The 56,503-nt window shown below is 67.9% G+C and carries 50 protein-coding genes and 1 pseudogene (1 of these 51 cut by a window edge); 19 read left to right on the top strand and 32 right to left on the bottom strand.

Features of this window, described 5'->3' with window-relative positions:
* Window positions 1–72 precede the first annotated feature (72 nt).
* Window positions 73–1,497 carry an MltF family protein gene (locus AC3B6A_RS09740; RefSeq protein ID WP_488402344.1) on the bottom strand — a complete coding sequence of 475 codons (1,425 nt, stop codon included), beginning with the start codon at window positions 1,495–1,497 and terminating at the stop codon, window positions 73–75.
* A 225-nt stretch (window positions 1,498–1,722) separates the two neighbouring features.
* Between AC3B6A_RS09740 and AC3B6A_RS09735 the strand changes: the two genes are divergently transcribed.
* The 5 genes from AC3B6A_RS09735 (at window position 1,723) to AC3B6A_RS09715 (ending at window position 6,768) form a co-directional block, all read left to right on the top strand.
* Entirely contained in the window at window positions 1,723–2,523 is an 801-nt protein-coding gene (locus AC3B6A_RS09735) for a TatD family hydrolase (RefSeq protein WP_488402343.1), read from the top strand.
* 136 nt (window positions 2,524–2,659) lie between these two features.
* Window positions 2,660–4,138, top strand: coding sequence for a methyl-accepting chemotaxis protein (locus AC3B6A_RS09730; RefSeq protein WP_488402341.1), 1,479 nt, complete (start codon window positions 2,660–2,662; stop codon window positions 4,136–4,138).
* A 113-nt stretch (window positions 4,139–4,251) separates the two neighbouring features.
* Entirely contained in the window at window positions 4,252–4,611 is a 360-nt protein-coding gene (locus AC3B6A_RS09725) for an Mpo1-like protein (RefSeq protein WP_488402339.1), read from the top strand.
* Window positions 4,612–4,693: 82 nt separating this feature from the next.
* Window positions 4,694–5,197 carry a putative pterin-binding protein gene (locus AC3B6A_RS09720; protein ID WP_488402337.1) on the top strand — a complete coding sequence of 168 codons (504 nt, stop codon included), beginning with the start codon at window positions 4,694–4,696 and terminating at the stop codon, window positions 5,195–5,197.
* Window positions 5,197–6,768 (top strand): GGDEF domain-containing protein, encoded by a 1,572-nt coding sequence (locus tag AC3B6A_RS09715; RefSeq protein ID WP_488403557.1) that lies wholly within the window; start codon window positions 5,197–5,199, stop codon window positions 6,766–6,768. The genes AC3B6A_RS09720 and AC3B6A_RS09715 overlap by 1 nt, the downstream gene beginning before the upstream one ends.
* Here the strand turns inward: AC3B6A_RS09715 and AC3B6A_RS09710 are convergent.
* The 8 genes from AC3B6A_RS09710 to AC3B6A_RS09675 form a co-directional block, all read right to left on the bottom strand.
* On the bottom strand, window positions 6,765–7,565 hold the full coding sequence (locus AC3B6A_RS09710) for an acyl-CoA thioesterase (protein ID WP_488402336.1): 801 nt from the start codon (window positions 7,563–7,565) through the stop codon (window positions 6,765–6,767). The genes AC3B6A_RS09715 and AC3B6A_RS09710 overlap by 4 nt on opposite strands.
* 126 nt (window positions 7,566–7,691) lie before the next feature.
* Window positions 7,692–8,462: a CHAD domain-containing protein gene (locus AC3B6A_RS09705; RefSeq protein WP_488402334.1), complete on the bottom strand. Its 771-nt coding sequence runs from the start codon at window positions 8,460–8,462 to the stop codon at window positions 7,692–7,694.
* A gap of 75 nt (window positions 8,463–8,537) precedes the next feature.
* Window positions 8,538–10,526, bottom strand: coding sequence for a transglutaminase TgpA family protein (locus AC3B6A_RS09700; RefSeq protein ID WP_488402332.1), 1,989 nt, complete (start codon window positions 10,524–10,526; stop codon window positions 8,538–8,540).
* Window positions 10,523–11,476: a DUF58 domain-containing protein gene (locus AC3B6A_RS09695; RefSeq protein WP_488402330.1), complete on the bottom strand. Its 954-nt coding sequence runs from the start codon at window positions 11,474–11,476 to the stop codon at window positions 10,523–10,525. The genes AC3B6A_RS09700 and AC3B6A_RS09695 overlap by 4 nt, the downstream gene beginning before the upstream one ends.
* A 9-nt stretch (window positions 11,477–11,485) precedes the next feature.
* Entirely contained in the window at window positions 11,486–12,403 is a 918-nt protein-coding gene (locus tag AC3B6A_RS09690) for an AAA family ATPase (RefSeq protein ID WP_488402328.1), read from the bottom strand.
* A gap of 322 nt (window positions 12,404–12,725) precedes the next feature.
* A complete protein-coding gene (pyrF, locus tag AC3B6A_RS09685; RefSeq protein WP_488402326.1) occupies window positions 12,726–13,424 on the bottom strand; it encodes an orotidine-5'-phosphate decarboxylase in 699 nt (232 codons plus the stop codon).
* 92 nt (window positions 13,425–13,516) lie between these two features.
* The gene (locus tag AC3B6A_RS09680) at window positions 13,517–14,437 is read right to left on the bottom strand and encodes a response regulator (protein ID WP_488402324.1); all 921 of its coding nucleotides are present in this window, start codon (window positions 14,435–14,437) and stop codon (window positions 13,517–13,519) included.
* A gap of 2 nt (window positions 14,438–14,439) precedes the next feature.
* Window positions 14,440–15,555, bottom strand: a complete 1,116-nt coding sequence (locus AC3B6A_RS09675; RefSeq protein WP_488403556.1) for a sensor histidine kinase — start codon at window positions 15,553–15,555, stop codon at window positions 14,440–14,442.
* Between the two features lie 433 nt (window positions 15,556–15,988).
* Between AC3B6A_RS09675 and AC3B6A_RS09670 the strand changes: the two genes are divergently transcribed.
* Both AC3B6A_RS09670 and AC3B6A_RS09665 read left to right on the top strand, forming a co-directional pair.
* Entirely contained in the window at window positions 15,989–16,159 is a 171-nt protein-coding gene (locus AC3B6A_RS09670) for a DUF2897 family protein (protein WP_488402322.1), read from the top strand.
* A gap of 100 nt (window positions 16,160–16,259) precedes the next feature.
* A complete protein-coding gene (locus tag AC3B6A_RS09665) occupies window positions 16,260–17,024 on the top strand; it encodes a CPBP family intramembrane glutamic endopeptidase (RefSeq protein ID WP_488402320.1) in 765 nt (254 codons plus the stop codon).
* Window positions 17,025–17,638: 614 nt separating this feature from the next.
* Here AC3B6A_RS09665 and AC3B6A_RS09660 read toward each other — a convergent pair.
* Window positions 17,639–18,259, bottom strand: coding sequence for a TetR/AcrR family transcriptional regulator (locus AC3B6A_RS09660; RefSeq protein WP_488402318.1), 621 nt, complete (start codon window positions 18,257–18,259; stop codon window positions 17,639–17,641).
* A gap of 209 nt (window positions 18,260–18,468) precedes the next feature.
* Here AC3B6A_RS09660 and AC3B6A_RS09655 point away from each other — a divergent pair, with 209 nt between their 5' ends.
* From AC3B6A_RS09655 to AC3B6A_RS09615, 9 genes and pseudogenes are all read left to right on the top strand, one after another.
* Window positions 18,469–20,265, top strand: a complete 1,797-nt coding sequence (locus AC3B6A_RS09655; protein WP_488402317.1) for an acyclic terpene utilization AtuA family protein — start codon at window positions 18,469–18,471, stop codon at window positions 20,263–20,265.
* 123 nt (window positions 20,266–20,388) lie between these two features.
* A complete protein-coding gene (locus AC3B6A_RS09650; RefSeq protein WP_488402316.1) occupies window positions 20,389–21,264 on the top strand; it encodes an SDR family oxidoreductase in 876 nt (291 codons plus the stop codon).
* 3 nt (window positions 21,265–21,267) lie between these two features.
* Window positions 21,268–22,884, top strand: coding sequence for a geranyl-CoA carboxylase subunit beta (gene atuC / locus AC3B6A_RS09645; RefSeq protein WP_488402314.1), 1,617 nt, complete (start codon window positions 21,268–21,270; stop codon window positions 22,882–22,884).
* A 39-nt stretch (window positions 22,885–22,923) separates the two neighbouring features.
* Complete coding sequence (gene atuD / locus AC3B6A_RS09640; protein WP_488402312.1) at window positions 22,924–24,084, top strand: citronellyl-CoA dehydrogenase; 1,161 nt, start codon at window positions 22,924–22,926, stop codon at window positions 24,082–24,084.
* A 127-nt stretch (window positions 24,085–24,211) separates the two neighbouring features.
* The gene (gene atuE / locus AC3B6A_RS09635; RefSeq protein WP_488402310.1) at window positions 24,212–25,009 is read left to right on the top strand and encodes an isohexenylglutaconyl-CoA hydratase; all 798 of its coding nucleotides are present in this window, start codon (window positions 24,212–24,214) and stop codon (window positions 25,007–25,009) included.
* A 559-nt stretch (window positions 25,010–25,568) separates the two neighbouring features.
* Window positions 25,569–27,560, top strand: a complete 1,992-nt coding sequence (gene atuF / locus AC3B6A_RS09630; RefSeq protein ID WP_488402308.1) for a geranyl-CoA carboxylase subunit apha — start codon at window positions 25,569–25,571, stop codon at window positions 27,558–27,560.
* A 149-nt stretch (window positions 27,561–27,709) separates the two neighbouring features.
* Window positions 27,710–28,531: an SDR family oxidoreductase gene (locus AC3B6A_RS09625; protein WP_488402306.1), complete on the top strand. Its 822-nt coding sequence runs from the start codon at window positions 27,710–27,712 to the stop codon at window positions 28,529–28,531.
* Window positions 28,532–28,844: 313 nt separating this feature from the next.
* Complete coding sequence (locus AC3B6A_RS09620; RefSeq protein WP_488402305.1) at window positions 28,845–30,671, top strand: long-chain-acyl-CoA synthetase; 1,827 nt, start codon at window positions 28,845–28,847, stop codon at window positions 30,669–30,671.
* A gap of 423 nt (window positions 30,672–31,094) precedes the next feature.
* A pseudogene (locus AC3B6A_RS09615) lies at window positions 31,095–32,227 on the top strand (IS3 family transposase).
* A 147-nt stretch (window positions 32,228–32,374) separates the two neighbouring features.
* Here the strand turns inward: AC3B6A_RS09615 and AC3B6A_RS09610 are convergent.
* The 9 genes from AC3B6A_RS09610 to AC3B6A_RS09570 form a co-directional block, all read right to left on the bottom strand.
* Window positions 32,375–32,968, bottom strand: a complete 594-nt coding sequence (locus AC3B6A_RS09610; RefSeq protein WP_488402304.1) for a hypothetical protein — start codon at window positions 32,966–32,968, stop codon at window positions 32,375–32,377.
* Window positions 32,969–33,112: 144 nt separating this feature from the next.
* On the bottom strand, window positions 33,113–33,751 hold the full coding sequence (locus AC3B6A_RS09605; protein WP_488402302.1) for a hypothetical protein: 639 nt from the start codon (window positions 33,749–33,751) through the stop codon (window positions 33,113–33,115).
* Window positions 33,748–34,332 carry an RNA polymerase sigma factor gene (locus AC3B6A_RS09600; protein ID WP_488402300.1) on the bottom strand — a complete coding sequence of 195 codons (585 nt, stop codon included), beginning with the start codon at window positions 34,330–34,332 and terminating at the stop codon, window positions 33,748–33,750. Before AC3B6A_RS09600 ends, AC3B6A_RS09605 begins: the two co-directional genes overlap by 4 nt.
* A gap of 1 nt (window position 34,333) precedes the next feature.
* The gene (locus tag AC3B6A_RS09595) at window positions 34,334–36,070 is read right to left on the bottom strand and encodes a vWA domain-containing protein (RefSeq protein ID WP_488402299.1); all 1,737 of its coding nucleotides are present in this window, start codon (window positions 36,068–36,070) and stop codon (window positions 34,334–34,336) included.
* A gap of 288 nt (window positions 36,071–36,358) precedes the next feature.
* Window positions 36,359–37,798, bottom strand: a complete 1,440-nt coding sequence (locus AC3B6A_RS09590; RefSeq protein WP_488402297.1) for an aminotransferase-like domain-containing protein — start codon at window positions 37,796–37,798, stop codon at window positions 36,359–36,361.
* 116 nt (window positions 37,799–37,914) lie between these two features.
* A complete protein-coding gene (locus AC3B6A_RS09585; RefSeq protein WP_488402295.1) occupies window positions 37,915–38,550 on the bottom strand; it encodes a LuxR C-terminal-related transcriptional regulator in 636 nt (211 codons plus the stop codon).
* A gap of 155 nt (window positions 38,551–38,705) precedes the next feature.
* On the bottom strand, window positions 38,706–39,518 hold the full coding sequence (locus AC3B6A_RS09580) for an OmpA family protein (RefSeq protein WP_488402293.1): 813 nt from the start codon (window positions 39,516–39,518) through the stop codon (window positions 38,706–38,708).
* A complete protein-coding gene (locus tag AC3B6A_RS09575; protein ID WP_488403555.1) occupies window positions 39,515–39,859 on the bottom strand; it encodes a DUF4398 domain-containing protein in 345 nt (114 codons plus the stop codon). Before AC3B6A_RS09575 ends, AC3B6A_RS09580 begins: the two co-directional genes overlap by 4 nt.
* A 28-nt stretch (window positions 39,860–39,887) precedes the next feature.
* Window positions 39,888–40,715 carry a substrate-binding periplasmic protein gene (locus AC3B6A_RS09570; protein WP_488402291.1) on the bottom strand — a complete coding sequence of 276 codons (828 nt, stop codon included), beginning with the start codon at window positions 40,713–40,715 and terminating at the stop codon, window positions 39,888–39,890.
* Between the two features lie 97 nt (window positions 40,716–40,812).
* Here AC3B6A_RS09570 and AC3B6A_RS09565 point away from each other — a divergent pair, with 97 nt between their 5' ends.
* On the top strand, window positions 40,813–41,763 hold the full coding sequence (locus tag AC3B6A_RS09565) for an alpha/beta fold hydrolase (protein ID WP_488402290.1): 951 nt from the start codon (window positions 40,813–40,815) through the stop codon (window positions 41,761–41,763).
* A 62-nt stretch (window positions 41,764–41,825) separates the two neighbouring features.
* On the opposite strand, the gene fabV is transcribed toward AC3B6A_RS09565, so the two are convergent.
* The 3 genes from fabV to AC3B6A_RS09550 form a co-directional block, all read right to left on the bottom strand.
* The gene (gene fabV / locus AC3B6A_RS09560) at window positions 41,826–43,022 is read right to left on the bottom strand and encodes an enoyl-ACP reductase FabV (protein ID WP_488402288.1); all 1,197 of its coding nucleotides are present in this window, start codon (window positions 43,020–43,022) and stop codon (window positions 41,826–41,828) included.
* 213 nt (window positions 43,023–43,235) lie between these two features.
* The gene (locus AC3B6A_RS09555; protein ID WP_488402286.1) at window positions 43,236–44,165 is read right to left on the bottom strand and encodes an electron transfer flavoprotein subunit alpha/FixB family protein; all 930 of its coding nucleotides are present in this window, start codon (window positions 44,163–44,165) and stop codon (window positions 43,236–43,238) included.
* Window positions 44,165–44,914 carry an electron transfer flavoprotein subunit beta/FixA family protein gene (locus tag AC3B6A_RS09550; protein ID WP_488402284.1) on the bottom strand — a complete coding sequence of 250 codons (750 nt, stop codon included), beginning with the start codon at window positions 44,912–44,914 and terminating at the stop codon, window positions 44,165–44,167. The genes AC3B6A_RS09555 and AC3B6A_RS09550 overlap by 1 nt, the downstream gene beginning before the upstream one ends.
* Before the next feature lie 344 nt (window positions 44,915–45,258).
* Here AC3B6A_RS09550 and AC3B6A_RS09545 point away from each other — a divergent pair, with 344 nt between their 5' ends.
* Window positions 45,259–46,914, top strand: a complete 1,656-nt coding sequence (locus AC3B6A_RS09545) for an electron transfer flavoprotein-ubiquinone oxidoreductase (RefSeq protein WP_488402282.1) — start codon at window positions 45,259–45,261, stop codon at window positions 46,912–46,914.
* A gap of 109 nt (window positions 46,915–47,023) precedes the next feature.
* Here AC3B6A_RS09545 and AC3B6A_RS09540 read toward each other — a convergent pair whose 3' ends face one another.
* The 5 genes from AC3B6A_RS09540 to AC3B6A_RS09520 all read right to left on the bottom strand — a co-directional run bounded on the left by AC3B6A_RS09540 (window position 47,024) and on the right by AC3B6A_RS09520 (window position 51,650).
* On the bottom strand, window positions 47,024–47,590 hold the full coding sequence (locus tag AC3B6A_RS09540; RefSeq protein ID WP_488402280.1) for a DUF1285 domain-containing protein: 567 nt from the start codon (window positions 47,588–47,590) through the stop codon (window positions 47,024–47,026).
* Entirely contained in the window at window positions 47,587–48,198 is a 612-nt protein-coding gene (locus AC3B6A_RS09535; protein ID WP_488402278.1) for a DUF4823 domain-containing protein, read from the bottom strand. The genes AC3B6A_RS09540 and AC3B6A_RS09535 overlap by 4 nt, the downstream gene beginning before the upstream one ends.
* A 106-nt stretch (window positions 48,199–48,304) precedes the next feature.
* A complete protein-coding gene (locus tag AC3B6A_RS09530; RefSeq protein WP_488402277.1) occupies window positions 48,305–49,621 on the bottom strand; it encodes an ArnT family glycosyltransferase in 1,317 nt (438 codons plus the stop codon).
* Window positions 49,622–49,949: 328 nt separating this feature from the next.
* Window positions 49,950–50,918, bottom strand: a complete 969-nt coding sequence (locus tag AC3B6A_RS09525; protein WP_488402276.1) for a GTP 3',8-cyclase MoaA — start codon at window positions 50,916–50,918, stop codon at window positions 49,950–49,952.
* 93 nt (window positions 50,919–51,011) lie between these two features.
* A complete protein-coding gene (locus AC3B6A_RS09520; RefSeq protein ID WP_488402275.1) occupies window positions 51,012–51,650 on the bottom strand; it encodes a TetR/AcrR family transcriptional regulator in 639 nt (212 codons plus the stop codon).
* Window positions 51,651–51,734: 84 nt separating this feature from the next.
* On the opposite strand from AC3B6A_RS09520, the gene AC3B6A_RS09515 reads away from it, so the two are divergent.
* Window positions 51,735–52,868, top strand: coding sequence for an aminotransferase class V-fold PLP-dependent enzyme (locus AC3B6A_RS09515; RefSeq protein ID WP_488402273.1), 1,134 nt, complete (start codon window positions 51,735–51,737; stop codon window positions 52,866–52,868).
* A 254-nt stretch (window positions 52,869–53,122) separates the two neighbouring features.
* Here AC3B6A_RS09515 and AC3B6A_RS09510 read toward each other — a convergent pair whose 3' ends face one another.
* The 5 genes from AC3B6A_RS09510 to mltG form a co-directional block, all read right to left on the bottom strand.
* A complete protein-coding gene (locus tag AC3B6A_RS09510) occupies window positions 53,123–53,899 on the bottom strand; it encodes a TatD family hydrolase (protein ID WP_488402272.1) in 777 nt (258 codons plus the stop codon).
* Window positions 53,900–53,973: 74 nt separating this feature from the next.
* Window positions 53,974–54,330, bottom strand: a complete 357-nt coding sequence (locus tag AC3B6A_RS09505) for a PilZ domain-containing protein (protein ID WP_009621447.1) — start codon at window positions 54,328–54,330, stop codon at window positions 53,974–53,976.
* 35 nt (window positions 54,331–54,365) lie between these two features.
* Window positions 54,366–55,352, bottom strand: a complete 987-nt coding sequence (locus AC3B6A_RS09500) for a DNA polymerase III subunit delta' (protein ID WP_488402270.1) — start codon at window positions 55,350–55,352, stop codon at window positions 54,366–54,368.
* Entirely contained in the window at window positions 55,345–55,977 is a 633-nt protein-coding gene (gene tmk, locus AC3B6A_RS09495; protein ID WP_488402269.1) for a dTMP kinase, read from the bottom strand. Before tmk ends, AC3B6A_RS09500 begins: the two co-directional genes overlap by 8 nt.
* A 70-nt stretch (window positions 55,978–56,047) precedes the next feature.
* Window positions 56,048–56,503: the final stretch of an endolytic transglycosylase MltG gene (gene mltG, locus AC3B6A_RS09490; RefSeq protein ID WP_488403554.1), read on the bottom strand. 621 nt of this gene lie beyond the right edge of the window; only the last 456 of its 1,077 coding nucleotides appear in the window; the start codon falls outside the window, past its right edge; its stop codon occupies window positions 56,048–56,050.

The following is a 56,503-nucleotide window of genomic DNA, read 5'->3' as shown; positions in this document are numbered from 1 at the left end:
TGGGGATCAATATAGACAATTATTCCGATATAAAAAGCGCAAAAACACACTGATAACTATCGAATTAATTAATCACTTCTTGATCGCCGCCACGCGCTCCCGTGGCTCCAGGCCATCACGCTCACGCTGATAAGCAAGATAGTACTTGTTGATGCTGCTGACATAGTTCACCACGCCCATGCCCAGCTGCTCGGCCGCCACCCGCTCGACCTGGAAGAACCACTGGTTCGGGTCGAGCCCCTGCCGCCGCGCCTCCGCGCGCAGGCTCTGGATCCGCTCGGGGCCGGCGTTGTACGCGGCCAGCACGAAGGCCATGCGGTCGCGCTCGCTGATCCGCGGGCTGGAGAAGTAGCGCTTGCGCAGCATCGCCATGTAGCGGCTGGCGGCCTGCACGTTGCTTTCCTTCTGGTGCACGGTGTCCACGCCCACGGTGCGCGCCGCAGCGGGGGTGATCTGCATCAGGCCGGTGGCGCCGCCGGAACCGCGCGCGCTGGCATTGAGGTTGGATTCCTTGAACGCCACCGCCGCCAACGCCAGCCAGTCGAGGCTGTTCTGCTCGGCGAAGCGCTGCAGGGTCGGGCGCACCGCTTCCAGGCGCTTGCGGTCGGGGGCCACCAGCGGGTTGCGCACCTGGTAGGCGCGCCGGTAGAGGCGCTGGAAGGCGCTGTCCTGGTCGGCCGGCGGGCGATAGTCCTTGAGGAAGCTGTTGACGCTGGCGCTGAGCATCGGCGCATCGCGGCGCACGTACCAGGTCATGCTCTCGGTGTTGTCCAGCACCAGGTGGCGGTCGATGCGCAGCTTGGTGAAGACCTTGGCCCAGCGCTCGGCGATGGGCTGCTCGACCACGGTGTAATTGAAGATGCCGGCCTGGACCATCTCCAGCACGTCTTCCACGGCCAGCGAGGAGTCGGTCCACTCCAGCACCAGCGGCGCCATCCGGCGCTGGGCCAGGCGCTCGTTGACCCGCTGCACGGCCTCCCCGGCCGCGCTGCCGGCCGGCAGGGTGACGGTGCGGCCGGCGAGCTGTTCCAGGCGGACGAAGCGGCGGTTGCCCTGGCGGGTCACCAGCACCAGCGGAACGTCTTCCTTCCACGGCAGGCTGGCGCTGACCTTCTGCCCGTCGCGGGCCAGCAGGACCTCGCCGGGCGCGACCAGATCGCCCTCGCCGCGCTGCAGCGCACCGAGCAGTTGATCCTTGGCCTTGGGGATGAATTTGATGGTGAGCGGCTTGCGGCCCTGGGCGGAGTCGTTCAGGTATTGCTCGAAGGCGCGCAGGCGGCGGTATTCGACGCCGATGGGTTCGCCCTTGATCTCGCCGGAGCTGTTGCGGCTCTGGTTGACCAGGACGCGGAGCACGCCGCCGGCGCGGATGCTCGCCAGGTCATGGCGGTTGTCGCTCTCCTGCTCCCAGTTTTCCGGCTGGGTGGTCAGGCGCGCAGCCGCCGGCAGTGGCATCAGGGCCACCAGGCACAGCATCAGCAGCAACAGTCGCGTCATCCAGCTCTCCAGGGGGTTCGCACACGGCACCGGCCCGATCAGAGCGCGGCGTTGACCGCAAGTTCCCGGCCGCCGAGGGCGCGCGAGGGTCTCACAGCAAGGGCCGAATGCCAACCCAGAATTCCGGAAGCACTTTCAGAAGTGTCTTCAACTATCTGTTTTTGAAGGTTTTTATTGAAAAACAGAGGTTCTGCTATGCTGCTCGCCCGAACCAAGGGAAGCACCATGCAACTGATCGACATCGGCGTCAACCTCACGCACCCGAGCTTCGCGGCGGAACGTGAAGCCCTCGTCGCCCGCGCCATCGAGGCCGGCGTGGTGCAACTGGTGCTGACCGGCACCAGCCTGGACGACAGCGAACAGGCCCTGGAACTGTGCCGGCAACTGGACGAAAACCAGCGGCTTTACTGCACCGCGGGCGTCCACCCGCACGAGGCCAGCCACTGGAACGGCGACAGCGCCCGCACCCTGCGCGGCCTGCTGAAAGAGGAGCGGGTACGCGCCGTCGGCGAATGCGGGCTGGACTTCAACCGCGACTTTTCACCGCGCCCGCAACAGGAGAAAGCCTTCGAGGAACAGCTTGCCCTGGCGGTCGAATTGCAGCGCCCGGTGTTCATCCACGAACGCGACGCCGCCGAGCGCCTGCTGGCGATCCTCAGGGAGTTCCGCGACCGCCTGCCCGCCGCCGTGGTGCATTGCTTCACCGGCGAGCGCCGCGCGCTCTACGACTACCTGGACCTGGACCTGCACATCGGCATCACCGGCTGGATCTGCGACGAACGCCGCGGCACCCACCTGCAGGAGCTGGTCAAGGAGATCCCCGCCGGCCGGCTGATGCTGGAGAGCGATGCGCCCTACCTGCTGCCGCGCACCCTGCGGCCCAAGCCCAGGCACGGCCACAACGAACCGGCCTACCTGCCGGAAGTGCTGGCCTGCGTGGCCCGGCACCGCGGCGAAAGCCCCGAACAGGTTGCCGCCGCCAGCACCGATTGCGCGCGGCGCTTCTTCAACCTGCCAAAGGTGTGAAACCGCTCTCAAGATTACTCCCCGGCGGCCGTTAACCCGGGTGTGAAAGGCGGCTTGATCCCCATCAATGGCCAGCCTTCACCTTATTCACGACAATAATGTCGCCTTGCCACTATTGACCGACAAGAAGACAACCATGGCCGCCTGGATTCGCAACATCTCCCTCAAGTACAAGTTCTGGGCCGTAAACGCGGTCGCCTTTGTCACCACCCTGCTGCTGGTGCTGTTCGCCATGCACCAGGAGCTCGATGCGCGTAACCAGCAGGCGCGCCAGGGCGCCGAAGCCCAGGCCCATCTGCTGCAGGACTGGCCTGCCACCACGCCGCTGCCGGGCAGCGAGACGCTGGTGAGCTTCGCTGCCGGCAGCGCGCCGCAGATCCCCGGGCTGGACGCCTCCGCCCTCGCCCGCGCCAACGGCTGGGTCGACCTGGGCGGCGCCGAAAGCCGCCTCGGCCCGCTGGCCGGCGCCTACATCCAGCCCCTGGGCAGCGGCCAGCGGGTCGCCGTGCTGGCCCCCGGCGCCAACATCTGGAGCGTGTTCGAGCACCGCGCGCCGGCCTACGCCATCGCCGTGATGGTGCTGATGCTCGCGCTGCTGGCCGCCTCGCAGCTGCTGATCCGCTTCATCCTCACCCACCTGCTGACCCTGCGCGACGTGATGCTGCACGTGGAGAAGAGCGGCGACCTGGCCGCCCGCGTGCCGCTGGAGAGCCGCGACGAGGTCGGGCAGATGGCCACTGCCTTCAATGCCATGCAGGCCGGCTACCAGCGCGTGGTCGGCACCGTCGCCCAGGCCGCCGGCCGCCTCGACGAAGGTGCGCGCAGCCTCGCCAGCACCATGGGCCAGGTGCGCCAGGGCATGCTCGGCCAGCAGAGCGAGACCGACCAGGCCGCCACCGCGATCAACGAGATGTCCACCACCGTCCACCACATCGCCCAGCACGCCGCCGACACCCGCGACCAGTCGCAGGAAGCCGATCGCCTGGCGGGCAACGGCCAGCAGGTGGTCGGCCGCGTCGGCCAGTCCATCGCCGGGCTGTCCCAGGGCGTGCAGCAGACCGCCGAGATGATCCAGCAGCTGGCCCAGGACAGCCACAAGATCAGCAGCGTGGTCAGCGTGATCCACGGGATCGCCGAGCAGACCAACCTGCTCGCCCTCAACGCCGCCATCGAAGCGGCCCGCGCCGGGGAAATGGGCCGAGGCTTTGCGGTGGTGGCGGACGAAGTGCGCAACCTGGCCAAGCGCGTGCAGGACTCCACCGACGAGATCACCCAGATGATCAACGCGCTGCAGTCGGGCACCCGCGATGCCGTGGAGTTCATGCAGGAGAGCTCGCTCAAGGCCGACGGCTGCGTCGAGGAAGCCCGCGAGGCCGGCGAAGCCCTGGCGGCCATCGCCTCGGCGGTGGCGCTGATGCGCGAGAGCAACACGCAGATCGCCGTGGCCGCCGAGCAGCAGAGCCAGGTCGCCGAGGAAATGACCCGCTCGGTGGTGGGCATCCGCGACGTCACCGAGCTCACCGTGCAGCAGACCGTGGACTCGGCCGGCACCAGCCATCAGCTGGCGGACCTCGCCGGCGAGCTCAGCCGGGCGATCCACCAACTGCGCCTGTAACCCCTATCGGACACATAGCCGGCGCCGATTGGCCGCCCCTTCCGGGCACGACCTAGACTTGCAGATACAGCGCCCGCCTTCGCGGCGGGCCGGTTTCCGCACGGAGAGTGTCCATGGCCAAACGTCATCCCAACCTGCTCGCCTGGCAATGGCGGGGTTACGCCGCCAACCACCGCAATCCCACCAACCTGGCGCTGCACATCATCGCCGTGCCGCTGTTCATCCTCGCCGCCGTGATCCTGGTCAGCGGACTGATCCAGCTGCACCTGAGCAGCGTCGCCCTGGGCGTGATCGGCATCGTCGCCTCGCTGGCGATCCAGGGCCGCGGCCACCGCCTGGAAGAACAGCCGCCGGAACCCTTCAGCGGCCGCAAGGACGCCATCGGCCGGCTGCTCGCCGAGCAATTCGTCACCTTCCCCCGCTTCGTGCTCAGTGGCGCCTGGTGGCGCGCCTGGAGAAATCGCAAGCGATGACAGCAGGTATGGCATTTCGGCCATTCAAGTCAGACGGGTATTCGCCGATATAATCGACGAAATTACGTCACGAGCTGTCCAGATGTCGGTTTTCAGTCATTTTATTGGCGTTCTGGCCTGCCTGATTATTGGCAGCCAGGTGTCGGCGAACCCGTCCGTTACCCAGCCCACCGAACGCAACGTCCTCACGCTGGAGATCGCCGGCCAGCCCGAGGCGATCCGGCGCCTGTCCATCCAGGCGCTGGAGCGCCTGCCCCAGCGCACCTACGCCGCCATGCTCCCGGAGGAGAGCCGCATCTCCCAATGGCAGGGCGTGCCGCTGAGCCTGCTGTTCGATGAGGCGCGGCCGGGCGAATCGAAACGCCTGCGCGTCGACGCCCTGAACGACTACTCCGAGCTGATCCCGCTGAGCGACCTGAGCGCCTACGAGCCGATCCTCGCCTATCGCCGCGATGGCCATTACATCGGCATCAGCGAGCGCGGACCGCTGTTCATCATCTATCCGCTGGTGCTCCATCCCGAGCTGCGCACCCAGCTGTACTTCAACCGGACCGTCTGGCAGGTCAGCCGCATTACCCTGGAGTGATCGCCTTGCCCCCTCAGACTCCCGCGCAGCGTCCGCGCCGCCTGACCTTCGTCATTCTCTGCGGCCTGATCGCAGCGCTCACCCTCGGCGCCTGCGTGGCCCTGCTGCAGGTCAATCTGCATGCCCGCAAGCTGGCGCATCCCAACGCGCACAGCGAACTGTGGCAGGCCTACCAGCTGCACGCCGAGCTGGAACGCTCGCTGGACACCGCCCGGGCCGTGCTCGACGAGCGCGCCGACAGCGATGCCCTGGCCATCCGCATCGAAGTAATGGTCAGCCTGCTGGCGCCGCTGCGCACCACCACGGTGTTCCGCCACCTCGCCGAACCGCGCGCGGAGATCGGCGAAACGCTGGCGCAACTGGAAGCGCTCAGCACGGACTGGGCCCGGCGCGCTCCCTGGGGCCAGCCGGCGGCGGCGCGGACGATCGCCCGGGAAATGCTGGACCGGCTGCCGGCGCAGCTCGAACCGACCCACGACATCATCGTCGCCACCAACATCGCCCTGACCAACCAGCTCGACGACGAGCGCCAGGACCTGCAGCGCGCCTTCATCCTGCTCACCTGGGTGCTCGCCGGCCTGGGCCTGTGCTGCGTGCTGCTGATCCTGCGGGTGCTCGCCAACTCGCGGCGCAGGCGGCGGCTCGGCCAGCGCCTGAACGAACTCAACCAGTCCCTGGAAAGACGCGTGGAGCAACGCACCCGGGAACTCAGGGACGGCAAGGCGCTGCTGCGCTACATCCTCGACACCAGCCCCAGCGACGTGGCGCTGCTCAACGACCACGACAGCCACGCCTACTACGTCAGCCCGCGCCTGCTGCAACGCACCGGCGCGGACGACCAGAGCTTCGACCTCGCCCGCCTGTTCGACGACCCCGACGAAGAGAGCCGCTTCCGCCAGGCGCTGGGCGAAACAGGCCAGCTGGACGGCTGGGAAACCCGGCTGGCCGGCAACCCGCCCTACTGGGCGGTGATCTGGGCGCGCCAGCTGGACATCGGCGGGCAGAGCGCCTCGCTGGTGTGGAGCTTCGACATCCAGCAGCGCAAGGCGATGGAGCAGGAGCTGCGCCTGCTCGCCAGCACCGACCCGCTGACCGGCCTGCAGAACCGCCACGCCTTCGTCAAACGCGGCGTCGCCCTGCTCAAGGGCGCCCAGCGCTACCAGCGCCAGTGCTCGGCGCTGATGCTCGACATCGATCATTTCAAGCGGATCAACGACAACCACGGCCACGCCTTCGGCGACGCGGTGCTCAAGGCCGTGGCCGGGGAGCTCGCCCACGGCCTGCGCGAGGTGGACCTGCTCGGCCGGCTGGGCGGCGAGGAGTTCGCCGCGATCCTTCCGGAAACCGATCCGCAGCAGGCATTGCAGCTCGCCGAGCGGCTGCGCAATGCCGTGCAGGCGCTGTCCTTCACCTGCGAGGATGGTAGCCGCCTGCGCCTCACCCTGAGCATCGGCGTGGCCGAGCGCCTGCCCGGCGAAGTGCGCCTGGAAGACCTGCTGGCCCGCGCCGACCGCGCCCTCTACCGGGCCAAGGCCGGCGGGCGCAACCGCACCGAGCGGGCGCCGGGCTAGCCGAAGATGGTCGCTGTCTGCCGGCTGATCGCCAGCAGGCGGCCGTCCGGCGCCCAGCAGTGCGCGGCGATGTGGCCGTAGCCGTCACGCGCGTGCTCGATGGTCGCCCGGTACTGGCACCAGCCATCGACGGGCATCCGCGGCTGCGGCTGGATGAACTCGATGGTCCAGGTCAGCGAACTGGACGGCGCCGGGCTCTTCAGGTGCGGCAGGGTCGCCGGCGGCCAGGCGTCGATCAGCGCCAGCAGGTGCGAAACCTCCAGCGCGGCGTCGCCCGTGCCGTCCCCGCGAAAACGCATCCAGCCGCCCATCTCGACCTCGCGGCTGGAAGAGAACGGCATGTGCCCGCGCGCCCAGCGCATGGCGATGTGCTGGGTGAAGGCCGGCATCAGCTTGCGGATGAACGGCAGCTCCTGGCACTGCTCGGGCGCCTGGAAGCCGGGCGGGGGCAGGTTCTCCACCGCGACGCTGGAGCTGCGCGACTCGCCGAAGCTGCCCTGCACCAGCGCCACCACCTGGCCGTTCTGCACCGCGCGGCAGAACACCTGGCTCACCGACTTGCCCTCGCGCAGGGCTTCGGCCTCGAAGCTCACCGGCGTTTCCACCTCGACCGGGCCGACGAAGGTGATCGCCAGCGAGCGCACCGGGCGCCCCTCCAGGGTCACCGCGCGCATCGCCTCGTAGGCCGCGGCGGCCACCAGCCCGCCGAAGCTAGCCCGGCCCTGCGCCCAGGTCGTCGGGATGACCACGGAACGCGGCGCGGCGCGCACCGCCTGAAGCATTTCGGTGAAAGTCATGGATCGCTTCCAGTGTGGGATCAGGCAGCGATCTTAGGCCGGCGGCCGGCGCCGGCACACCATCCAAAGCGCTGTTCGCCGCGCGGGAAATGGCGCGCCATCAACGCCCTCTATCGGATCGGCGCCCTAGAGGTGCCGGCCCAGGGCCTTCTGCAGGGCGTCCAGGCTCTCGTCGGCATCGCGCTCGGCGAGATCGTGGCGGGCGTTCCAGTGCGGCTGCAGCGGCATCAGGTCCAACTCGCGCTCGCTGCGGATCAGCCACTGCTCGTAATCGTGCCACTCGCCCAGGGCCGACTGGGCGTCCTTCAGCGGGGCGAGCAGGCGCTGCGGCACCGCCGACTCCGCGGGGTAGGCCTCCAGCGAATAACGCACGCGCTTGATCAGCAGGCGCAGGCGGTGACGGTCGTGCGCGGGGTCCTTGAGCGCCAGCAGCAGCTTCCGCCACTCCTTCGCCAGGCGCTTGCGCACCTTGTCGTGCAGGCCGCCCAGCACGCCGTGGCGCTGCGCCGTGCGCCACAGCTGCGGCCAGCCGTCCAGGCGCATCAGCAGGCGATCCCACTGCGGGCTGGCGAGCAGCACGATGTAGCCCGACAGCAGCGCCGGACGGCGCAGCGCCACGGCCTGTGCGTGCCCCTCGGCCTGCAGCACCGGCAGCAGCACCTCCAGGTCGCGCAGCGGCCCGCTCAGCCGGCCCACCTCGCCCAGCGACTCCTCCAGCTCATCGATGCCCGGCATCCCGCGCACCGCGTGCAGCAGGCTGCGCAGGCGGCGCACGGCGATGCGCAGATCGTGCAGGGCCTCGGGATCGGAGCCGGCGCTCAGGCGGGCAGAGGCGGAGAACAGCGCGACCTCCTGCTCGATCAGATGGCTCACCAGGTAATCGCTGAAGGTGGACACGGCAGGCTCCGCGCAGGGGGATGAGTTATCAGGTTAGTTGGCGCACCGCCGCCGGCAAGTGACCGCGGTCATGCCTCAGCGGCGCCGCCAGCGCCACGGCAACTCACGCCGCAGCCGCGCCAGATGCGCGCGCAGCGCCGGGAGATCGGCCGCGACACCGGCATAGCGCTGCGCCTCGAACGCCTCGCTGTAGGCGCGGATCGCCTCGGCCTGCGCCGGCAGGGCGCGCATGGCGCGGTGGCTGAAATCGCGGTGCCCCTCGCCGGCTCCGCGCCGCAGCCCGTGGGGCATCAGCAGGTGCTCGAAGCGCTCGAAACTGCGCAGCTGCGCATCCCGCCGGCGCCGCCAGGGCTTGAACAGCCACGCCGCCAGCGCGCCGAGCAGCAGCGCCCCACCGCCCGCCGTGAGCAGCGCGATCCAGGGACTGTCGACGGAGCCGAACCAGCGGCGGATCAGCTCGCCCTGCTGGTCGCCCTGGTAGCCCAGCACCCAGCGCTGCCAGCCGTAGTTGACCTGATCCCAGGCCAGGCGCAGGTCGTTGAGCAGGCCGAAGCCCCGGTAGCGCAGGGGCGAGAACGGATCGCCGGCGAGGAAACTGCCCTCGCCGCTCATCGCCTGCTCCAGGCCCAGCTCGATGCGCGCGGGCGATACCGCGCCGGTCGGGTCGACCCGCGTCCAGCCGCGGTCCGCCTGCCAGTACTCCACCCAGGCATGGGCGTCGAACTGGTGCACCAGCAGGTAGTTGCCGGCGGGGTTCAGCTCGCCGCCCTGGTAGCCGGTCACCACCCGCGCGGGAATCCCCGCCGCGCGCAGGACGAAGGTCATGGCGCCGGCGTAGTGCTCGCAGAAGCCGGCGCGGGTATCGAAGAGGAAGCCGTCGATGCGCTCGGCCCCCGTCCCCGGCGGCTTGAGCGTGTAGGCGAAGGGTTGTTCGCGGAAGTGCCGCAGCATCGCCTGCACCAGCGCGTCAGGCTGCGAATAGCGCTCGCGCAGCTCCAGCGCCCAGGCCCGCGCGCGCGGGTTGCCGGCGGCCGGCAGGTTCAGGTCGAGGCGGCGGGCGCGGCGGTCGTCGCCTGGTTCGAGCAGGGCGTCCGGCCAGGACATCGCCTCGTACAGCAGGCTCTGGCGTACCCGGGCGCGGCGCTCCAGGCGGAAGTCGCCCATCAGCCGGGCATCGTTGAGGCCGTCCTGCGCCACGTCGAGCACGAACAGCCACGGGTGGTCGCTCGGCTCCATGACCACCTGGTATTCCAGCGCCGTGCCGCGCCGCTGCCACTGCGGCGGCGGCGCATCGCGGCGCTGCACGGCCTGGGTCCAGCGCTCGCCGTCGAAGTTCTCCAGGGTCAGCGCGCGCCAGTACAGCTGCGGGCGCGGCGGCGTCGGCCCGTCGAAGCGGACGCGGAAGGCCAGCGCGCTGGACTGGCTGAGTTCCACCATGTCGCCCGGCATCATCGAGTCGCTCAGGCCCGTGGTGGCCTTGCCGCCCGGCATCGGCAGCGACCACAGCGGCCCCATGCGCGGGAACAGCACGAACAGCAGCAGCATCAGCGGCAGCGCCTGCAGCAGCAGGCCGGCGGCCAGGCGCAGGGTCGAGCCGGGGCGCGCACCGAAGCTGCTCTGCTGCAGGCCGATCAGCGCCGCCAGCAGCGCCGTCACCGGCAGCAGGCTGAAGGCGGCGGCGAGGATGTCGTCCTGGAACAGGTAGCTGGTCACCACCGCGAAGAACCCGAGCAGGATCAGCACCCAGGCGTCGCGCCGGGTCTTGAGCTCCACCAGCTTGATGACGAAGGCGGCGATCAGCAGCACCACGCCGGCATCCAGGCCGACCAGCGAGCCGCGCGAGTACCAGACGCCGAGCCCGGCGGCGCCGACCAGCGCCAGCTTGGCCAGGCCGCTGGGGTAGTTGGCGCGCATGCGGAACACCTGGATGCGCCAGAATGCGCAGCCCAGCCAGAGGCCGACGATCCACAACGGCAGGTGTTGCAAGTGCGGGAGGATCACCACCGCCTGGGCCACCAGCAGCCAGGTCAGCGCCACCCGCGGGATGGACTGCGCGGTGTTCATGCGCGCTCACCGAACAGGGCGAGCGCGCGCAGGCAGGCCTCGCGATGGGCATCGCCGCTGGCCACCGGCAGCTGCACGCCCGGCAGGCGCAGGCCGAACGGCTGCTGGCGCAGCGACAGCTGCAGCACCCAGTAGCACAGGCGCGACAGGCGCCCTTCGAGATCGCCGCCGAGCAGGCTGAAGTCCAGCCAGAGATTGCGTCCGGCCAGCGCGGAGAAATCCTTCACCAGCAGCCCCTGGCCCCGGGAATAGGCTTTCCAGTGCAGGCGCCGGCGCGAGTCGCCGGGCTGATAGGGGCGCAGTCCCTGGAAGTCGTCGACGCCCTGGCCGCTGGGCCGCACGCCCTCCTCCTCGGCAGCCGCCGCGCCGCTCTCCAGCGGCAGGTCGCTGGCGAGGGGATGCGGGTAGACCAGCCCGGCCTGGTCCAGGTCGAGCCAGCTCCAGGCCACCAGCAGGCCGAGCGGGAAGCGGCTTTCCACCCGCAGGCGGCCGGGACGCAGCCAGCCGCGCCGCTGCGCGGGCTCATCCAGGCGCAGTTCGGCGGCGCCGTCGGCCGGCACGTCGGCGAAGTGCAGCTGCTCCGCCGTCCAGCCGATGCCGATGGCCTGGCGCGCGTGGCCTTCCGCATCCAGCCGCACGCGAAAGCCCACCTGCTCGCCGACGAACACCGGCGTCGCGCCCAGCGCGGTCAGGCGCAGGCCGCCGAGGTTCCGGTAGGTGTGCAGGATGGCGACGATGAACAGCGACAGCAGCAGGAAGGTCAGGCCGTAGGCCAGGCTGTTCTGGTAGTTGATCGCCGTCAGCAGCAGCAGCGTCAGCGCGACGCCGAACGCCGCGCCCTGGCGGGTGGGAATGATGAAGATGCGCCGCTGGTTGAGCTGCAGCGACGGCGACGGCGGAATCCGCCGGGCGATCCAGCTCTGCCACAGCGGCCTGACCCTGACCAGCATGGCGGGCCCTCAGAGCGCCGGCACTTCGCGCAGCAGCCACTGCACCAGCGCGCCGCCGCCGTGCCCGGTGGGGTCGGCCTGGTCGCGCAGGCGGTGGCCGGCCACCGCCGGCAGCACCGCCTGCACATCCTCGGGGATCGCGTAATCGCGCCCGGCGAGCAGCGCCCAGGCGCGCGCGGCGGCGAGCAGCCCGAGGCTGCCGCGCGGCGACAGGCCGAGGGCGAACGCCGGCTGGCTGCGGGTGGCCTCGACCAGGCGCAGCACGTAATCCACCAGCGCATCGCTGGCGCGCACCGCCAGCACCTCGCCCTGCAGCGCCAGCAGCTCCTTCGGGTCGAGCATCGGCTCCAGCCGCGGCAGCAGGTCGCGGCGCGCCTCGCCCAGCAGCAGCGCCTTCTCCGCCGCGCGGCCGGGGTAGCCCAGCGACAGGCGCATGAGGAAGCGGTCGAGCTGGGATTCGGGCAGGGCGAAGGTGCCGCCCTGGGTCACCGGGTTCTGCGTGGCGATGACGAAGAACGGCTCGGGCAGCGGGCGGGTCGCGCCCTCGATGGTCACCTGCCCCTCCTCCATCGCCTCCAGCAGCGCGCTCTGGCTCTTGGGGGTGGCGCGGTTGATCTCGTCGGCCAGCACCAGCTCGGCGAAGATCGGCCCCGGATGGAAGACGAACTGCCCGGTGTCCCGGTCGAACACCGAGGTGCCCAGCACGTCGCCGGGCAGCAGGTCGGAGGTGAACTGGATGCGCTGGAAGCTCAACCCCAGCACCCGCGCCAGGGCGTGGCTGAGGGTGGTCTTGCCCATGCCGGGCAGGTCTTCGATGAGCAGGTGGCCGCGCGCCAGCAGACAGGTCAGGGCCAGGCGCACCTGGACCTCCTTGCCGAGCAGAACGTGGTCCACCGCCTTCAGGCAATTCTCCAGCTTGGCGCGCATCCCGCCCCCTAGTCCGAGGAAAACTCCGATCCTACTGGCCCCGCGCCAAGCGTCATAGCTCCGGACACATTTCGTCGGAATTCCTGTGACCCAGCGCGTGCTTCCGCCGAGGCTGGCGCTCCAGCAGCAATCTGGAGGTCCGTCCAGGGCAGGGGCTTTTGATCTCGTAGGAGCGGACCTTGTCCGCGAAACGTTCCGCGCGCGCCGATATTCGCGGAGAAGCTCCGCTCCTACGGATACTGGCGAGTTCGGCGCTGTAGCGCGCGGTGCAAGAACGACAAAGCCCGCATCGAGCGGGCTTCGTCATATCCGGCGAAGAGCCTCAGGCCAGGCTGGCGACGATGTCGCGCAGGGCCTTGCCCGGGTCGGCGGCCTGGCTGATCGGGCGGCCGATCACCAGGTAGTCGGAGCCGTTGTCCAGCGCCTGGCGCGGGGTGAGGATGCGGCGCTGGTCGTCCTGGGCGCTGCCGGCCGGGCGGATGCCGGGGGTGACCAGTTGCAGCGACGGGTGCGCGGCCTTCAGCGCCGGGGCTTCCTGGGCGGAGCAGACCAGGCCGTCCATACCCGCCCTTTGGGCGAGACTGGCAAGCCGCAGCACCTGCTCCTGCGGCTCGACGTCGAGGCCGATGCCGGCCAGGTCCTCACGCTCCATGCTGGTCAGCACGGTCACGCCGATCAGCAGCGGCTTCGGGCCGTTGAAGGCGTCCAGGGTCTCGCGGCAGGCCGCCATCATGCGCAGGCCGCCGGAGCAGTGCACGTTGACCATCCACACGCCCATCTCGGCGGCGGCCTTCACGGCCATCGCGGTGGTGTTGGGGATGTCGTGGAATTTCAGGTCGAGGAAGACTTCGAAGCCGCGGCTGTTCAGGGTCTCGACGATACCGGCGGCGCAGCTGGTGAACAGTTCCTTGCCCACCTTCACCCGGCACAGTTTCGGATCGAGCTGGTCGGCCAACGCCAGCGCGGCTTCGCGGGTGGGGAAATCCAGGGCGACGATGATCGGGGACTGGCAGGCGGACATGGGCTCTCTCGCGGGGTTCGAAAAAATCGGCGCGCATTGTCGCAGAAACGCGCCGACTTCCGTAGCCCGCCCGGCAGGAATGCGCCGTCGCCTCAGGCGCTGAGGCGCTCGCGCAGGCGCCCGAGCATGCCCAGCAGGCTGCCGACCTTCTCCCGCTCGCGCTCCTCGCGCGGCACCTCGGCGATGCGCGCGACCTTCTGCTCGGGCTGCGCGCGCCACAGCAGCGCCTGTTCGGCGGCGGCCTTCAGGCCCTTTTCGAACAGGCCGCGGCGGATCGGCTTGGGCAGGTAGCGGAAGATCTGCGCCTGGTTGATCAGCGCCAGCAGGTCCTGGGTATCGCGGAACGGCGTGACGACGATGCTGAGCAGGCGCGGATGGGCCTGGGCCAGGGACTTGAGCAGCGGCGCGGTGTCCTCGCCGGCGAGCTTGAGGTCGCTGACCAGCACGTCGATCGGCTCGCTGTTCAGCCGCAGGATCGCCTCGGCCAGGTTGCGCGCGCTGTGCAGGCGGTGGTTGCCGGCGGCGCAGAACTCGCCGACGCAGGCCCGGGTTTCCGGGTCGTCGTCCAGCAGCAGCACGTTGAGCGGCGCGACCAGCCGGCTGATGGCTTGCGGGTCGACCGCCGGCGGCGCCTGGCGCTGGGCGATCTCCGCCGCCTGGCGCAGGGTGAAGGCCATTTCCTGCGGGTCCCAGGGCTTGGTCAGGTAGCGGAAGATGCCGCCGCTGTTGAGCGCGTCCACCGCCGCATCCAGGTCGGAGTAGCCGGTGAGGAGGATGCGCAGGGTGTCCGGGGCCAGCTCCCGCGCCTGGGCGAGCAGCTCGGCGCCGGTCATCTGCGGCATGCGCTGGTCGCTGACCAGGATGTCCACGCGCTCCTCGCGCAGGCGTTGCAGGGCCTGGCGCGGGTCGGTCTCCACCAGCACCTGGTAATGGCGGCGGAACTGCATCGCGAGGCTGCGCAGGATGCGCTCCTCGTCGTCGACGAAGAGGATGCGGACAGGCTGCTGGCTCATGTTCAGGCGCTCCGTTTCAATTCGCTGTCCTGCGCGAGCGGCAGGCTGATGAGGAATCGCGTGCCGCGTCCGGGTTCGGACGCCACGCGGATGCGGCCGCCATGCTCCTGCACGATCTTGTAGCTGATCGACAGGCCCAGGCCCGTGCCCTGCCCCACCGGCTTGGTGGTGAAGAAGGGATCGAAGATGCGCGTGCGCACCTCCTCGTTCATGCCTTTGCCGTTGTCCTGCACCGAGAGGTGCACGTGCGTATCGTCGGCCCAGGATTTCACCTGGATCAGGCCGAACCGCTCCATGGCCTGGGCGGCGTTGGTCAGCAGATTGAGCAGCACCTGGTTGATCTGGCTGGCGGCGCAGGCGACCTTCGGCAGCTCGCCCAGTTGGGTCGCCACTTCGGCCTTGTCCTTGATGCTGTTGCGGGCGATCAGCAGCGCGCTGCGCACACAGTCGTTGAGGTCGACGTCCTCATTGCGGGCGCGGTCCAGGCGGGCGAAGTCCTTCAGCCCGCCGACCAGCTCGCCGATCTGCGCGAGGCCGAAATCGGTGTCGCCGAACAGCTGGTCGAGGTCGCCCACCAGTTGCTCCAGCGCGGCGGCTTCGCGGGCCTGCTCGAACGCGGCGCGGGCGCGGGCCAGGTACTCGGGGTCGCAGGCCGGGTCGTCCAGGCACTCGTTGAGCAGGGCCTGGGTCTCGGCCAAGTCGAGCAGCGGGATCAGCAGTTCGCGCAGCAGCGCGACGTTGTTCTTCACGTAGCCCAGCGGGGTGTTCAGCTCGTGGGCGACGCCGGCGACCATCTGGCCGAGGGAGGCCATCTTCTCCGACTGCACCAGCTGTGCCTGGGATTCGCGCAGGTCCTGCAGAGCCCTGTGCAGCACGCGGTTGCGCTGGCCGACGCGCTGCTCCATGGCCTTCAGCAGGTCGAGCACGGTGCCGAGGCCGAGGTAGCGGCCCTGCTCGTCCACCAGGAGGAAGTCCTCGGTGATCGGGTAGCTCAGCTGCGCGGTGACCTGCTGGGCGGCGGCTTCCAGGCTGAGGTCGGAGCGTACCCTGATCGGCGCGGGGTTCATCACGTCGCGGACCTGGCGGCGGCCCCAGAGGTCGCGGCCGAAGCGCTGCATGAAGATGTCCTGCAGGCCGTAGCGGCTGACCAGCCCCTGCGGCATGCCGGCGGCATCCACCACCGGCAGCGAGAGAAAGGCGCGGTGCTCGGCCACCAGGAAGCGGTCGGCGACGTCGTTGACGCTCAGTTCCGGGGCCAATGGCGCTACCTGACGCAGCAGCTCATGCAGGGCGCGGGTGGTCATTGGCGAATCTCCGGTCGCAGGAATGGCCAGCAGTAGAGCAACGGCAGATTGCCATCCTGTGACAGTCGTCGCGCGGCCAGGAAACTTCATGGGCCTGTCATTTCCCCGTAACAGGCATCGCCATTCCACAACCGGCGTTGCGCCTTTCCGCGGGCGGCCTGAAGCACGACAGCGATGTGCGAGAACTGCCGCGCGCCCGACAACCGGCGTATCGTTAAGGGCAACTGCCACTGTCGGAGACGGGACCATGCCCTGGTATGCCTGGTTGATCATTGCCCTCGCCCTGGGCTCGATCGTCGGGGCGCTGATGATGCTGCGCGAGACGGCGAAGAAGCTCCCGCTCAGCGAGGAACAGCTGCGCCGCATCCATGAACGCAATGCCGAAATGGACGCCAAGGACGCCGAAGACAAGCGCTGAAGCACTGCAAGTGACTGAATGACCGGCTAAAAACCGATGTCAGAGATGGCAGGCCGTAGTGGAAATTGCCTAGACTGCGCCTCCCTGGATGGAGGAAAGAATGCTCAGGAAACTCCTGCCGCTGCTGCCAGTTCTGCTGTTGCTCTGCGGATTCGCGCTGGGCTACATCCAGCCGGCGGGGTTGCTGATCGGCGCCGTCTACGTCGCCTGGACCCTCTACGCCGAGCGTTACCTGCCGCGTCTGCTGTGGTGGCTGGCGTGCGTGGCGGCCAGCATCGCCCTCGCCGCGCACCTGCTGCCCGGCAACCTCTCGTGGACGCTCTGGCCGGTGCGCCAGCTCAGTCCCGACGCGCCCGTCTACGCCCTGCGCCTGTCCTGGGACAAGGCCCTGGTCGGCGTCACCCTGCTCGCCTGGTGGCTGCGCCGCCCCCCGCAGCCGGACGGGAAGCGCTCGCCGGACTTCGCCGCCATCGCCATCGTCACCACCCTCTTCGCCGTACCGCTGCTGGCCGTGGCCGGCGGGCTGGTGGTGTGGAACCCGAAATGGCCGCCGGGCTTCTGGCTGTGGATGCTGGTCAATGTCTGCGTGATCTCGCTGACCGAGGAAGCCTTCTTCCGCGGCCTGCTGCAGAGCGAACTGGTACGGCGCCTCGGCGCGTTCTTCGGGGTGGCCGCGTCGAGCCTGCTGTTCGGCCTGGTGCACTGGCCGATCAATCCGCTGTTCGCGGTGGTCGCGGGCATCGCCGGGCTGGGCTACGGCCTGGCCTTCCACTTCAGCGGCCGCCTGCTGGTGGCGGTGCTGCTGCACGCGGCGGTGAACAGCCTGCACCTGCTGCTGTTCAGCTATCCGTTGCGGATTATCTGATCCCGCCGCGTCATCCTGCTTTTCGCAGGATGGCGTAGAGCGAAGCGAAACCCATCACACCCACACGCCGACGGCATGGGTATCGCTTCGCTCCACCCATCCTACCCAACTCGCGAACCAACCCCCGCAGCAGGGTTGTAGACAATCGCGGATAAATCCGCGCCTACGAAAGTCGATCCCACCGTAGGAGCGGACTTCGTCCGCGATCCGCCGGCAAGGCCGGCGTCAAGCGGGTTCGCGAGCAAGCTCGCTCCTACAAAGAGCCAAAAGCAAAAGCGGCTTCCAGAGGAATATCCGCGCGCACCGGAGCGCCCCTTCAGGAGGCCGAGTGGAATCGGAGTTTCAGGGGTCGAGCGGCATGGATGCCGCGAGAGCGTTGTCGGGCCAGGGATGGCCCGTCAACGCGGGCCCCTGAAACTTCGATGGAGCGAGGGGAGTCCCGCGAAGCGGGACCCGGATGATGGGGCACAGACCTTTGCCTCCTTTGGGGCGCTTGCCAAAGGAGGTCGCCCGAGGGGGCGAAACAAGAAGCCCCAGCACACACCGAAGCGGCGCAGAAACACCCAAACAAAAACCAAGAGCATCGCGGAGAAGCTCCGCTCCTACGAAGAGCGTTACTCGCGCATGACCAGCAGCAGCGCCTGCTCCGCCAGCTCGTCGAGGGTCATGCTGCCCTCGGGGCGGAACCAGGTGATGGACCAGGACAGCGCACCGGTAAGGAAGCGCCGCAGGATGAACGGGTCGCCCCGGGTGTAGCCCGCCGCGCGCGCCTCTTCCAGCACTTCCAGCCACATCTGTTCGTAGATGTCGCGCAGGCTGAGGATGTAGGCCTGGCCCTCTTCCGACAGCGAGCGCCATTCGTAGACCAGCACCGCCATCGCCTCGCCGGTGCCGCCGGTGATCGACTGCAGCTCGCAGCGGATCAGCGCCAGCAGCCGCTCGCGCAGGGTGGTGGCGTCGGCCAGGGCGGCGCGCATCAGGGCGGTGTTGTAGAGGATGGTTTCCTCCATCACCGAGCGCAGGATTTCGTCCTTGCTCTTGAAGTGATGGAAGATGCTGCCGGACTGGATGCCCACCGCGCCGGCCAGGTCGCGCACCGTGGTGCGTTCGTAGCCCTTGGCGCGGAACAGGTGCGCGGCGGTCTGCAGCAGCTTGCCGCGGGCGCTCTCCGGGTCGGTGATCTGCCCGCTCCCGACCAGCTCCAGCATCACTTCGCGGGCTTTGCGGTCATCCACGCTGCTCTCCCCTCATCTGGCTCGTCTGTTCACGGCGATTCATCGAAACGCCGCGCAAGTGCTTGTGTTGTCTGACGAAATGTAAGCCCGCGAAGCCTACCAAGCAAGCGCTTGGCCATCCAATGGTTGGGGTGCTCGTCGAATCGGCTCTTTTCAACCAAGCGCTTGCTTGGTAATGTCGTTCCACCACCCACGTCACGGGCAGAACAATGACCAGAACCGTACGTATCGGCTGCGCCTCCGCCTTCTGGGGCGACACCTCCACCGCCGCCGCCCAGCTGGTGCGCGGCGCGGAGCTGGACTACCTGGTGTTCGACTACCTGGCCGAGATCACCCTGTCGATCATGGCCGGCGCGCGCCTGAAGAACCCCGAGGCAGGCTACGCCACCGACTTCGTCGAAGTGATGACACCGCTGCTGGGCGATATCGCGGCCAGGCGGGTGCGCGTGATCAGCAACGCCGGCGGGGTCAACCCGCAGGCCTGCGCCAGCGCCCTGGCCGCCGCCTGCGAGAAGGCCGGGGTGGCGCTGAAGATCGCCATCGTCCACGGCGACAACCTGCAGCCGCGCCTGGGCGAACTGGCCAGGGCCGGCATCCGCGAGATGTTCAGCGACGCCCCGCTCCCCGCGATGTGCGTGTCGGTCAACGCCTACCTCGGCGCGCCGGGCATCGTCGAGGCGCTGAAGGCCGGCGCCGACATCGTCATCACCGGCCGCGTGGTGGACAGCGCGGTGGTCAGCGCCGCCCTGGTCCATGAATTCGGCTGGGCCTGGAACGACTACGACAAGCTGGCCCAGGCCGCGCTGGCCGGGCACATCATCGAATGCGGCGCGCAGTGCACCGGCGGCAACTTCACCGACTGGGAAAGCGTGCCGGACTACGAGCACATCGGCTTCCCCATCGTCGAGGTGCAGGCCGGCGGCGAGTTCGTGGTGACCAAGCCGCAGGGCACCGGCGGGCTGGTCTCGCCGCTATCGGTGGGCGAGCAGATGCTCTACGAGATCGGCGACCCGCGCGCCTATCTGCTGCCCGACGTGGTCTGCAATTTCACCCAGGTGAAGCTCGCCCAGGTGGGCGACAACCGCGTGTCCGTCAGCGGCGCGCGCGGCCTGCCGCCGACCGGGCAGTACAAGGTCAGCGCCACCTACCCGGACGGCTTCCGCTGCACCGCCAGCTGCCTGATCGCCGGCATCGACGCGGTGAAGAAGGCCGAGCGGGTCAGCCAGGCGATCCTCTTCAAGACCGAGGAAATCCTCATGGAACGCGGCTGGGGCCCGTACCGCGAGGTCAGCGTCGAGCTGCTCGGCAGCGAGGCCACCTACGGCCCGCACGGGCGCCGCGCGGACAGCCGCGAGATCGTGGTGAAGCTCGCCGTGCGCCACAGCCGCAAGGAGGCGCTGGTGCTGTTCTCCCGCGAGATCGCCCAGGCCGCCACCGGCATGGCGCCGGGGCTGACCGGCATCGTCGGCGGCCGCCCGACCGTGTACCCGGTGATCCGCCTGTTCTCCTTCCTGATCGACAAGGACGCCTGCGAACTGGCCGTGGAGATCGACGGCCAGCGCCAGCCGGTCGCCCTGCCGACGGTCGATCGCTTCGACCCGACGGTGCTCGGCGACGACGTCCCGGTGGCCACGGCGAAAGGCCCGGCCCAGGCCAGCGTGCCGCTGGTGAAGCTGGCGGTGGCGCGCTCCGGCGACAAGGGCAACCACAGCAACATCGGCGTCATGGCGCGCAGGCCCGAGTACCTGCCGTGGATCGCCGAGGCGCTGAGCGAAGGCGCGGTGGCCGAGTGGATGGACCACGTGCTCGACCCGCAGGTCGGCCGCGTCAGCCGCTGGCACCTGCCGGGCAGCCACAGCCTGAACTTCCTGCTGGAGAACGCCCTGGGCGGCGGCGGCGTCGCCAGCCTGCGCATCGACCCGCAGGGCAAGGCCTTCGCCCAGCAGTTGCTGGAATTCCCGGTGGCGGTGCCGCAGCACATCGCCGATGAATTGAGCTCTTCGTAGGACCGAGGGGGGCGCCCAGCCCTTGCTCGCGAACCCCGGCCCCGCGGCGGAGCCTGTTCGCGAGCAAGCTCGCTCCTACGAAAAGAACGCACGACGAACGATTGAGCAGGACGAAAACAACAAATGGCATACGACTCGATCTTCAGACCCGGCCTGTTCGCCGGCCAGACCATCCTCGTCACCGGCGGCGGCAGCGGCATCGGCCGCTGCACCGCCCATGAGCTGGCGGCCCTCGGCGCCCACGTGGTGCTGGTCGGGCGCAAGGCCGAGAAGCTGGAGAAGACCGCCGGCGAGATCGTCGAGGACGGCGGCAGCGCCAGCTGGCACAGCTGCGACATCCGCGACGAGGAGGCGGTGAAGGCACTGGTGGCGCAGGTCATCGCCGAGCGCGGGCCGATCCATCACCTGGTCAACAACGCCGGCGGCCAGTACCCGGCGCCGCTGGCCTCGATCAACCTCAAGGGCTTCGAGGCGGTGGTGCGCACCAACCTGGTGGGCGGTTTCCTGATGGCCCGCGAAGTGTTCAACCAGAGCCTGAGCAAGACCGGCGGCAGCATCGTCAACATGCTCGCCGACATGTGGGGCGGCATGCCCGGCATGGGCCATTCCGGCGCCGCCCGCGCGGGCATGGAGAACTTCACCAAGACCGCCGCCATCGAATGGGGCCACGCCGGGGTGCGGGTCAACGCGGTGGCGCCGGGCTGGATCGCCTCCAGCGGCATGGACACCTACGAAGGCGCGTTCAAGGCGGTGATCCCGACCCTGCGCGAGCACGTGCCGCTCAAGCGCATCGGCACCGAGTCGGAAGTGGCCGCCGCCATCGTCTTCCTGCTCTCCCCCGGCGCCGCCTTCATCAGCGGCAACACAGTGCGCATCGACGGCGCCGCCAGCCAGGGCAGCCGCGCCTTCCCGCTGGCCAAGGCCAAGCCGGGGCAGAGTCGTTCGTACAACGGCTTCCACCGCGCCTACCTGCCCGATGTGCTGAAGGATCAGGAGTAAGCGATGCCCGTAATCGTCTCGGAAATCGACGCGCAGGGCGAAGACTTCGCCCGCAACCGCGAGGCCATGCTGGCCGCCGTGGCGAGCTTCCGCGAGGTCGAACAGAAGGTGCTGGACAAGGCCGCCGAGGCCAAGCACAAGTTCGACAAGCGCGGCCAGCTGCTGCCGCGCGAGCGCCTGAACCTGCTGCTCGACGCCGGCGCGCCGTTCCTCGAAATCGCCTCGCTGGCCGGCTACAAGCTGCACGACGACAAGGACGGCACCCAGGCCGGCGGCGGCATCATCTCCGGCATCGGCTACATCGCCGGGGTGCGCTGCCTGGTCACCGCCAGCAACAGCGCGATCAAGGGCGGCACCATTTCCCCCACCGGGCTGAAGAAGACCCTGCGCCTGCAGCAGATCGCCTTCGAGAACAAGCTGCCGGTGGTGGCGCTGACCGAGAGCGGCGGCGCCAACCTGAACTACGCGGCGGAAATCTTCGTCGAGGGCGCGCGCGGCTTCGCCAACCAGGCGCGCATGTCGGCGGCGGGCATTCCGCAGGTCACCGTGGTGCACGGCTCGTCCACCGCCGGCGGCGCCTACCAGCCCGGGCTGTCGGACTACGTGGTGGTGGTGCGCGGCAAGGCCAAGATGTTCCTCGCCGGCCCGCCGCTGCTCAAGGCCGCCACCGGCGAGATCGCCACGGATGAGGACCTGGGCGGCGCCGAGCTGCACGCCCAGGTCGCCGGCACCGCCGAGTACCTGGCGGAGAACGACGCCGACGGCGTGCGCCTGGCCCGCGAAATCCTCGCCGCGCTGCCGTGGAACGCCCAGCTGCCGGCGCGCCCGGCGAAAACCTGGGACGCGCCGCTGTACCCGGCCGAGGAACTGCTCGGCGTGGTCCCGGCGGATGCGAAGAAGCCCTACGACGTGCGCGAGATCGTCGCGCGCATCGCCGACGGCTCGCGCTTCCTCGACTTCAAGCAGGCGTTCGACAGCCAGACCGTCTGCGGCCACCTGCACATCGAAGGCCACGCCTGCGGCCTGATCGGCAACAACGGCCCGATCACCCCGCAGGGCGCGGCCAAGGCGGCGCAGTTCATCCAGCTCTGCGAGCAGAGCAACACGCCGATCCTGTTCCTGCACAACACCACCGGCTTCATGGTCGGCACCGAGTCCGAGCGCCTGGGCGTGATCAAGCACGGCTCGAAGATGATCCAGGCGGTGGCCAACGCCACGGTGCCCAAGCTCACCCTGGTCGTCGGCGGCTCCTACGGCGCCGGCAACTACGCCATGTGCGGCCGCGGGCTGGACCCACGCTTCATCTTCGCCTGGCCCAACAGCCGCACCGCGGTGATGGGCGGCTCCCAGGCCGGCAAGGTGCTGCGCATCGTCACCGAGGAGAAGCACGCCAAGGAGGGCAAGGAGCCCGACCCGAAGATGCTCGACATGCTCGAACAGATGACCGCGCAGAAGCTCGACGCCCAGTCCACCGCGCTCTACGGCACGGCGAACCTGTGGGACGACGGGCTGATCGACCCGCGCGACACCCGCGCGCTGCTCGGCTACCTGCTGGACATCTGCGCGGAGGCGGCCGTGCGGCCGCTGAAGAACAACAGTTTCGGCGTGGCGCGCTTCTGACGCGCCCACACGACATCCAGGCTCAGGAGGACAACAACGATGATCTTCACCCAGGAACACGAAGAACTCCGCCGCACCGTGCGCAACTTCGTCGAAAAGGAGATAAACCCCTACGTCGACGAGTGGGAAAAGGCCGGGCGTTTCCCGATCCATGAAGTGTTCAGAAAGGCCGGCGCGCTGGGCCTGCTGGGCATCTCCAAGCCGGAGAAATTCGGCGGCATGGGCCTGGACTACAGCTACTCGGTGGTCGCCGCCGAGGAGTTCGGCACCATCCATTGCGGCGGCGTGCCGATGGCCCTGGGCGTGCAGACCGACATGTGCACCCCGGCCCTGGCGCGCTTCGGCTCCGACGCGCTGCGCGAGGAATTCCTGCGCCCGGCGATCAGCGGCGAGATGGTCGGCTGCATCGGCGTCTCCGAAGTGGGCGCCGGCTCCGACGTGGCCGGGCTGAAGACCACCGCGCGCAAGGATGGCGACGACTACGTCATCAACGGCAGCAAGATGTGGATCACCAACTCGCCGTCCGCCGACTTCATCTGCCTGCTGGCCAACACCTCCGACGACAAGCCCCATGTCAACAAGTCGCTGATCATGGTGCCGATGAAGACCAAGGGCATCAGCGTCAGTCCGCACCTGGACAAGCTCGGCATGCGCAGCTCGGAGACCGCCCAGGTGTTCTTCGACGACGTCCGCGTGCCGCAGCGCAACCGCATCGGCGCCGAGGGTTCGGGCTTCATGATGCAGATGCTGCAGTTCCAGGAGGAGCGCCTGTTCGGCGCCGCCAGCGGGATCAAGGGCCTGGAGTACTGCGTCAACGCCACCATCGACTACTGCAAGGAGCGCAGGACCTTCGGCCAGGCGCTGATCGACAACCAGGTCATCCACTTCCGCATGGCCGAGCTGATGACCGAGATCGAGTGCCTGCGCGCCCTCACCTACCAGGCCACCGAGCTCTACGTCGGCGGCAAGGACGTCACCCGCCTCGCCTCCATGGCCAAGCTCAAGGTCGGCCGCCTGGCCCGCGAGGTCACCGACGCCTGCCTGCAGTACTGGGGCGGCCAGGGCTTCATGTGGGAAAACCCGATCGCTCGCGCCTACCGCGACACCCGGCTGGTCTCCATCGGCGGCGGCGCGGACGAGATCATGCTCGGCATCATCTGCAAGCTGATGGGCACCCTGCCGGGCAAGAAGAAGGGCTGATGCCGCTTTTGTAGGAGCGAGCTTGCTCGCGAACCGCATGACACCTCGGTGCCAAGTGAAACTCCGTTCGCGAGCAAGCTCGCTCCTACAGAACACCGGCCGACACCGAATCGACGAGGAACCCGGCATGAACCAATTGCCGAACTGCGAAACCCTGCTGCTGGAACGTGACGGCGGCGTGCTGCACGTCACCCTCAACCGCCCGGACAGCCGCAACGCCATGAGCCTGGCGATGGTCGGCGAACTGCGCGCGGTGCTCGCCGCCGTGCGCGACGACCGCGGCGTGCGCGCCATCGTCCTGCGCGGCGCCGGCGGGCACTTCTGCGCCGGCGGCGACATCAAGGACATGGCCAGCGCCCGCGCCGCCGGTGCCGATGCCTACGCCGCGCTGAACCGCGCCTTCGGCGGCCTGCTGGAGCAAGCCCAGGCGCAGCCGCAGGTGCTGGTCGCCGTGCTGGAAGGCGCGGTGCTCGGCGGCGGCTTCGGCCTCGCCTGCGTCTCGGACATCGCCCTGGCGGCGGCGGATGCGCAGTTCGGCCTGCCGGAAACCAGCCTCGGCATCCTGCCGGCGCAGATCGCGCCCTTCGTGGTCAAGCGCATCGGCCTGACCCAGGCCCGCCGCCTGGCCCTCACCGCCGCCCGCTTCGACGGCCGCGAGGCATTGCGCCTGGGCCTCGTGCATGCCTGCGCGGACAGCGCCGAGCGCCTCGGCCAGCAACTGGCGGAAAGCCTGGAGCAGGTCCGCCGCTGCGCCCCCGGCGCCAACGCCGCGACCAAGGCGCTGCTGCTGGCCAGCGAAAGCGAAGCCCTCGGCCCGCTGCTGGACAACGCCGCCCGTCAGTTCGCCGCCGCGGTGACCGGCGCGGAAGGCGCCGAAGGCACCCTGGCCTTCGTGCAGAAACGCAAGCCCGGATGGGCGGAATGACCCGTAGGGTGGATGTCGCTTTTCACATCCACCGCCGGTGGATCGATGGAGCGCGATCCACCCTACGCAAGAACAACCCATGTCCCGGATGCCATCTGGGACATACAGCCCCGTAGGGTGGATGTCGCTTTTTCACATCCATCGCCGGTGGATCGATGGAGCGCGATCCACCCTACGCCAGAACAACCCATGTCCCGGATGCCATCCGGGACATACAGCCCCGTAGGGTGGATGTCGCTTTTTCACATCCATCGCCGGTGGATCGATGGAGCGCGATCCACCCTACGCCAGAACAACCCATGTCCCGGATGCCATCCGGGACATACAGCCCCGTAGGGTGGATGTCGCTTTTCACATCCACCGCCGGTGGATCGATGGAGCGCGATCCACCCTACGCCAGAACAGCCCGTGTCCAGGAGGCAATCCGGGACATACAGCCCCGTAGGGTGGATGTCGCTTTTCACATCCACCGGCGGTGGATCGATGGAGCGCGATCCACCCTACGCCAGAACAGCCCGTGTCCCGGATGCCATCCGGGACATACAGCAGGAGCCCAGAGATGCCCGCCTTCGACAAGATCCTCATCGCCAACCGCGGCGAGATCGCCTGCCGGGTGATCCGCACCGCCCACGACCTGGGCTACCGCACCGTGGCCGTGTACAGCGAGGCCGACGCCAACGCGCGCCATGTGCAGCTGGCCGACGAGGCGGTGTGCATCGGCCCGGCGCCGGTCGGCCAGTCCTACCTGAAACCCGGGGCGATCCTCGACGCGGCGAAGCGCACCGGCGCCGGGGCCATCCACCCCGGCTACGGCTTCCTCTCGGAAAACGCCGACTTCGCCCGCGCCTGCGAGGCCGCCGGCATCGTCTTCATCGGCCCCGGGGTGGAAGCCATCCACCTGATGGGCAGCAAGCGCCTGTCGAAGATCGCCATGCTCGAAGCCGGCGTGCCCTGCATCCCCGGCTACGAAGGCGCCGAGCAGGACGACGCCACCCTCGCCCGCGAGGCCGCGCGCATCGGCTACCCGCTGATGATCAAGGCCAGCGCCGGCGGCGGCGGGCGCGGCATGCGCCTGGTGACGCGCGGCGAAGACCTCGCCGAACAGCTGCGCACCGCCCGCTCGGAAGCGCAGAACGCCTTCGGCAGCGGCGAGCTGATCCTGGAGAAGGCCGTGGTGCAGCCGCGCCACGTGGAAATCCAGGTGTTCGGCGACCGCCACGGCCACATCGTCTACCTCGGCGAGCGCGACTGCTCGGTGCAGCGCCGCCACCAGAAGGTCATCGAGGAAGCGCCCTGCCCGGTGCTCAGTGAGGAGCTGCGCGCGGCCATGGGCGCGGCGGCGGTGAAGGCCGCCGCGTCGGTGAACTATGTCGGCGCCGGCACCGTGGAGTTCCTGCTGGACGCCAGCGGTGCCTTCTACTTCCTGGAAATGAACACCCGCCTGCAGGTGGAGCACCCGGTCACCGAGCTGGTCACCGGGCAGGACCTGGTGGCCTGGCAGATCCGCGTCGCCGAAGGCCATCCGCTGCCACTGACGCAGGAGCAGATCGAGCTTCGGGGCCACGCCATCGAAGTGCGCCTGTACGCCGAGGACGCCGGCGACGGCTTCCTCCCGCAGACCGGCCAGGTGCTGCGCTGGACGCCGCCGCAGCTGGACGGCATCCGCATCGACCACGGCCTGCGCGAAGGCCAGCCGGTGACGCCGTTCTACGACCCGATGCTGGCCAAGGTCATCGCCTACGGCGCCACCCGCGACGAAGCCCGGCGCAAGCTGGTGCGCGCCGTGGAGGATTGCGTGCTGCTGGGCGTGACCGGCAACCAGCGCTTCCTCGCCAACCTGCTGAAACACCCGGAATTCGCCGCCGGCAAGGCCACCACGGCGTTCATCGGCGAGCAGTTCGCCGGCGATCCGAGCCTGGCCCCGCGCCGGCCGCAGGCGCTGGAACTGGCCTGCGCCGCCGCCCTGCTCTACCAGGCATCGGCCAGCGCGCGCGCGCACCAGCCCGGCCTTTCCGGCTGGCGCAGCGCCGGCAGCGCGCCGTGGCGTTTCGTGCTCAGGCATGGCGAGGAGAAATTCGTCGTCGAGCTGGAAGTCCGCGAACACGGCAGCCAGCCGGTGCTGCTGGCGCGCGTCGGTGAAACGGAGATCGGCCTGCGTCTGCTCGGCTTCGAGCATGGCGACGCCATCCTCGAAGCCGACGGCATCCGCCGCCGCCTGCCCTTCCACCGCGACGGCGCGCGCTTGTGGCTGTACGGCGCGGACGGCAACCTGGAACTGCTGGACGTCACCCACGAGCCAGCCGGCACCGCCGCGGGCGCGGGCTCCGGCACGGTGAAGGCGCCGATGGACGGCGCCATCGTCGAGGTGCTGGTGAGCGAAGGCGCGCGGGTCAGCAAGGGCCAGCTGCTGCTGGTGCTGGAGGCGATGAAGATGGAGCACCCGCTCAAGGCCGGCGTCGACGGCGTGATCCGCCGCGTGCAGGTGAGCAAGGGCGAGCAGGTGAAGTCGCGGCAGTTGCTGGTGGAGGTCGAGGCGCTGGAGCCCGCCTGAAGCGCTTTTCGCTTTTTGCTTTTCGTAGGAGCGAGCTTGCTCGCGAACCTGCCCCCCCGCAGCAGAGGTTGTTCGCGAGCAAGCTCGCTCCTACAGCTGACGTCAGCCCCATCGCTTAAGACTCATAACAAAAACACGGAGCCCCAACCATGTCCCTCAAAGGCAAAACCCTGTTCATCACCGGCGCCAGCCGTGGCATCGGCCGCGAGATCGCCCTGCGCGCCGCGCGCGACGGCGCCAACATCGTCATCGCGGCGAAGAGCGCCGAACCCCATCCGAAACTGGAAGGCACCATCTTCAGCGTCGCCAGGGAAGTCGAGGCGGCCGGCGGCAAGGCCCTCGCCCTGCAGCTGGACGTGCGCGACGAGAACGCCGTGCGCGAGGCCATGGCCCGCGCCGCCGAGCATTTCGGCGGCATCGACGCGCTGGTCAACAACGCCGGCGCCATCAAGCTGGTGGGCGTCGAGCGCCTGGAACCCAAGCGCTTCGACCTGATGTACCAGATCAACACCCGCGCGGTGATGGTCTGCAGCCAGGCCGCACTGCCCTACCTCAAGCAGAGCCAGGGCCACATCCTCAGCCTGTCGCCGCCGCTGAACATCGCCAACAAGTGGTTCGCCCAGCACGGCCCCTACACCGTCACCAAGTACGGCATGAGCATGCTCACCCTGGGCATGCACGAGGAGTTCAAGCGCTACGGCATCAGCATCAACGCGCTGTGGCCGCAGACCATGATCGCCACCGCCGCCATCGAGTTCGAGCTGGGCAGCCGCGAGGCCTTCAAGCGTGCGCGCACCCCGGCGATCATGGCCGACGCGGCCCACGCGATCCTCTCCAGCAGCGGCCGCAGCATCAGCGGGCGCCTGCTGATCGACGAGGAAATCCTGCGCGAACAGGGCCAGACCGACTTCGAGCAATACCGCTACGACCCCAGCGGCGGCAGCCTGGTGCCGGACCTGTTCCTCGACTGACGCCCGGCGCCGCGCGTCCACCCCGTAGGATGGGTGGAGCTTGCGATACCCATCGATCGCGGCATGGGTATCGCTCCACCCATCCTACGGAGCGCCCGAGCGTGAGCGGCCTCCCGTATTCGGCAATCGACCCGCGCCCTGGCTGGCCGTCCGGCCAGCCCCTCCTAGACTGCGATGAACGCCCCGCCGCGCGTTTGCCGATCTGCCCTGCGCAGCGCGCGCCAGGGCCATAGCCGGTCGCCAGGGCGCGGCCTAGAGTCGCGCAGCAACCGCTGCACGCCACGGACAACAAAGACAACAAGGGCACGCGTCAATGAGCCACGCCGATCTGATCACCCCGACCCGCTTCCTGGCCCATCTGCCGGCCACCCTCGGCCGCGTGCCGCGCATGCTGCGCGGGCTGTACTACACCGGCATCCGCAACCGCGAGAAGAACCTCTCCCTGGGCTGGGCGCTGGAGCGCGCGGCGCGCCTGTATCCGGACAGCCCGGCGCTGATCGACGAGCGCCGGCGCCTCTCCTACGCCCTCTTCAACGGCTGGGCCAACCGCCTGGCGCGGGCCTTCCAGGCCGAGGGCGTGGGCCATGCCGGCGTGGTGGCGGTGATGCTGGAGAACCGCGCCGAACTGATGGTGGTGCTCGCCGCGCTGGCCAAGCTCGGCGCCATCGGCGCGCTGGTCAACACCACCCAGCGCGGCCAGGTGCTCAGCCACAGCCTGAACCTGGTCAAGCCCAGCCACTTCGTGATCGGCGAGGAACTGCGCGAAGCCTTCGAGGACATCCGCCCGGTGCTGGAAAACAGCGGCGGGCGCTGCTACTGGGTGGCCGACGGCGACACCCTCAGCGAGCCCAGCCAGCCGCCCGTGGGCTGGCACAACCTGATGCGCATGGCCCAGGAGCAGAACTCGGCCAACCTGGCGGAAACCGCCCAGGTGCGCCTCAAGGACGCCTGCTTCTACATCTACACCTCCGGCACCACCGGCCTGCCCAAGGCCTCGATCATGAGCCACGGCAAGTGGATCAAGGCCTACGGCGGCTTCGGCCATTCCGGGCTCGGCCTGACCAGCAGCGACGTGCTCTACCTGACCCTGCCGTGCTACCACAACAACGCCGTCACCGTGTGCTGGAGCGCCGCGCTGGCCGGCGGCGCGGCCATCGCCCTGCGCCGCCGCTTCTCCGCCAGCGCCTTCTGGAAGGACGTGCAGGCCTACCAGGCGACCTGCTTCGGCTACATCGGCGAACTCTGCCGCTACCTGCTCAACCAGCCCGAATGCGCCGAGGAACGCGGCAACAGCCTGACCTGCATGATCGGCAACGGCCTGCGCCCGTCGATCTGGAACACGTTCAAGGCGCGCTTCGGCATCGAGCGGATCACCGAGTTCTACGCCTCCAGCGAAGGCAACATCGGCTTCACCAATGTGTTCAACTTCGACAATACGGTAGGCTTCTCGCCAGCAACCTACGCGATCGTGCGCTACGACCTGGAGAACGACCAGCCGGTGCGCGGCGCCAGGGGTTTCATGGAGAAGGTCGACAAGGGCGAGGCGGGCCTGTTGATCAGCGAGATCAGCGACAAGTGGCCGTTCGACGGCTACACCGACCCGTCCAAGAGCGAGGCGGCGATCTTCCGCGACGTGTTCAAGCCGGGTGACGCCTGGTTCAACACCGGCGACCTGATGCGCGACATCGGCTTCAAGCACACCCAGTTCGTCGACCGCCTGGGCGACACCTTCCGCTGGAAGGGCGAGAACGTCTCGACCACCGAGGTGGAGAATGCCCTGGGCGCCTTCCCGGTGGTCGAGGACGCGGTGGTCTACGGCGTGGAGATTCCCGGCACCAACGGCCGCTGCGGCATGGCCGCGCTGCGCCTGCGCGATGGCGCCAGCCTGGACGGCACGCAACTGGCCGAGCACCTGGACCGCGAACTGCCGGCCTACGCCGTGCCGCTGTTCCTGCGCCTGCTGGCCCAGGTGGAGACCACCGGGACCTTCAAGTACAAGAAGACCGACCTCAAGCGCAGCGCCTACGACCCGCAGCAGGTGAGCGAAGCCCTGTTCGTGCGCCTGCCCGGCGAGACGAGCTACCGGGCGCTGGATGGCGGGCTGTTCGAAGCGATCCGGCGTGGGGAGCACCGGTTCTGAGACCTGAACCGTAGGATGGCGTGGAGCGAAGCGATACCCATCGATCTCTGCGCGGACCGGCATGGGTATCGCAAGCTCCACCCATCCTACGGGCTGGATGCGCTTTCGCGGACAAGGTCCGCTCCTACAGAAGCGCGTCGGCAGCGCGCGGTTCGCGAGCGAATCCGGCGCGCCCTCGCTCTCGCGGCACCGTAGGATGGCGTGGAGCGAAGCGATACCCATCGCTCCCTGCGCGGACCGGCATGGGTATCGCAAGCTCCACCCATCCTACGGGCTGGAGCGCTTTCGCGGACAAGGTCCGCTCCTACAGAAGAGCGCCAGCGCGCGGAGTGGCTTTTCGTAGGAGCGGACCTGTAGTGGTCCGGAAATTCTGGACACCGAGATAGGAGCGAGTTAACTAACGCGACTATTGAGGTGATTTACATGGGTCATAGAAAACTATCGGACGCGCTCAAGCGCGAAGCAGTGCAACTGGTGGTAGCGCAGGGCTACTCGGTGCCGCAGGCAGCACAGGCCATGGGGGTGGGACCGACGGCGTTGCGGCGTTGGGTCTCGCAATGGCGGGCTGAGCAACCGGGTTCGGTCATCGATGATGCCCAGCGCATCCGTGCACTGGAGAGCCAGTTGGCGCAGGTGCAGCGCGCACTGGCAGAGGCGCAGGAAGAGCGTGACACGCTAAAAAAATCCACGGCCTTCTTCGTTCGGGAAATGCTGCGAGCTGGCAAATGATCGACCGAGTGAAGGGGGCCATGAGCGTCACGCGCTGCTGTCGCCTGCTTGGACTGGCGCGCAGCAGTTACTACGCGGCGCGTCATAAGCGCCCGAAACCACCCAGCCCGCTACTCTCGGCCGTCACGGACCTGCATGAAAGCAGCCGGCACACCTATGGCTCACGCCGGATGTCGGCGGCCTTGCGTCAGCAGGGGCATGCGGTGGGTCGGCAACGGGCTCGCCGCCTAATGCGTCAGGCTGGCCTGGCGGTGGCTCGACGGCGCAATCAGCACTATCGGCGGCACACCAAGCCGGCAGCGGCGGCCCCCAACCACCTCAATCGCCAATTCCAGCCGGCAGCCCCGAATCAGGTCTGGGCCGGCGACATCACCTATCTGCGTACGGCGCGTGGCTGGCTGTACCTGGCTATCGTGGTCGATCTGTATGCCCGGCGAATCGTGGGCTGGGCATTCTCGTCCGTGGCTGATACGGATTTGGTGATCCAGGCCCTGGAGCTCGCCGTGTCGATGCGACACCCGGACAACGGCCTGATGTTCCACTCCGATCAGGGGTGCCAGTACAGCAGCGAGCGCTTTGTGGACATGCTGCGACGTTTGCAGATCGTGCAGAGCATGAGTCGGCGCGGCAATTGCTGGGACAATGCAGTGGTGGAGCGAGTCTTTGCCAGCTTGAAGCGTGAGTGGATAGGCGAGCGGCGCTATCGAGACCAGCACGAAGCCAAAGCCGATGTGACACGATTCGTCGCCACCTACTACAACCATCAGCGTCTTCATTCGACAACGAAGCAGTTGCCGCCAGCCGTGTTCGAGGCGCGGGCGGCTTGATGCTCCTATAGCGGTGTCTAGAAAAACCGGACCACTACAACCTTGTCCGCGATCAGCCTCGAAGCTCGCACCTAAGTCCCGGCAGGATGCGGTTCGCGAGCAAGGGCTAGGCGCCCCCTCGGTCCTACAGGGGGAATGGCGCGGCGATCAGTTGCGGAACTGGAACTGCAGCTCCGCGCCGCGGATGTCGGAGTGCCAGCTGTCGTCGTTGGTCTCGCGCTCGTTGCGTTCGCGCTGGATCAGCCGGCCACCGACCGCGAACGGGCTCTGGTCGGCTTTCTCCTTCTCGCTGAACAGCGGCGGCAACAGTGGCTTGTCTTCCGGCTCCGGCACCGGCTTGTCCGGCTGCAGTTGGTGCACCAGGTCCCTGGGCAGGCGCAGGTCCAGCTGCACCGGCGGCAGCGGCCGCTTGACGGCGGGATCGACCGCCGACTTCTTCACCGTCCGCGCCTTGGGTTCGGTCCTGGCCTGGTGCCTGGGTTCGGCCCTGGCGTGCGCCTTGGCCTCGGGCCGGGGCGCCGCTTCGACGGCCGGCGCCTTGGCGGAGGCCACGGGTTCAGCCGCGGCCGGCGCGGCTTCCGACTCGCGCGGCGGCACGGCGGCGGGCTTCGGCGCGGGCGCGGGTTCGCCGGCGCTCTGCGCAGGCGGCGGCGGGGTTGGCGCCTTGTCCTCGTGCCCGTCGCCACAGGCAGCGAGCAGCAGGGTCAGACACGCGGCAAGGAGGATTCGGCTGGACGTCATGATCGGGCAAGGGGAAAAAATCGCGCAATGCTGGCGCGAGTCGAACGCCATGGCAAGAGGCCAGTTATCACCAGCCTTTACCGTTCCCCACCGAGTCTGTCAGAGGCCGCCTCGCGGCGGCCTGTCATTGGTCAAGGCCATTGCTCAAGGCGTGAGCGGCAGGGCACGCAGCGCGGCATCGATATCCAGCTTCGGGAACTGCCGCTGCAGGGCCTGGCGCAGCACGCGGGCGTCGTCCTCGCGGCCCTGCTCCTGCAGCACGCGCAGGCGCAGCAGGCTGGCCCGGGGCTCCTGTTCCGGCGCCATGGCATCGGCCAGCGGCGCCGCCGGCGCGGCCTGCTCCGCCAGCGCGCCGGATGCCTTCGCCTCGAACTGCGGGCTGGCGACGGACTCGGCCTTGCGCCGGGCCTGCGCCGGCTTGGCGGCGGGCGACGGCGCGGGGGCCATCGCAGGCGCCACGGCGGTCGCCGGGGCCGGCGCCTCGCGCAGCATCGCCGGGGCGGCGGGGGCATCGAAGCGCTCGGGCGCCTGCTCGAAGGTGCGCAAGGTCAGGCTCAGGCCGATGCCCAGGGTCGCCAGGCCGGCCACGGCGACGCCCCAGCGCTGGCGGCTGCCGCTGCCCAGCAGCCAGTGGCGCAGGCGCTCGGCCAGGCTCGGTTTGCGCGCCTGCACGGCGGCGCGGGCAGCGGCCAGGATGCGCGCGTCCAGCTGCGCCGACGGCTGCTCGTCGCTGTGCCGGCGGTAGTGCTCAAGCAGTTCCTGCTCGCGCGGATCGCGGTTCATGGGCTCACCTCCTCGGTCGCCGCCGGGTCGGACAGCAACCGGCGCAGTTTCTGCAACGCGTAGCGCAGCCGGCTTTTCACCGTCTCGGCCGGGGTGCGCGTCAGCTCGGCAATCTCGTTCAGCTCCAGGTCGCCGTGGGCGCGCAGCAGGAACACCTCGCGCTGCTCCTCCGGCAGTGCGTCCAGGGCGCCGCGCAGGCGCTGCTGGTCGCGACTCAGGAGCAGCTCGCGCTCGGGGTCCGCGCCGGGCAACGCATCGCCGTGCAGTTCTTCGTCGAAGCTCTCCTGGCGCCCCTGGTGCCGGCCCAGCTTGCGCCAGTGGTCGATCAGCCGGTTGCGGCCGATCTGGTACAGCCAGGTCTTGAAGCTGGCCGCGCCCGGCTGGCTGTCGCTGCGGACCAGGCTCAGCCAGGTCTCCTGGAATACTTCCTCGGCCTGTGCGCTGTCGCCGCACAGGCCGCAGAGGAAGCGGTACAGGCCGAGGCGATGGCGCGCGTAGAGCGCGGCGAAGGCCTCGGCGTCGCCTTGTCGGTAACGCCGCAGCAGTGCGGCGTCGCTGTCATCCCTGAGGGGCATGTTCACATCACTCGATCCGTGCCTGTGCGGGTAGCGGGGTCTGCAGGCTCTGCGCCAGCTCGGCGAGCTGGACGAACTCGCCGCGCAGGCCGAAGCGGTCCTCGCCCCGCGCGGCGCGAGCCAGCTGCACAGTATCGCCGATGTCGAAGGCGCCGGTGTAACGACCGCCCTCCAGCTGCTGGGCGAAGGCGGCCACCGCGGCGGCGAAGCGCAGGTCGTCGCTGGCCTGGGCGATGGTCGCGCGTTGCTCGGCGGCGCGGATCGGCCGCTCGATCAAGCGGCTGGCGCCGCCCTGCGGGCCCTTGTAGCGCAGCCGCAGCAGGGCCAGTTCGTCGCCCCTGGCGTCGGTCTTCGCCGCGCCGCCCTGGTAGCGCAGCGGCTCCAGCCAGCCCTTGGCGCCGGCCGGGACGATCTCGTAGAGCGCGGTGACCGTGTGCCCGGCACCGATCTCGCCGGCGTCGACCTTGTCGTTGCTGAAGTCCTCGCGCTTGAGCGCACGGTTCTCGTAGCCAAGCAGGCGGTACTCGCTGACCTGGGCGGGGTTGAATTCCAGCTGGATCTTCACGTCCTTGGCCACCACCGCCAGGGTCGAGCCAAGCTGGTCGACCAGCACCTTGCGCGCCTCGCGCAGGTTGTCGATGTAGGCGTAGTTGCCGTCGCCGGCGTCGGCCAGCTGCTCCATGAGCTGCTCGTTGTAGTTGTCCACGCCGTAGCCGAGGGTGGTCAGCGAGACACCGCTGCGGCGCTTCTCGGCGGCCATCTGCTTGAGGGTCTCGAAGTCGCTGATGCCGACGTTGAAGTCGCCGTCGGTGGCCAGCAGGATGCGGTTGATGCCCTGCTCCAGGTAGCCCTTCTGCGCCATCCGGTAGGCCAGTTCGATGCCCGAGGCGCCGGCCGTGGAGCCGCCGGCCTGGAGCTGCTCGATGGCGTTGCGGATGGCCGCCTTGTCGCGCCCGGACGTCGGTTCCAGCACCACGCGGGATTCGCCGGCGTAGACCACCAGGGACACCTTGTCCTGGTCGCGCAGCTGGTCAACCAGCAGCTTCAGGGTGCTCTTCACCAGCGGCAGGCCCTCGCGGCGGTCCATGGAGCCGGAGACGTCCACCAGGAACACCAGGTTGGCCGGCGGCAGCTCGGCGACGCTGCGGTCCGAGGCCTTGATGCCGACCCGCAGCAGGCGGGTGTTCGGGTTCCACGGCGTAGGCGCCAGCTCGGTGGTGATGCCGAACGGCGAGGCGGCGTCACCCGGCAGCGCGTAGTCGTAGGGGAAGTAGTTGACCATCTCCTCCAGCCGCACCGCGCCCTTGGGCGGCAGCCGGCCTTCGTTGAGGATGCGGCGGACGTTGGCGTAGCTGCCGGTGTCGACGTCGATGCTGAAGGTCGATACCGGGTCCCGGGCGACGGCGTGTACCGGGTTGTCCGGCAGGTTCTGGTATTGCTCGCGGGGTACGTCGACGTAGCCGGGCTGCTGCATGTCCGCCAGCGGCGCGGGTGCGATGCCCGCGACGGGAGCCTGGGCGACGTAGCCGACAGAGCGCTGCAGCTTGGCGCTCTCCTCCAGACGAGGCGCGGGCGGAGGGCTGGCTGGCTTGGCGAGCGGCTCGACCTGGATGGCATCGGTGTTCGCGGCGGCCTTCTGCTTCGGCTCACCCTCGCGGGAAATACCGCAGCCGGCGACGGCGATCAGCAGACCGATGGCGAAACCCTGGGCGGCAGGGCGAAGGAAGCGAACGGGAAGCGACATGGCAGCGGCCTCGTGGAGGAATTCGACTCTTCAGACGAGGCCATGCGGGGAAACGGGTTAAAGCGGTGCTAGGCCGGAGCTTTTCGTAGGAGCGGACTCCGTCCGCGATCAACTCCGCAGCGGAGCCTATCGCGGACGGAGTCCGCTCCTACGGGTGTTCGGCCTTGCAGGCGGAACGCAGGCAGGCTCTTGTAGGAGCGGATCTTATCCGCGAATCACGCCGGAACATCCGGCCTTCGCGGACAAGGTCCGATCCTACGAGAGCAGTTCCACAACAGAGGGCAGCGGTCAGGCCGCGATCAGCCCCTCCTGGCACAGCTGGCAGGCCAGCATGCCGAGGGTCATGATCGCCCGCTCGGCCTCGCGGTCCCACGGGATGCCGCAGGTCAGGCGCAGGCAGTTGTTGAACTGCTCGGTGTTACTGAAGATCAGCCCCGGCGCGATGCTGATGCCCTGCTCCAGCGCACGCACGTGCAGTTCCTTGGTGTTCACCTTGGCCGGCAGGCTGACCCAGAGGATGAAGCCGCCCTTGGGCCGGGTCATCTGCGTGCCGTCGGGGAAGTACTGCTGCACCGCCAGCTGGTAGGCGGTCATGTTCTTGCGGTACTCCTGGCGGATGTAGCGCAGGTGCCGGTCGTAGCCGCCGTTCTCCAGGTAGGCCGCCACGCCCATCTGGGTGACGGTGCACGCCGAATGCGTGGTGAAGGTCTGCAGGCGGCGGATTTCCTCCTGGTAACGCTCGGTGATGATCCAGCCGATGCGCACGCCGGGGGAAATGGTCTTGGAGAAGCTCGAGCAGTACACCACCCGGCCGTCGCGGTCGTGGGCCTTGAGCGCCTTGGTCTGGCCCTGGTCGAACATCAGCTCGCCGTAGATGTCGTCCTCGATCACCCCGATGTTGTGCTCGGCGGTGAGCTTGAGCAGTTGCTTCTGGCGCTCCTCGGGGATGGTGCCGCCCAGCGGGTTGCTCAGGCGCGGGGTCAGCACCAGCGCCTTGATCGGCCACTGGTTGGCGGCCAGTTGCAGGGCTTCCAGGCTGATGCCGGTGAGCGGGTCGCTGGGAATCTCGATGACCTTCAGGCCGAGGATGTCGGCCAGTTGCAGCAGGCCGTAGTAGCTCGGCGACTCGGTGGCGATCAGGTCGCCCGGGCGGGTCATCACCCGCAGGGCCATGTGGATGGCGTCCACGCAGCCGTGGGTGATGGTTACCTGGGCCGGGTCGACCACCACGCCGGCGTCGCGCATGCGGATCGCCACCTGGCGGCGCAGCGGCTCGTAGCCGGGGCTGAACATGTAACTGAAGGCGCGCGGGCTGGAAAAGCGGGTGACCTTGGCCAGTTGCTGGTGCAGCGCGCGGACCGGGAGGTAGTCCACGTGCGGCACCGCGGCGCCCAGCGGGAACACGCCCTCGCGGCGCGCCTCGGCGAGCACCTGGTTGATGATGCTGCTGCGGGTGACCAGGCCGGGCCGCTCGACCCGGGCGATCTCCGGGGTCGAGGCGGTCAGCGCCGGCGTGCGGTGCACGTAGAAGCCGGACTGCGGGCGCGCGCGGATCAGCCCCTGGTCTTCGAGGGTGGCATAGGCCTGCAGCACCGTGGCATGGCTGACGTTGAGCTGGATGCTCAGCTTGCGCACGGACGGCACGCGCTCGCCCGGCTGGTAGACACCCCGGCGGATGTCTTCGGCCAGTTGCTGGGCGATGCGCTGGTACAGAAGCAGATTGGACATGACGGCCATCCCTCGGTCATTGGACCGAAACAGTAGCTAAAAAGCCGAAACTGTTCCAGAACAGTGACAGGGATTGTGCGCGTTACAGTTGCCACTGACCAGTGGTGGCCACCGAATCAGAGCTCGCCGAGCCAGTCCAGCACGCCGAAGGCGACCAGTTGCGCATCGCTGGTCACGCCGAGCTTCTGCATGGCGTTGCGCTTGTGGGTGCTGATGGTCGAGACGCTGCGGTTGGTGCGCTCGGCGATCTCGCCGACGGTGGCGCCGTGGGCCAGGCGGCGGATGATGTCCATCTCGGTGGGGCTCAGCGGCCGCCCGGTGTGGCGCGGCTGGCGCAGGGTCGGGTCGATGAAGGTGTCGCCACCGCGCACGCGCTGCACGGCGTCGGCGAGCACGCTCAGCGGGCTGCGCTTGCAGACGTAGCCCAGCGCGCCGCACTTCACCACCGACGTCGCCATGAGCGGGGCGCCGAGCAGCGAGTAGACCAGGATCTGCACCCCGGGATAGTGGCGGCGCAGCCATTCGATCAGGTGCACGCCGTCGCGCCCGCGCTCGCCCGGCAGGGCCATTTCCATGATCAGCAGGTCGGTATCGGTCCATTCGCCCAGCGCCGTCAGCAGGCTCTCCGTGTCGCTGACATAGGCATTCACCCGGGCGTCGCAGTGGTCGGCCAGATAATGTTCCAGCCCCCAGCCGATCATCGGCTGGGCGTCGGCCACGATCACGTTCAGGTTTTTCTTCTCGGACAGCATCTACTTCTCTCGGTGGTGGCTCCCCAGCATGGGGATTAGTTGCAGGAGTCCATTTTCGCCAACGCCACCCTCGAACAATTTCGAGATCCCCATGAAAAAGCCCCGGAGCGGGGAGCTCCAGGGCCTGGTTTGCAAGCGGATGTCGCCGCTCGCGTTCAGCGCTCGGCGCCCAGCTGGCCCTTTTCGTCCGAGAAGACGATCTCGACCCGGCGGTTCTGCGCCCGGCCCAGGGACGAGGCGTTGTCCGCCACCGGATAGGCCTCGCCATAGCCCTGCACCTGGATGCGCCCGGCGTCGATGCCCAGGTCGGACAGGGCATCGGCCACGGCCTGCGCGCGGTCCCGGGACAGTTGCAGGTTCTGCTCCCGGTCACCGTCACTGTCGGTATAGCCTTCGATGCGGATCACCCGGCGCGGGTTGAGCTGGAGGAACTGCACCAGCTTGAGCACGGTGCGGTTGGCGGCGGGCTGGAGGTCCGCCGCGCCGCTGTCGAACAGCACGTCGCCGAGGGTCAGCACCAGGCCGCGCTCGGTTTCGTTGGTGGCCAGGCTGACCATCTGCTGCTCCAGCCACTTGTTCTGTTCCTGCACGTTGAGCAGGCGCGCCTCGCGCATGGCCAGTTGCAGGCGCTCGCGTTCGAGCTGCTGCTTGGCCAGGCGCTCCTGGTTCAGCGCGTAGTTGCCGTGCTCGCGGGCAATCTCGCTGTAGCGCTGGCTGAGATAGGCGTACTGCAGCACGTCGTCGCTGCTGCCCCAGTAGCTGGACAGGCGCTCGGCGCGCGCCAGGGATTCGCCGGCGCGGATCACGTCCTTGGGCGCGCTGCGCAGCACCGAGGAGTCTTCCTTCACCGACTGGAACTGGGTGCGCGCCTGCTCCAGGGATTTCTCGCTCAGCTGGCTGTTGGCGCAGCCCGCCAGCGCGGCCACGGAACCCAGCGCCACCAGGCGCAACAGTTGCAGCGAAGTCATTGCGCTTCCCCCAACTGTTTGCGCAGGCGATTGATGCTCTTGCCCTGCTCGGCCAGCTGATCCGCGCTCTTGCGCGTCAGCACCTTGGCCTCGGCGAGGCGGGCGTCGAGTTCGGCCTGCTCGGCGAGCTGCCGCGCCTTCTTGTTCGAGCCCACGGCCAGGGCGCCCTTGGCAGCCTGGTACTTGTCGTCGGCGAGCTTGAGTTCGGCCACCTCATCGGTGGCGCCCACGGCCTTGGCCTGTTCCAGCGCCTGCTCGGCGAGGCGCATCTGCTCGGTGGGTGGCGGGGCGTTCGTTGCGCAACCGGCCAGGGCAAAAAGAGCCAGGCCGGCGGCCATCATCCGTCGATTGATCACGAAATCTGTTGTCCTACTGGGTGGGAGTGCCGGCGGGCTGCAACTGCTGCCCCTTCCAGCGGGCCAGGTTGTCCTGCAGCAGGCGCTGCGGGACTCCGGCGGCGGTCAATTCTGTCATTTTTTTCGCCAGTTGTCCGCGCAGCCAGGGCTCGTTGCAGGCGGAGTTGTGCGCCAGCGTCAGGTACAGACCCTCGCTGGAGACCGGCGGTTCCAGCGGCTGCAGGTCGTCCATCATGCCGAGGGTATCGGCCACCGCAAGGCCAGGATAATGCTCGTAGAGCACATAGTCGGTGCGCTTGAGCAGCAGCTTCTGGAAGGCCTGGGTCAGGCTGGGCACCTCCTCCAGGGTCAGTTGCTGCCTGGCGAAGTCGTCGAAGCCGGCACCGAAGCTGTTGTTCACCAGGGTGCCGCCGCGCAGGCCGCGCAGGTCTTCCCAGCGCGCATAGGGGATGCTGGTGTCCTTGCGCACCCAGACCACGCTGTCGGTGACCAGGAAGGCGGGATGGACGTAATCCATGCTCTCCATCCGCTCGGGGGTGAGGAAGGCGCCGGCGATCAGGTCGACGCGCCCCAGCCGTGCCTCCTCCTGCGCCCGCGCCCAGGAGCCGGTGTAGATCACCCGGATGTCCACGCCGATGTCCTTGCCGATCCGCTCCAGCAGATCGGCGTTGGCGCCGATCAGGCGCTCGGGCTTCTGCGGGTCGCGCCACAGATACGGCGGGTACTCCGGGTTGCCGGTGGCGACCAGGCGCTCGCATTTACCCGCGGCGACGCCGGCCAGGGATATCGAGAGGGTGACCAGCAGAAGGGCTGCACGCAGCACCGCGGGGCAATGGGGCATCGTTAGTCTCGCTCGCCAGACATAAAGAACGGTCATGCTTAAACCTGCAAAATGTTAGCGTAAAGCACACCATCCGATTTGGTAATAAGGACTTCTCATGAAGAAAGCCCTTCTGTTCTTCACCCTGCTGCTCGCCGCCACGGCGGGTGTGCTCTATGCCTTTCCCGCCACGCTGCTGGCCACCGCGCAGTTCGTCGAAAGCAGCCGCGCGGGCCTGGGTGAGCACAGCCTGGCGGTGGACAACCTGGACATCCGCTACTACGAGGGCGGCCCGGACAAGGCCCAGACCGTCCTGCTGGTCCACGGTTTCGGCGCCGACAAGAGCAACTGGCTGCGCTTCGCACGCTTCCTGACCGACCGCTACCACATCATCGCCGTCGACCTGCCGGGCTTCGGCGACAGCAGCCGGCCGGCGAACATCAGCTACGACGTCGGCACCCAGGCCGAGCGCCTGGCGGACTTCATGGGCGAGCTGGGCATCGGCCGCTTCCACGTGGTCGGCAACTCCATGGGCGGGCACATCGCCGCCCTGCTCGCCGCGCGCCATCCGAACGAGGTGCTGTCGGCCGGCCTGTTCGACAACGCCGGGGTCATGGCGCCGCGCCAGAGCGAGCTGTTCCAGCGCCTGCTCAAGGGCGAGGACAACCCGCTGGTGCTGCGCTCGGTGGAGGACTTCCCCGCCCTGCTCGACTTCGTCTTCGTGCAGAAACCGCCGCTGCCGTCGCGGTTGCAGGATTACCTGGCGGAGCGCTCGCTGGAGCGCAGCGCCTTCAACAGTGTGGTCTTCCAGCAGTTGCGCGACCGCTACATCCCGCTGGAGCCGGAGCTGCCGAAGATCACCGCGCCGACCCTCCTGCTGTGGGGCGACCGCGACCGGGTGCTGGATGTAACCAGCATCGAGGTGATGAAGCCGCTGCTGAAGAAGCCCAGCGTGGCCATCCTGCGCGATTGCGGCCATGTGCCGATGATCGAGCGGCCGGAAGAAACCGCCCGGCTGTACCTGGACTTCCTCCAGCGCAGCCAGTCGCCGGTCACCGCCGCCAACTGAACGGCATGAAACAGAAACGGCGCCCTGGGGCGCCGTTTCTGTTTCAGCGGGAAGCTGGTGACTCAGAGCTGGATCAGATTGGGAATCTGCACGTCCGGATTGACGTCCTGCTCGTAGTCCACGCCGGCGATCTCGAAGCCGAACAGGCGCAGGAACTCGGTCTTGTAACCGGTGAAGTCGGTCAGCTGGTACAGGTTCTCGTTGGTCACCTTGTCCCACAGGTCCTTGACCTGGTCCTGCACGTCCGGCTGCAGTTCCTTGTAGTCGGCGCGCAGGCGGCCGTCGGCGTCCAGATGCGGCTCGGCGCCATACAGGCTGTCGCGGAACAGGCCGTCGACCTGCTCGATGCAGCCCTCGTGGGTGCCCTTCTCCTTCATCACCTTGAACAGCAGCGACAGGTACAGCGGCATCATCGGGATGGCCGAACTGGCCTGGGTGACCACGGCCTTGAGCACGGAAACGCGGGCGTCACCGCCGCTGGCGGCCAGTTTCTCGCGAATGCCCAGGACCTTCTGGTCCAGGTCCTTCTTGGCGGCGCCGATGGAGCCGTTCCAGTACAGGTCGTGGGTGATCTCTTCGCCCAGGTAGGTGAAGGCGGTGGTCTTCACGCCGTCGGCCAGCACACCGGCCTCCTGCAGCGCGTCGATCCACATCTGCCAGTCTTCACCGCCCATCACCGCCACGGTGTTGGCGATTTCGGCCTCGGTGGCCGGCTCCATCACGCTTTCCTTGATCACTTCCTTGTCGGTGTCCAGACCACGGAAGTTGACGGTCTTGCCGACCGGCTTGAGCACCGAGTTGAAGACCTCGCCGGTCTTCGGGTGGGTGCGGCGCGGGGCGGCCAGGCTGTAGACCACCAGGTCGACCTTGCCCAGGTCCTGCTTGATGGTCTCGATGGTGACCTTCTTCACTTCGTCGGAGAAGGCATCGCCGTTGATGCTGCGCGCATACAGGCCCTTGGCCTTGGCGAACTTCTCGAAGGCGGCCGAGTTGTACCAGCCGGCGGTGCCCGCCTTGGTTTCGCTGCCCGGGCGCTCGAAGAACACGCCCAGGGTGTCGGCGCCGGCGCCGAAGGCGGCGCTGATGCGCGCGGCCAGGCCGTAGCCGGTGGAGGAACCGATGACCAGGACCTTCTTCGGACCGTTGGCGATGGGGCCGTGCGCCTGGACGTACTCGATCTGTTCCTTGACGTTGGCTTCACAGCCGGTCGGGTGGGTAGTGACGCAGATGAAGCCACGCACGCGCGGTTTGATGATCATGAAAACCTCGGTAGCCAGGTGTCGATTGAACACATTCAGGAACTGGAGACGTCGCGCATTGTAGATGAGACACCTTCGTCCGGGGACTTATCGGCGAAGATTCGTGACCAATGGGTCATGCGCGCGAAGAACAGGCCTTTTCAGAGCAGAATCAAGGACCTGAAATGAAAGAACCCGCTACGGGAGCGGGTTCCTTCAGCGAGCGGATCGGGCTCAGACGGCCTTTTCCAGCTCCGGTACGGCTTCGAACAGGTCAGCGACCAGGCCGTAGTCGGCAACCTGGAAGATCGGCGCCTCTTCGTCCTTGTTGATCGCGACGATCACCTTGGAGTCCTTCATGCCCGCCAGGTGCTGGATGGCACCGGAGATGCCCACCGCGATGTACAACTGCGGCGCGACGATCTTGCCGGTCTGGCCGACCTGCATGTCGTTCGGCACGAAGCCGGCGTCGACCGCGGCGCGGGAAGCGCCGACGGCGGCGCCCAGCTTGTCGGCCAGGGCGTAGAGGATCTTGAAGTTGTCGCCGTTGCCCATGCCGCGGCCGCCGGAAACGACGATCTTGGCGGCGGTCAGTTCCGGACGGTCGGACTTGGCCAGTTCTTCGCCGACGAAGACGGACTTGCCGGCATCGGCCGGGCCGGAAACCGCTTCAACCGCGGCGGAACCACCTTCGGCAGCCGCGGCGTCGAAGCCGGTGCCACGCACGGTGATGACCTTGATCGCGGCCGAGGACTGCACGGTGGCGATGGCGTTGCCGGCGTAGATCGGGCGCTTGAAGGTGTCGGCGCTGACCACGTCGATGATCTCGGAGATCTGGTCGACGTCCAGCAGCGCGGCGACGCGCGGCAGGAAGTTCTTGCCGTTGGTGGTGGCGGCGGCCAGCACGTGGCTGTAGCCCTTGCCGAGCTCAGCGATCAGCGGAGCGACGTTCTCCGGCAGCTGGTGAGCGTAGGCGGCGTTGTCGGCGACCAGCACCTTGGCAACGCCTGCGATCCTGGCGGCGGCTTCGGCCACGCCAGCGACGTTCTGGCCAGCGACCAGGACGGCGATGTCGCCACCGATCTTCTGCGCGGCGGCGACGGTGTTCAGGGTGGCAGCGCCCAGAGCGCCGTTGTTGTGCTCAGCGATTACCAGGATAGCCATCAGATTACTTTCGCCTCGTTCTTCAGTTTCTCGACCAGTTCGGCAACGGACTTGACCTTGATGCCGGCGCTGCGGGCAGCCGGAGCTTCGACTTTCACGGTCTTCACGGTGGAAGCGGTGGAAACGCCCAGGGCGTCCGGGGTGACCACGTCCAGCGGCTTCTTCTTCGCCTTCATGATGTTCGGCAGCGATGCGTAGCGCGGCTCGTTCAGGCGCAGGTCGGTGGTGACGATCGCCGGCAGGTTCAGCGCGACGGTCTGCAGGCCGCCGTCGATTTCACGGGTGACGTTGACCTTGTCGCCAGCGACTTCGACCTTGGAGGCGAAGGTGCCCTGGGCGTAGCCGGAGAGTGCCGCCAGCATCTGGCCGGTCTGGTTGTTGTCGCTGTCGATGGCCTGCTTGCCGAGGATGACCAGCTGCGGCTGTTCTTTGTCGACGATGGCCTTCAGGGCCTTGGCGACAGCCAGGGAATTCAGTTCGTCGTTGGACTCGACGAGGATCGCGCGATCGGCACCCAGCGCCAGCGCGGTGCGCAGTTGCTCCTGGGCGGCGCTCGGGCCGACGGAGACCGCGACGATCTCGGTGGCGACGCCCTTCTCTTTCAGGCGCACGGCTTCTTCCACGGCGATTTCGCAGAAGGGGTTCATGGACATCTTGACGTTGGCGAGATCGACGCCGGAGTTGTCCGCCTTGACGCGGACCTTGACGTTATAGTCAACCACTCGTTTGACAGCTACAAGAACCTTCATGGATTCCTCGTTATTCTCCGGTGAATAGGAATGTCGCCAGACAGGCCTGGCCGGTAGTGCACGCCATCTGCAACTACATCCAGCGAGACCGCGACCGCAAAACCGCAGGTATCTTGACCGCATCGCCCTGGCGGGTCAATACACGGAAATACCCCTTCATAAGCCGCGGACCCCGATTCTATCAGGGCTACGCGCAATTCAAACAAACGTTTGTATTGTGTCGGATAAGGGGTTTAGATATAGCAACGGGTCTAGCTATAATGCGCCCCGCTCTTACTGGGTGGGGGCACGCCCAACCCAATACCTACAAAATGCCCAGAGCCTAGATTCAGGAGAGATCGATAGTGGAACGCGAATTTATGGAATTCGACGTCGTCATCGTCGGCGCCGGCCCTGCCGGTCTGTCCGCCGCCTGCCGACTGAAGCAGAAGGCCGCCGACGCCGGTCAGGAAATCAGCGTCTGTGTGGTCGAGAAGGGTTCCGAAGTGGGCGCCCACATCCTCTCCGGCGCCGTGTTCGAGCCCCGCGCGCTGAACGAGCTGTTCCCCAACTGGAAAGAGCTCGAAGCGCCGCTGAACACCCCGGTCAAGCGCGACGACATCTATGTGCTGAAGAACGCCGAAGCGGCCGCCAAGGTGCCGAACTTCTTCGTGCCCAAGACCATGCACAACGAAGGCAACTACATCATCTCCCTGGGCAACCTGTGCCGCTGGCTGGCCCAGCAGGCCGAAGGCCTGGGCGTCGAGATCTACCCGGGCTTCGCCGCCCAGGAAGCGCTGATCGACGAGAATGGCGTGGTGCGCGGCATCATCACCGGTGACCTGGGCGTCGACCGCGAAGGCAACCCGAAAGAGGGTTACTACACCCCCGGCATGGAACTGCGCGCCAAGTACACCCTGTTCGCCGAAGGCTGCCGCGGCCACATCGGCAAGCAGCTGATCAAGAAGTACAAGCTCGACAGCGAAGCCGACGCCCAGCACTACGGCATCGGCATCAAGGAAATCTGGGACATCGACCCGGCCAAGCACGAGCAGGGCCTGGTGGTGCACACCGCCGGCTGGCCGCTGAACGACGAGAACCCGGGCGGTTCCTTCCTCTATCACCTGGAGAACAACCAGGTGGTGGTCGGCCTGATCATCGACCTGTCCTACAGCAACCCGCACCTGTCGCCGTTCGACGAGTTCCAGCGCTACAAGCACCACCCGGTGATCAAGCAGTACCTGGAAGGCGGCAAGCGCGTGGCCTACGGCGCCCGCGCCATCTGCAAGGGCGGCCTGAACTCGCTGCCGAAGATGGTCTTCCCCGGCGGCGCGCTGATCGGTTGCGACCTGGGCACCCTGAACTTCGCCAAAATCAAGGGCAGCCACACTGCGATGAAGTCCGGCATGCTGGCCGCCGACGCCGTTGCCGAGGCCCTGGCCGCCGGCCGTGAAGGCGGCGACGAGCTGAACAACTACGTCGAGGCGTTCAAGGGCAGCTGGCTGTACGACGAGCTGTTCTGCAGCCGCAACTTCGGTCCGGCGATGCACAAGTTCGGCGCCATCGGTGGCGGTGCGTTCAACTTCATCGACCAGAACTTCTTCGGCGGCAGGATTCCCTTCACCCTGCACGACACCACCCCGGACTACGCCTGCCTGAAGAAGGCCAGCGAAGCGCCGAAGATCGACTACCCGAAGCCGGACGGCAAGCTCAGCTTCGACAAGCTGTCCTCGGTGTTCCTCTCCAACACCAACCACGAGGAAGACCAGCCGATCCACCTCAAGCTGGCCGATCCGAGCATCCCGGTGCAGAAGAACCTGCCGCTCTACGACGAGCCCGCGCAGCGTTACTGCCCGGCCGGCGTGTACGAAGTGGTGAGCAACGACGACGGCAGCAAGCGCTTCCAGATCAACGCGCAGAACTGCGTGCACTGCAAGACCTGCGACATCAAGGACCCGGCCCAGAACATCACCTGGGTGGCCCCGGAAGGCACCGGCGGTCCGAACTACCCCAACATGTAATTCGTTGGCGGTAACGAAAAAGGCTCCCCTTCGGGAGCCTTTTTCTTTTCTGGCAAAGCGCTTGTAGCGGGTAACGACCCGGACTACCGGACACATTCTGACCATCTGGTCACGGCTGCGGAGCGATGCGGAAGAACTCCCCCGAACTCCATACGCCCAGCCATTCCCGCCCGTCGATCTCGCGGCTTACGGCCAGGTCGACCAGTTGATAGAACACGTTGCGGTGGATCAGCGCCTCCAGGTTCACCCGCACCAGCACATAGGGCGACGGCTCCTGGGTCTGCGGGTCGATCTCCACGCGGATGGGATGCGCAGCATCGGCCACCACCTCGTCCTCGACGTTGCTGGTGAAGCGCAGCACCTGCTGCTCGCCCTCGCCTTCCACGGCCAGGCTGACCGCGACGAACGGCGCGTCATCGACGGTGATCCCGCACTTCTCCACTGGCGTGACCAGGAAATAGTCGTCGCCATCGCGGCGGATGATGGTGGAGAACAGCCGCACCATCGGCTTGCGCCCGATCGGCGTGCCCAGGTAATACCAGGTGCCGTCGCGGGCGATGCGCATGTCGATGTCGCCACAGCAGTCCGGGTTCCACAGGTGCACCGGCGGCAGCCCCTTGCCCTTGCTGGCGGGAATCTGCGCCAGCAGGTCGCCGGCCTTCGCGGGATCGGTCATTGGTACTCCTCTTGCGTCTTCACCCCCAGCAGGCTGCGGGCATAGTCTTCCAGCGGCGGCCCGATCAGGTCATCGGGACTGCCATCCAGGAATGTCAGAAAACCGCCACGGCTGCGGATGGTCGCACTGTCCACCAGATAGCGGCTGGCGGTTTCGATCAGCATCACCTGAATCACGCTGCGGTCGCGTCCGACGGCATTGTCGGTGTCTTCATATTCCTCATAACTGCCGACATTGTCCTCCCCACGGGCGAAGCGGGTATAGAGCAGATAGTTGGCGCCGGCCGCCCGCGCTTCCTGCATCGCCTCATCGAGCCCCAGCGGCGCCTTGGCGCGCCGCACCCTCGGGAAATACTCGACGAAGCCCTTGAACGCCTCCTCCGCCACCACGTTCGGCCGTGCGTAGGGATGGCCGAGCGGCACGAAATGGCCCTGGGCGATGTAGATGAAGGAATCGGCCTGCAAGCGCCAGTTCCCCGTGCGGCGGGTCTGGCTGTGGTCGAGGAAGCCGGCATCGCCGGCGTAATAGCCGGTGCGCTCGGCCATGTCGCTGGGGGTCATGCAGCCCGCCAGGGCTGCCATGGCGAGAATCGCCAACAGGGTGCGCATGTCTTGTCTCCACGGCCGGCGTCGAGAAACCGGCACTCGGCAGCCGGATGCAGATTCCGCGCCAGCAGCAGGCACAGGCACTTCGCCCGAACGCGGCGACAGCCGGTCAGCCATGCGTATTTCCTGGCATCGGCTGCTTGGCCGTGCCTTCCTTGCCGTTGCAGGCACTGCCCAGCAGAACGACCTGCAGCGCCTTGTGCCGGCTCAGGTAGGACGGGACGGTATCACTGACGCAGTGCGCCGACGCCTGCAGTGAGGCCGGCAACGAGCCGGGAACGAACAGCAGGCCGGCGCCGGCCGACGGCGCCGAATCCGCCGCCAGTCTGGCGACGGGCCGCCCGGCGTAATACACCAGGCGCATGTCCGGCATGCTCAGGCTGTACAGCGGCAGGTCGGGATGCGCGGCGGCGATCCGGCCGACTTCCGGCAGCGCCTGGAAGCGATAGGCGAAGACCGTGCGTTCGAGAACCCCGTAGAAACTGACGAAACCGAAAAGCAGCAGCAGGGGCGCCCAGAGCATGACCTTGCGCCGCCAGCCGTCCAGCCCGGCCAGCACCTGAACCCAGTGACAGGCCAGCAGCAGCGCAATCCAGGGGTACGCCGGCAGGAGGTACTTGGCGTGCTTGTTGCTGAACAGGGAAAAGACGATCAGCGGCACCAGCGTTGCGCACAGCACCAGCGTCAGCTCCGGGCTCTGCCTGATCTGCCGCCAGAGCTGGCGCGGGCGGACCAGCAGCACCAGCCAGAACGGAGCGAAATCGCCGGCGATATACAGCAGGTAGGCATACCAGGGATCGCTACCGCTGCCGCTCACCTTGTCGACGATGTCCTGCTGGAAAATCGCGCGCCAGACATCCATGCCCTCCTGCAAGGTCACGGCGAGGTACCAGGACACCCCCAGCGCCAGAGCGATCAGCCAGCCCGGGACATCGCACAGGTAGGCGCGTGCCCGCGTGTTGCGCTGGACCAGGGAGAAGACCAGCACCGGCAGGGTGACCAGCAGCAGGCTGACCGGCCCCTTGGTCAGCAGGGCGCAACCGAGCAGGACATAGCTGAGGATGCTCCAGCGGCGGCGGCCATCGACGAACAGGTAGACGCAGGCGCTGAGCAGGGACAGGAAGCAGAACGCCGTCAGCGCCATTTCGATTTCCGCCCGCCGGGCGAACAGGCTGAAGCCCGCGTTGGCCGCCAGGAAAATACAGGCGAAGAGCCCGAGGCCGCGCCCACCGATGCGGCGGCCCCAGAAGAAGGTGCCGGCCAGCGTGGCCAGCGCGAGCAGCGCCGAAGGCAGGCGCATGGCCCATTCGGACACACCGCCCGCCAGATGCACCGGAATCAGCGCCAGCCAGTAGAACAGCGGCGGCTTCGCCAGATAGAGCTCGCCGTTCATGTGCGGCAGCAGCCAGTCGTTCGCCTGGTACATCTCGCGTACCGTGACCGCCCGCCGCGCCTCATTGACACTGAGAAAAGCGATATCTCCATTTCCCCACAAACACAGAATCAACAGCAGCGCTATCACCACAAGGAACCAGAAACCTTGTTCCAGTTCGATACGTGTCGGCGTCAATGCAACCTCCCGGCGGCGCGGCAGACAGAGACAGGGGCGAGGAATATTGTCCGGCGCGCGGGACAGTGCGGGCCGGGATACGACTCGGGAAACGGCAGGCAGGCGCGACTTGGCCGGACAACCATGCGCCGCAGCGGCGCGGCGCCCATTCTGCTTCAGCCGGAAGCCAACGGGAACTGGCGGATCAGCCGCCGATGATCTTCATCACCGTGACACCGCCAGAGAAGGCCAGCTCCTGCTTGTCCGCCAGGGCCTGCACCAGCAGGCGCTGCAGCGCCGGCAGGGCCTGGTGGCGGGGTTTGTCGAGGAGATCGCCGATGTAGTGGCGGTTGCTCGACGACAGGCAGCCGTGCAGCCAGCCGGTGGACGACAGACGCAGGCGCGAGCAGGTCCGGCAGAACGGCACGCTTTCGTTGGCGATCACGCCGAAGAAGCCCTGCCCCGGCACTTCGTAGCGCAGCGCGGTGGCATCCACCGGCGCATCGGCCTGCACGTAACCGTGCCGCTCGCCAATCAGCGCCAGCAGCTCCGGCATGCCGACGAACTGCCGGTTGAACGCATTCGGATCGCGGGCCAGGTGCCCCATGCGCATCAGCTCGATGAAACGCAGCTCGAAGCCATGCGCCAGGCAGTAGTCCAGCAGCGGCACCGCCTGATCCAGGTTCTGGCCACGCAGCGGCACCATGTTGAGCTTGATCTTCAGGCCCGCCGCCCGCGCTTCGTCCAGGCCCTTGAGCACCGTCGCCAGATCGCCGCCACGGGCGATGCGGCGGAAGGCCTCGGCATCCAGGGTATCGAGCGAGACATTGAGGCGGCGGATGCCGCAATCCACCAGCAACGGCAGCCTGCGCGAGAGCAGCTGGCCATTGGTGGTGAGGCTGATATCGCGCAGGCCGAGGCGGCTGACCCCGTGGAGGAAGGCCTCCAGCTTGGGACTGACCAGCGGCTCGCCGCCGGTGATGCGCAGCCGCTCGATCCCGGCGGCCTCGATCAGGTAGGCGACGCCGCGGACCAGGGCATCGGCCGAAAGCTCGTCCTGGGCGGCGACCAGACGCTTGCCGTCCGGCACGCAGTAGGTGCAGGCGTAGTTGCACGCGGCGGTCAGGCTGACCCGCAGGTTGCGGAAGCGCCTGCCCTGGCGGTCGACGATCATGCTCGGCTCCGGCGGAGAATACCCGACAAGTATATCCCCGCCCTCGCCCGCCGCCCTGTCGCACGAGCGACGGTAGGCAGCGCGAATATCGACTCAGGCGGCCGGCGTATCGCCGTCGCGCTTGCGCTTGTTGCCCATGCGCACGCCGATGTCCATGAGGAACTGGAAGAAGCCCTCCTGGTCCTCCAGCACTTCGCGCCAGAACGGCGAGTGGTACAGCGCCACGGCGCCATGCACCAGCGCCCAGGCCGCGCAGTAGTGGAAGTAAGGCGGCACGTCTTCCAGCTTGCCGGCGGCGATGCGCTCCTTGATCAGCTGGCTCAGGCGCTCGAAGTTGGACTCGCGGATCTTGTGCAGCTCCTCGACCATCTCCGGGACCTGGCTGGTCTTCACCACCTTCTCTTCCAGGCGGTCGAACAGGCGGTAGCGCTGCGGATCGCGCATGCGGAACTCGAAGTAGGCGCGCGACAGGCGCTCCTTGTCCCGCGCCACGTCTTCGGAATGGAACAGCGCCGCCAGGTCGCGCTCGTAGTCCAGCATCAGGCGCAGGTAGATCTCGGCCTTGGACTTGAAGTGCTTGTAGATGGTGCCTTTGCCGATGCCCACGGCATCGGCGATCATTTCGACCGTGACACTGTCTTCGCCCTGCTCCAGGAACAGCTTGAGGGCGGTGTCGAGGATTTCCTGTTCGCGACGACGGAATTCGCGAACCTTGCGCGGCTCTTTCTGCATAAAAAGACTGTTCGGTCAAAAATAGTCAAAATTCGAAGCCGGGTATTATGCCTATTCAGCGCCAAATTGCACGGATCATCCGACATGATTAGCTTCTCCCACGAATTCCCCCAACAGACCGGCCTGCGCTACCTGAACCACGCCGCCGTGGCGCCTTGGCCGAAGCGCTCGGCAGACGCCGTGGCCGCCTTCGCCCAGGAGAACATCCTGCTCGGCGCCCGCGACTACCCGCAGTGGCTGACCATCGAGAAGCGCCTGCGCGAGCGCCTGACCCGCCTGCTCAACGCCCGGACCAGCGGCGATATCGCCCTGGTGAAGAACACCTCGGAGGCGCTGTCGTTCGTCGCCTTCGGCCTGGACTGGCGGGCGGGCGACCAGGTGGTGATCAGCGACCAGGAATTCCCCTCCAACCGGGTCGTCTGGGAAGCGCTCAAGCCCAAGGGCGTCGAGGTCATCCAGGTCAGCCTCGACGGCAGCGATCCCGAGGGCGACCTGCTCGCCGCCTGCGGCCCGCGCACGCGCCTGCTGTCGATCAGCGCCGTGCAGTACGCCAGCGGGCTGCGCATGGACCTGGAGCGCCTCGGCGCGGGCTGCCGCCAGCGCGGCGTGCTGTTCTGCATCGACGCCATCCAGCAGCTCGGCGCCCTGCCCTTCGACGTCCAGCTCTACGACTGCGCCTTCGCCATGGCCGACGGCCACAAGTGGATGCTCGGCCCGGAAGGCCTGGGGGTGTTCTATTGCCGCGCCGCCGAACGGCAACAACTGGCGCTGCAGGAGTACGGCTGGCACATGCTGGAAAACGCCGGCAACTACGACCAGGCCGACTGGCAGCCGGCGCATAGCGCGCGGCGCTTCGAGTGCGGCAGCCCGAACATGCTCGGCGCGGTGGCGCTGGACGCCAGCCTGAGCCTGCTGGAGGAAGTCGGCATGGCGAAGGTGGGCGCCCTGGTTCAGGCGCGCGTGCAGCAGTTGCAGGACGGACTGGCGCGGATTCCCGGCGCGGCCCTGCACAGCCCGCTGAATCCGGCGCGGCGCGCGGGCATCCTGACCTTCAACCTGGCCGGCTGGGACAACGCCCGGTTACTGGAGCGCCTGCGCGCAGAACAGGTGGTGTGCATCCAGCGCGGCGCCGGCATCCGCTTCTCGCCGCACTTCTACACACCGGAGAAGGTGATCGAAGACACCCTGGCATTGATCGCCGATCTGGCGCGGGAATGAGTCCGGGTGCTCAACCCGCCGTGATGTATTCCAAATCCGTTTAAAAAATACCCGGCCCCCTGTGGCAGCCGCGTCATCTTGACCAATACTTGTAGATACCGGTGCGCGGCATCTCCCCCCAAGTGTCCCGCCGGTGAAGGTACCGAGGATCGCGTACCTTATTGTTACACTCCTAATGGTCTTGACCCGGATTCATCCCCCAGAACCCGGGTTTTTTTTGCGCGCGATTTTTGTAGTCGGAGCCGCGCCGGCCATCAGGCGGCCAGCGGGAACAGCCGATGGAAGTTGGCGGTGGTCTGTTCGGCCAGGGTCTCGAAGCTCACGCCGCGCAGCACGGCCAGGTACTCGGCCACCTCGCGCACGTATTCCGGCAGGTTCGGCTTGCCGCGGTACGGCACCGGCGCCAGGTAGGGCGAATCGGTTTCCACCAGCAGGCGGTCGGCCGGCACCTGGCGCGCCACCTCGCGCAACTGCTCGGCATTGCGGAAGGTGACGATGCCCGACAGCGAGATGTAGAAGCCGATATCCAGCGCCGCCCTGGCCATCTCCCAGTCCTCGGTGAAGCAGTGCAGCACGCCGGCCTGCGGCAGCGCGGCCTCGCGCAGCAGCGCCAGGGTATCGGCGCGCGCCTCGCGGGTATGCACGATGACCGGCTTGCCGGTGACCTTCGCCGCCTCCAGGTGCAGGCGGAAGGCTTCCTGCTGCCGCTCGGCGGCCTCGGGCTCGTAGTGGTAGTCCAGGCCGGTCTCGCCGATGGCGACCACGCGCGGGTGATTCAGCTCGCCCAGCAGCCAGTCCAGCGCCGGCGCGCCGCCCGGCTCCAGGTCCAGCGGATGGACGCCCACCGAGCAGTGCACGTCGGCATAGCGCTCGGCCAGGTCCTTGACCGCCTTGGCATTGTCGGCGCTGACGCCGATGCACAGGAACTGGCTCACACCGCGCGCACGGGCAGCCTCCAGTGCGGCATCCAGCGAACCGCCGTGGGCAGCGAGATCGAGGCGATCGAGGTGGCAGTGGGAATCGACCAGCATGAAAGCATTCTCCGGAAAATGACGAAGCGCCCATTCGGGCGCTTCGCGTGTGCAGCCTGTAAAGCCCGCCAATTCTACATGGTATGGGTCGGGCGATCCGATTTCAGCGCGCCGGCGAGGTAGGTCTCGATCTTGTTGCGCGCGGTGTTGTCGCCATCGTTGAACTGCACGCCGATGCCGGCGGCGCGGTTGCCCTGGGCGCCCTTGGGGGTGATCCAGACCACCTTGCCGGCCACCGGGATCTTCTCCGGCTCGTCCATCAGGTTGAGCAGCATGAAGACCTCGTCGCCCAGCTTGTAGGTCTTGTTGGTCGGAATGAACAACCCACCGTTGCGAATGAACGGCATGTAGGCGGCATACAGCACGGACTTGTCCTTGATGGTCAGGGACAGGATTCCGTTACGCGGACCCAGATTCGGTGGCAAGCTCATTCAGCTGTCCTGGCAGTTGTATCCATGGGCGGATTCTAGCCCGGCCCGGGAAGGCTTGCCCACTGCACGAGCAAGGCTTCGAGAAGCAAGGCACGGTTGAGATTGGCTTTGTTCAGGACTTTCTGCCGCTGCGCGAGCAGCCAGTCCTGGATCGCCAGCACCTTGCCCTGCGCCGATTTCTCGGCGAGGTACTGTACCACCTTGCGCATATCGGCCAGCCCGAGGCCGGCTTCGTCGCGCGCCAGCTGGTAGCGCAGGGTCAGCAATGCCCAGTCGCAGAACCAGTCGAACAGCAGCGGCAAGGGCAGCGAATTCCAGCTCTCCGCCAGCTGGCTGGGGGCGACCTGCTGCTTGAGCAGCTTCTTCACCCCCTCCACCACCAGCGCGCGCTGCTCGCGAACGCCCTGCCCATGCAGGCGCAGCGCGGTGAGGGGCGAACCGCCGGCCAGCACCAGCAACTCGTCCAGTCCTTCCGTCGACTCCTCCGGCAGCGCGCCGGCCAGCCAGGCGCGGCTCTGCTCCGCGCTCGGCTGCGGGCAGGCCTGCTGCACGCAGCGGCTCTTGATGGTCGGCAGCAGGCGGCTGGGCTGGTGGCTGATCAGCAGCAGCACCGTGTCGCCGGACGGCTCCTCCAGGCTTTTCAGCAGCGCGTTGGCGGCGTTCAGGTTCATCGCTTCGGCGGGCTCCAGCAGCACCACCTTGCGTCCGCCCAACTGGGCGGTCTGCACCACGAAGTCCACCAGTTCGCGCACCTGGTCGACGCGGATCGGCTTCTCCGACTCCTCCGGCTCCAGCAGGAAGCAGTCCGGGTGGGTGCCGGCGGCGAGCAGCTGGCAGGCCTTGCACTGGCCGCAGGCCTTGCCGCCCGTCGGTTTCTGGCAGAGCAGCAGGTGCAGCAGGTTCTCGGCCAGCACGCGCTTGCCGATACCGGCCGGGCCGTGCAGCAGGTAGGCGTGGGCATGCCGCTCGCGCCCGCTCAGTTGCTGCCAGAGACCCTGCTGCCAGGGATAGATGTCAGCCATGCAGGCGCTCCAGCAGGGTCGGCAACAGTTCGTCCAGCTTGCGCTGCACCTCGGCCAGCGGCTGGGCGGCATCGACGATGCGGTAACGCGCAGGCTCCGCGCGGGCGCGCGCCAGATAGGTGCTGCGCACCGCCTCGAAGAAGGCACGGCCTTCCTGCTCGAATCGGTCCAGGCGGCCACGGGCGGCGGCGCGGGACAGGCCGATCTCCACCGGCAGGTCGAAGACCAGGGTCAGGTCCGGGCGCAGGTCGCCCTGGACGAAGCTTTCCAGCTGCGCGATACGCTCCACCGGCAGGCCGCGGCCGCCGCCCTGGTAGGCGTAGGTGGCGTCGGTGAAACGGTCGCACAGCACCACGGCGCCGCGCGCCAGGGCCGGGCGGATCACCTCGGCGATGTGCTGGGCGCGGGCGGCGAAGACCAGCAGCAGTTCGGTGTCCACCGCCATCCGTTCAGCGCTGGGCGCCAGCAGCAGCTCGCGGATGCGCTCGGCCAGCGGGGTGCCGCCGGGCTCGCGGGTCAGCTGGACTTCGACGCCGCGCTCGCGCAGGCGCTCGGCCAGGTACTCGCGGTTGGTGCTCTTGCCCGCGCCTTCGGGGCCTTCCAGGGTGATGAACAGGCCGGTCACTCGGCTCTCCTTAACTTTGTCGGGCCTTAACTTTGTCGGGCCTTGAACTTGTCGGGCCTTGGCTGCCGGACTACTGCGCCGCCGGGGCGTCGCCGGCAGGCGCATTCGGCGCGGACAGCGGCGCCGGACTGGAACGGTAGTCGGCGCGGCGCTTGAGCTGGAACTCCTGGACCGCCTTGTTGTGATCGTCGAGGTTGTCGGAAAAGGCATGGCTGCCATCGCCGCGCGCGACGAAATACAGGCTCTGTCCGGGCACCGGATTGAGCGCCGCGTGGATCGCCTCGCGCCCCGGCAGGGCGATGGGCGTCGGCGGCAGGCCGGCGATCACGTAGGTGTTGTAGGGGGTCACCTCGCGCAGGTCGGCGCGGGTGATCCTGCCGCTGTAGCGTTCGCCCATGCCGTAGATGACGGTCGGGTCGGTCTGCAGCAGCATGTTCTTCTGCAGGCGGCGCACGAAGACCCCGGCGATCTGCCCGCGCTCCTGCGGTACGCCGGTTTCCTTCTCCACCAGCGAGGCCATGATCAG

This window comes from Pseudomonas sp. B12(2026) (assembly GCF_057767015.1).
This window is presented reverse-complemented; position numbering and strand designations above follow the sequence as displayed.

Coding starts and splice junctions, on each gene's coding strand:
- AC3B6A_RS09540 (WP_488402280.1), bottom strand. CDS start 47,590: ATGACCGATCCCGCGAAGGCCGGCGACCTGCTGGCGCAGATTCCCGCC.
- AC3B6A_RS09550 (WP_488402284.1), bottom strand. CDS start 44,914: ATGAAGGTTCTTGTAGCTGTCAAACGAGTGGTTGACTATAACGTCAAG.
- atuC (WP_488402314.1), top strand. CDS start 21,268: ATGCCCGTAATCGTCTCGGAAATCGACGCGCAGGGCGAAGACTTCGCC.
- AC3B6A_RS09725 (WP_488402339.1), top strand. CDS start 4,252: ATGGCCAAACGTCATCCCAACCTGCTCGCCTGGCAATGGCGGGGTTAC.
- AC3B6A_RS09680 (WP_488402324.1), bottom strand. CDS start 14,437: ATGAGCCAGCAGCCTGTCCGCATCCTCTTCGTCGACGACGAGGAGCGC.
- AC3B6A_RS09720 (WP_488402337.1), top strand. CDS start 4,694: ATGTCGGTTTTCAGTCATTTTATTGGCGTTCTGGCCTGCCTGATTATT.
- AC3B6A_RS09510 (WP_488402272.1), bottom strand. CDS start 53,899: ATGCTGGTCGATTCCCACTGCCACCTCGATCGCCTCGATCTCGCTGCC.
- AC3B6A_RS09690 (WP_488402328.1), bottom strand. CDS start 12,403: ATGCGCGCCAAGCTGGAGAATTGCCTGAAGGCGGTGGACCACGTTCTG.
- AC3B6A_RS09610 (WP_488402304.1), bottom strand. CDS start 32,968: ATGACGTCCAGCCGAATCCTCCTTGCCGCGTGTCTGACCCTGCTGCTC.
- AC3B6A_RS09570 (WP_488402291.1), bottom strand. CDS start 40,715: ATGCCCCATTGCCCCGCGGTGCTGCGTGCAGCCCTTCTGCTGGTCACC.
- AC3B6A_RS09710 (WP_488402336.1), bottom strand. CDS start 7,565: ATGACTTTCACCGAAATGCTTCAGGCGGTGCGCGCCGCGCCGCGTTCC.
- AC3B6A_RS09575 (WP_488403555.1), bottom strand. CDS start 39,859: ATGATGGCCGCCGGCCTGGCTCTTTTTGCCCTGGCCGGTTGCGCAACG.
- AC3B6A_RS09730 (WP_488402341.1), top strand. CDS start 2,660: ATGGCCGCCTGGATTCGCAACATCTCCCTCAAGTACAAGTTCTGGGCC.
- AC3B6A_RS09675 (WP_488403556.1), bottom strand. CDS start 15,555: ATGCAGCGCTTCGGCCGCGACCTCTGGGGCCGCCGCCAGGTCCGCGAC.
- AC3B6A_RS09585 (WP_488402295.1), bottom strand. CDS start 38,550: ATGCTGTCCGAGAAGAAAAACCTGAACGTGATCGTGGCCGACGCCCAG.
- AC3B6A_RS09520 (WP_488402275.1), bottom strand. CDS start 51,650: ATGCAGAAAGAGCCGCGCAAGGTTCGCGAATTCCGTCGTCGCGAACAG.
- AC3B6A_RS09535 (WP_488402278.1), bottom strand. CDS start 48,198: ATGCGCACCCTGTTGGCGATTCTCGCCATGGCAGCCCTGGCGGGCTGC.
- atuF (WP_488402308.1), top strand. CDS start 25,569: ATGCCCGCCTTCGACAAGATCCTCATCGCCAACCGCGGCGAGATCGCC.
- AC3B6A_RS09740 (WP_488402344.1), bottom strand. CDS start 1,497: ATGACGCGACTGTTGCTGCTGATGCTGTGCCTGGTGGCCCTGATGCCA.
- atuD (WP_488402312.1), top strand. CDS start 22,924: ATGATCTTCACCCAGGAACACGAAGAACTCCGCCGCACCGTGCGCAAC.
- AC3B6A_RS09655 (WP_488402317.1), top strand. CDS start 18,469: ATGACCAGAACCGTACGTATCGGCTGCGCCTCCGCCTTCTGGGGCGAC.
- AC3B6A_RS09735 (WP_488402343.1), top strand. CDS start 1,723: ATGCAACTGATCGACATCGGCGTCAACCTCACGCACCCGAGCTTCGCG.
- AC3B6A_RS09670 (WP_488402322.1), top strand. CDS start 15,989: ATGCCCTGGTATGCCTGGTTGATCATTGCCCTCGCCCTGGGCTCGATC.
- AC3B6A_RS09505 (WP_009621447.1), bottom strand. CDS start 54,330: ATGAGCTTGCCACCGAATCTGGGTCCGCGTAACGGAATCCTGTCCCTG.
- pyrF (WP_488402326.1), bottom strand. CDS start 13,424: ATGTCCGCCTGCCAGTCCCCGATCATCGTCGCCCTGGATTTCCCCACC.
- AC3B6A_RS09565 (WP_488402290.1), top strand. CDS start 40,813: ATGAAGAAAGCCCTTCTGTTCTTCACCCTGCTGCTCGCCGCCACGGCG.
- AC3B6A_RS09555 (WP_488402286.1), bottom strand. CDS start 44,165: ATGGCTATCCTGGTAATCGCTGAGCACAACAACGGCGCTCTGGGCGCT.
- AC3B6A_RS09620 (WP_488402305.1), top strand. CDS start 28,845: ATGAGCCACGCCGATCTGATCACCCCGACCCGCTTCCTGGCCCATCTG.
- AC3B6A_RS09605 (WP_488402302.1), bottom strand. CDS start 33,751: ATGAACCGCGATCCGCGCGAGCAGGAACTGCTTGAGCACTACCGCCGG.
- AC3B6A_RS09525 (WP_488402276.1), bottom strand. CDS start 50,918: ATGATCGTCGACCGCCAGGGCAGGCGCTTCCGCAACCTGCGGGTCAGC.
- AC3B6A_RS09695 (WP_488402330.1), bottom strand. CDS start 11,476: ATGCTGGTCAGGGTCAGGCCGCTGTGGCAGAGCTGGATCGCCCGGCGG.
- AC3B6A_RS09580 (WP_488402293.1), bottom strand. CDS start 39,518: ATGACTTCGCTGCAACTGTTGCGCCTGGTGGCGCTGGGTTCCGTGGCC.
- AC3B6A_RS09515 (WP_488402273.1), top strand. CDS start 51,735: ATGATTAGCTTCTCCCACGAATTCCCCCAACAGACCGGCCTGCGCTAC.
- AC3B6A_RS09665 (WP_488402320.1), top strand. CDS start 16,260: ATGCTCAGGAAACTCCTGCCGCTGCTGCCAGTTCTGCTGTTGCTCTGC.
- AC3B6A_RS09530 (WP_488402277.1), bottom strand. CDS start 49,621: ATGTACCAGGCGAACGACTGGCTGCTGCCGCACATGAACGGCGAGCTC.
- AC3B6A_RS09500 (WP_488402270.1), bottom strand. CDS start 55,352: ATGGCTGACATCTATCCCTGGCAGCAGGGTCTCTGGCAGCAACTGAGC.
- AC3B6A_RS09590 (WP_488402297.1), bottom strand. CDS start 37,798: ATGTCCAATCTGCTTCTGTACCAGCGCATCGCCCAGCAACTGGCCGAA.
- AC3B6A_RS09595 (WP_488402299.1), bottom strand. CDS start 36,070: ATGTCGCTTCCCGTTCGCTTCCTTCGCCCTGCCGCCCAGGGTTTCGCC.
- AC3B6A_RS09650 (WP_488402316.1), top strand. CDS start 20,389: ATGGCATACGACTCGATCTTCAGACCCGGCCTGTTCGCCGGCCAGACC.
- AC3B6A_RS09700 (WP_488402332.1), bottom strand. CDS start 10,526: ATGAACACCGCGCAGTCCATCCCGCGGGTGGCGCTGACCTGGCTGCTG.
- atuE (WP_488402310.1), top strand. CDS start 24,212: ATGAACCAATTGCCGAACTGCGAAACCCTGCTGCTGGAACGTGACGGC.
- fabV (WP_488402288.1), bottom strand. CDS start 43,022: ATGATCATCAAACCGCGCGTGCGTGGCTTCATCTGCGTCACTACCCAC.
- AC3B6A_RS09625 (WP_488402306.1), top strand. CDS start 27,710: ATGTCCCTCAAAGGCAAAACCCTGTTCATCACCGGCGCCAGCCGTGGC.